51 protein-coding genes (1 of these 51 running past the window's edge) are annotated in these 56,618 nt (G+C 65.8%); 31 read left to right on the top strand and 20 right to left on the bottom strand.

Features of this window, described 5'->3' with window-relative positions:
* Positions 1 to 302: IS30 family transposase (locus tag BLT66_RS20645; protein WP_143029252.1), on the top strand; the 302-nt coding region annotated here is incomplete at its 5' end.
* 92 nt (positions 303 to 394) lie between these two features.
* On the opposite strand, the gene BLT66_RS20650 is transcribed toward BLT66_RS20645, so the two are convergent.
* The 5 genes from BLT66_RS20650 to BLT66_RS20670 form a co-directional block, all read right to left on the bottom strand.
* A complete protein-coding gene (locus BLT66_RS20650) occupies positions 395 to 3,544 on the bottom strand; it encodes a PAS domain S-box protein (RefSeq protein WP_092760722.1) in 3,150 nt (1,049 codons plus the stop codon).
* A gap of 85 nt (positions 3,545 to 3,629) precedes the next feature.
* Positions 3,630 to 4,670 (bottom strand): diguanylate cyclase domain-containing protein, encoded by a 1,041-nt coding sequence (locus tag BLT66_RS20655; protein WP_092760724.1) that lies wholly within the window; start codon positions 4,668 to 4,670, stop codon positions 3,630 to 3,632.
* A complete protein-coding gene (locus BLT66_RS20660; protein ID WP_092760726.1) occupies positions 4,667 to 6,598 on the bottom strand; it encodes a response regulator in 1,932 nt (643 codons plus the stop codon). The genes BLT66_RS20655 and BLT66_RS20660 overlap by 4 nt, the downstream gene beginning before the upstream one ends.
* 398 nt (positions 6,599 to 6,996) lie before the next feature.
* Positions 6,997 to 7,500: a DUF2127 domain-containing protein gene (locus tag BLT66_RS20665; RefSeq protein WP_092760728.1), complete on the bottom strand. Its 504-nt coding sequence runs from the start codon at positions 7,498 to 7,500 to the stop codon at positions 6,997 to 6,999.
* Positions 7,500 to 8,732, bottom strand: a complete 1,233-nt coding sequence (locus BLT66_RS20670; RefSeq protein WP_092760730.1) for a cystathionine gamma-synthase family protein — start codon at positions 8,730 to 8,732, stop codon at positions 7,500 to 7,502. The genes BLT66_RS20665 and BLT66_RS20670 overlap by 1 nt, the downstream gene beginning before the upstream one ends.
* A 218-nt stretch (positions 8,733 to 8,950) precedes the next feature.
* Here BLT66_RS20670 and BLT66_RS20675 point away from each other — a divergent pair, with 218 nt between their 5' ends.
* The 4 genes from BLT66_RS20675 to BLT66_RS20690 all read left to right on the top strand — a co-directional run bounded on the left by BLT66_RS20675 (position 8,951) and on the right by BLT66_RS20690 (position 13,193).
* Entirely contained in the window at positions 8,951 to 10,423 is a 1,473-nt protein-coding gene (locus BLT66_RS20675) for an aldehyde dehydrogenase (NADP(+)) (RefSeq protein WP_092760732.1), read from the top strand.
* A 228-nt stretch (positions 10,424 to 10,651) separates the two neighbouring features.
* Entirely contained in the window at positions 10,652 to 11,449 is a 798-nt protein-coding gene (locus BLT66_RS20680; RefSeq protein ID WP_092760734.1) for a toll/interleukin-1 receptor domain-containing protein, read from the top strand.
* The gene (locus BLT66_RS20685; protein WP_092760736.1) at positions 11,446 to 12,702 is read left to right on the top strand and encodes an OmpA family protein; all 1,257 of its coding nucleotides are present in this window, start codon (positions 11,446 to 11,448) and stop codon (positions 12,700 to 12,702) included. The genes BLT66_RS20680 and BLT66_RS20685 overlap by 4 nt, the downstream gene beginning before the upstream one ends.
* Positions 12,703 to 12,704: 2 nt before the next feature.
* On the top strand, positions 12,705 to 13,193 hold the full coding sequence (locus BLT66_RS20690) for a RipA family octameric membrane protein (protein ID WP_092760738.1): 489 nt from the start codon (positions 12,705 to 12,707) through the stop codon (positions 13,191 to 13,193).
* A gap of 7 nt (positions 13,194 to 13,200) precedes the next feature.
* On the opposite strand, the gene BLT66_RS20695 is transcribed toward BLT66_RS20690, so the two are convergent.
* The 5 genes from BLT66_RS20695 to BLT66_RS20715 are packed head-to-tail and all read right to left on the bottom strand — an operon-like array spanning position 13,201 to position 16,367.
* Positions 13,201 to 13,707: a DUF3299 domain-containing protein gene (locus BLT66_RS20695; RefSeq protein WP_092760740.1), complete on the bottom strand. Its 507-nt coding sequence runs from the start codon at positions 13,705 to 13,707 to the stop codon at positions 13,201 to 13,203.
* Positions 13,708 to 13,720: 13 nt separating this feature from the next.
* On the bottom strand, positions 13,721 to 13,963 hold the full coding sequence (locus BLT66_RS20700; RefSeq protein ID WP_092760742.1) for a hypothetical protein: 243 nt from the start codon (positions 13,961 to 13,963) through the stop codon (positions 13,721 to 13,723).
* An 18-nt stretch (positions 13,964 to 13,981) separates the two neighbouring features.
* Positions 13,982 to 15,184, bottom strand: coding sequence for an FtsX-like permease family protein (locus tag BLT66_RS20705; protein ID WP_092760744.1), 1,203 nt, complete (start codon positions 15,182 to 15,184; stop codon positions 13,982 to 13,984).
* Positions 15,181 to 15,849, bottom strand: coding sequence for an ABC transporter ATP-binding protein (locus BLT66_RS20710; protein ID WP_092760746.1), 669 nt, complete (start codon positions 15,847 to 15,849; stop codon positions 15,181 to 15,183). Before BLT66_RS20710 ends, BLT66_RS20705 begins: the two co-directional genes overlap by 4 nt.
* Positions 15,846 to 16,367, bottom strand: coding sequence for a Fur family transcriptional regulator (locus BLT66_RS20715; protein WP_092760748.1), 522 nt, complete (start codon positions 16,365 to 16,367; stop codon positions 15,846 to 15,848). The genes BLT66_RS20710 and BLT66_RS20715 overlap by 4 nt, the downstream gene beginning before the upstream one ends.
* A gap of 130 nt (positions 16,368 to 16,497) precedes the next feature.
* Between BLT66_RS20715 and BLT66_RS26855 the strand changes: the two genes are divergently transcribed.
* The 13 genes from BLT66_RS26855 (at position 16,498) to BLT66_RS20775 (ending at position 28,957) form a co-directional block, all read left to right on the top strand.
* Entirely contained in the window at positions 16,498 to 16,641 is a 144-nt protein-coding gene (locus tag BLT66_RS26855; RefSeq protein ID WP_176955124.1) for a hypothetical protein, read from the top strand.
* Positions 16,635 to 17,378: a zinc ABC transporter ATP-binding protein AztA gene (gene aztA / locus BLT66_RS20720; protein WP_092760750.1), complete on the top strand. Its 744-nt coding sequence runs from the start codon at positions 16,635 to 16,637 to the stop codon at positions 17,376 to 17,378. Before BLT66_RS26855 ends, aztA begins: the two co-directional genes overlap by 7 nt.
* Entirely contained in the window at positions 17,375 to 18,250 is an 876-nt protein-coding gene (locus BLT66_RS20725; protein ID WP_092760752.1) for a metal ABC transporter permease, read from the top strand. The genes aztA and BLT66_RS20725 overlap by 4 nt, the downstream gene beginning before the upstream one ends.
* 27 nt (positions 18,251 to 18,277) lie before the next feature.
* Positions 18,278 to 19,174, top strand: a complete 897-nt coding sequence (locus BLT66_RS20730) for a metal ABC transporter substrate-binding protein (protein WP_092760754.1) — start codon at positions 18,278 to 18,280, stop codon at positions 19,172 to 19,174.
* A gap of 77 nt (positions 19,175 to 19,251) precedes the next feature.
* The gene (locus tag BLT66_RS20735) at positions 19,252 to 20,484 is read left to right on the top strand and encodes a GTP-binding protein (protein WP_092760756.1); all 1,233 of its coding nucleotides are present in this window, start codon (positions 19,252 to 19,254) and stop codon (positions 20,482 to 20,484) included.
* Complete coding sequence (locus BLT66_RS20740; protein WP_092760758.1) at positions 20,481 to 21,320, top strand: ABC transporter ATP-binding protein; 840 nt, start codon at positions 20,481 to 20,483, stop codon at positions 21,318 to 21,320. The genes BLT66_RS20735 and BLT66_RS20740 overlap by 4 nt, the downstream gene beginning before the upstream one ends.
* A complete protein-coding gene (locus BLT66_RS20745; protein WP_092760760.1) occupies positions 21,317 to 22,264 on the top strand; it encodes an ABC transporter substrate-binding protein in 948 nt (315 codons plus the stop codon). The genes BLT66_RS20740 and BLT66_RS20745 overlap by 4 nt, the downstream gene beginning before the upstream one ends.
* A complete protein-coding gene (locus BLT66_RS20750; protein WP_092760762.1) occupies positions 22,264 to 23,286 on the top strand; it encodes a FecCD family ABC transporter permease in 1,023 nt (340 codons plus the stop codon). The genes BLT66_RS20745 and BLT66_RS20750 overlap by 1 nt, the downstream gene beginning before the upstream one ends.
* 16 nt (positions 23,287 to 23,302) lie before the next feature.
* Positions 23,303 to 24,295: a CobW family GTP-binding protein gene (locus BLT66_RS20755; RefSeq protein ID WP_092760764.1), complete on the top strand. Its 993-nt coding sequence runs from the start codon at positions 23,303 to 23,305 to the stop codon at positions 24,293 to 24,295.
* Between the two features lie 70 nt (positions 24,296 to 24,365).
* Entirely contained in the window at positions 24,366 to 25,904 is a 1,539-nt protein-coding gene (locus BLT66_RS20760) for an ABC transporter substrate-binding protein (RefSeq protein WP_092760766.1), read from the top strand.
* Positions 25,901 to 26,821, top strand: coding sequence for an ABC transporter permease (locus BLT66_RS20765; RefSeq protein ID WP_092760768.1), 921 nt, complete (start codon positions 25,901 to 25,903; stop codon positions 26,819 to 26,821). The genes BLT66_RS20760 and BLT66_RS20765 overlap by 4 nt, the downstream gene beginning before the upstream one ends.
* Entirely contained in the window at positions 26,818 to 27,594 is a 777-nt protein-coding gene (locus BLT66_RS20770) for an ABC transporter permease subunit (protein ID WP_092760770.1), read from the top strand. The genes BLT66_RS20765 and BLT66_RS20770 overlap by 4 nt, the downstream gene beginning before the upstream one ends.
* On the top strand, positions 27,578 to 28,957 hold the full coding sequence (locus BLT66_RS20775; protein WP_092760772.1) for an ABC transporter ATP-binding protein: 1,380 nt from the start codon (positions 27,578 to 27,580) through the stop codon (positions 28,955 to 28,957). Before BLT66_RS20770 ends, BLT66_RS20775 begins: the two co-directional genes overlap by 17 nt.
* On the opposite strand, the gene BLT66_RS20780 is transcribed toward BLT66_RS20775, so the two are convergent.
* From BLT66_RS20780 to msrA, 3 genes are all read right to left on the bottom strand, one after another.
* Positions 28,954 to 29,553, bottom strand: a complete 600-nt coding sequence (locus BLT66_RS20780) for a DUF938 domain-containing protein (protein ID WP_092760774.1) — start codon at positions 29,551 to 29,553, stop codon at positions 28,954 to 28,956. The two genes, BLT66_RS20775 and BLT66_RS20780, sit on opposite strands and share 4 nt — an antisense overlap.
* Positions 29,554 to 29,556: 3 nt before the next feature.
* Positions 29,557 to 29,859, bottom strand: coding sequence for a putative signal transducing protein (locus BLT66_RS20785; RefSeq protein WP_092760776.1), 303 nt, complete (start codon positions 29,857 to 29,859; stop codon positions 29,557 to 29,559).
* Between the two features lie 69 nt (positions 29,860 to 29,928).
* Positions 29,929 to 30,501 (bottom strand): peptide-methionine (S)-S-oxide reductase MsrA, encoded by a 573-nt coding sequence (gene msrA, locus BLT66_RS20790; protein WP_092760778.1) that lies wholly within the window; start codon positions 30,499 to 30,501, stop codon positions 29,929 to 29,931.
* Positions 30,502 to 30,651: 150 nt separating this feature from the next.
* Here msrA and BLT66_RS20795 point away from each other — a divergent pair, with 150 nt between their 5' ends.
* The 5 genes from BLT66_RS20795 (at position 30,652) to BLT66_RS20815 (ending at position 34,648) form a co-directional block, all read left to right on the top strand.
* Positions 30,652 to 31,425 (top strand): YdcF family protein, encoded by a 774-nt coding sequence (locus tag BLT66_RS20795; protein WP_092760780.1) that lies wholly within the window; start codon positions 30,652 to 30,654, stop codon positions 31,423 to 31,425.
* Between the two features lie 60 nt (positions 31,426 to 31,485).
* Positions 31,486 to 32,154 (top strand): TetR/AcrR family transcriptional regulator, encoded by a 669-nt coding sequence (locus BLT66_RS20800; protein ID WP_092760782.1) that lies wholly within the window; start codon positions 31,486 to 31,488, stop codon positions 32,152 to 32,154.
* A gap of 95 nt (positions 32,155 to 32,249) precedes the next feature.
* Positions 32,250 to 32,915, top strand: coding sequence for a protein-L-isoaspartate O-methyltransferase family protein (locus BLT66_RS20805; RefSeq protein ID WP_092760784.1), 666 nt, complete (start codon positions 32,250 to 32,252; stop codon positions 32,913 to 32,915).
* 3 nt (positions 32,916 to 32,918) lie between these two features.
* Positions 32,919 to 33,251 (top strand): rhodanese-like domain-containing protein, encoded by a 333-nt coding sequence (locus tag BLT66_RS20810; RefSeq protein WP_092760786.1) that lies wholly within the window; start codon positions 32,919 to 32,921, stop codon positions 33,249 to 33,251.
* Positions 33,252 to 33,325: 74 nt separating this feature from the next.
* A complete protein-coding gene (locus tag BLT66_RS20815; protein ID WP_369821625.1) occupies positions 33,326 to 34,648 on the top strand; it encodes a TolC family outer membrane protein in 1,323 nt (440 codons plus the stop codon).
* Positions 34,649 to 34,658: 10 nt separating this feature from the next.
* Here BLT66_RS20815 and BLT66_RS20820 read toward each other — a convergent pair whose 3' ends face one another.
* The 6 genes from BLT66_RS20820 to glgC all read right to left on the bottom strand — a co-directional run bounded on the left by BLT66_RS20820 (position 34,659) and on the right by glgC (position 42,297).
* Positions 34,659 to 35,954, bottom strand: coding sequence for a 3-deoxy-D-manno-octulosonic acid transferase (locus tag BLT66_RS20820; protein ID WP_092760790.1), 1,296 nt, complete (start codon positions 35,952 to 35,954; stop codon positions 34,659 to 34,661).
* Positions 35,951 to 36,991: a lipopolysaccharide heptosyltransferase I gene (gene waaC, locus BLT66_RS20825; protein ID WP_092760792.1), complete on the bottom strand. Its 1,041-nt coding sequence runs from the start codon at positions 36,989 to 36,991 to the stop codon at positions 35,951 to 35,953. The genes BLT66_RS20820 and waaC (BLT66_RS20825) overlap by 4 nt, the downstream gene beginning before the upstream one ends.
* Positions 36,988 to 37,992, bottom strand: coding sequence for a lipopolysaccharide heptosyltransferase I (gene waaC / locus BLT66_RS20830; RefSeq protein WP_092760794.1), 1,005 nt, complete (start codon positions 37,990 to 37,992; stop codon positions 36,988 to 36,990). The genes waaC (BLT66_RS20825) and waaC (BLT66_RS20830) overlap by 4 nt, the downstream gene beginning before the upstream one ends.
* 26 nt (positions 37,993 to 38,018) lie before the next feature.
* Positions 38,019 to 39,416 (bottom strand): phosphomannomutase/phosphoglucomutase, encoded by a 1,398-nt coding sequence (locus BLT66_RS20835; RefSeq protein WP_092760796.1) that lies wholly within the window; start codon positions 39,414 to 39,416, stop codon positions 38,019 to 38,021.
* Positions 39,417 to 39,565: 149 nt separating this feature from the next.
* Positions 39,566 to 41,029, bottom strand: coding sequence for a glycogen synthase GlgA (gene glgA / locus BLT66_RS20840; protein WP_092760798.1), 1,464 nt, complete (start codon positions 41,027 to 41,029; stop codon positions 39,566 to 39,568).
* Positions 41,026 to 42,297 (bottom strand): glucose-1-phosphate adenylyltransferase, encoded by a 1,272-nt coding sequence (gene glgC, locus BLT66_RS20845; protein WP_092760800.1) that lies wholly within the window; start codon positions 42,295 to 42,297, stop codon positions 41,026 to 41,028. The genes glgA and glgC overlap by 4 nt, the downstream gene beginning before the upstream one ends.
* Positions 42,298 to 42,514: 217 nt before the next feature.
* On the opposite strand from glgC, the gene BLT66_RS20850 reads away from it, so the two are divergent.
* The 3 genes from BLT66_RS20850 to glgX all read left to right on the top strand — a co-directional run bounded on the left by BLT66_RS20850 (position 42,515) and on the right by glgX (position 49,354).
* Positions 42,515 to 44,953 carry a glycogen/starch/alpha-glucan phosphorylase gene (locus tag BLT66_RS20850; RefSeq protein WP_092761313.1) on the top strand — a complete coding sequence of 813 codons (2,439 nt, stop codon included), beginning with the start codon at positions 42,515 to 42,517 and terminating at the stop codon, positions 44,951 to 44,953.
* 73 nt (positions 44,954 to 45,026) lie between these two features.
* The gene (gene glgB, locus BLT66_RS20855) at positions 45,027 to 47,201 is read left to right on the top strand and encodes a 1,4-alpha-glucan branching protein GlgB (RefSeq protein ID WP_092760802.1); all 2,175 of its coding nucleotides are present in this window, start codon (positions 45,027 to 45,029) and stop codon (positions 47,199 to 47,201) included.
* Entirely contained in the window at positions 47,189 to 49,354 is a 2,166-nt protein-coding gene (gene glgX / locus BLT66_RS20860) for a glycogen debranching protein GlgX (RefSeq protein WP_092760804.1), read from the top strand. The genes glgB and glgX overlap by 13 nt, the downstream gene beginning before the upstream one ends.
* Positions 49,355 to 49,356: 2 nt before the next feature.
* Here the strand turns inward: glgX and BLT66_RS20865 are convergent, their stop codons facing one another.
* Positions 49,357 to 50,235 (bottom strand): Kdo hydroxylase family protein, encoded by an 879-nt coding sequence (locus tag BLT66_RS20865; protein WP_092760806.1) that lies wholly within the window; start codon positions 50,233 to 50,235, stop codon positions 49,357 to 49,359.
* 134 nt (positions 50,236 to 50,369) lie between these two features.
* Here BLT66_RS20865 and BLT66_RS20870 point away from each other — a divergent pair, with 134 nt between their 5' ends.
* The 5 genes from BLT66_RS20870 to malQ form a co-directional block, all read left to right on the top strand.
* Positions 50,370 to 51,893, top strand: coding sequence for a DNA-3-methyladenine glycosylase 2 family protein (locus BLT66_RS20870; RefSeq protein WP_092760808.1), 1,524 nt, complete (start codon positions 50,370 to 50,372; stop codon positions 51,891 to 51,893).
* Positions 51,894 to 51,920: 27 nt separating this feature from the next.
* The gene (locus tag BLT66_RS20875) at positions 51,921 to 52,430 is read left to right on the top strand and encodes a methylated-DNA--[protein]-cysteine S-methyltransferase (protein ID WP_092760810.1); all 510 of its coding nucleotides are present in this window, start codon (positions 51,921 to 51,923) and stop codon (positions 52,428 to 52,430) included.
* Positions 52,427 to 53,347 (top strand): DMT family transporter, encoded by a 921-nt coding sequence (locus BLT66_RS20880; protein ID WP_092760812.1) that lies wholly within the window; start codon positions 52,427 to 52,429, stop codon positions 53,345 to 53,347. Before BLT66_RS20875 ends, BLT66_RS20880 begins: the two co-directional genes overlap by 4 nt.
* A gap of 80 nt (positions 53,348 to 53,427) precedes the next feature.
* The gene (locus BLT66_RS20885; protein ID WP_092760814.1) at positions 53,428 to 55,125 is read left to right on the top strand and encodes an alpha-amylase family glycosyl hydrolase; all 1,698 of its coding nucleotides are present in this window, start codon (positions 53,428 to 53,430) and stop codon (positions 55,123 to 55,125) included.
* A 28-nt stretch (positions 55,126 to 55,153) separates the two neighbouring features.
* On the top strand, positions 55,154 to 56,618 hold the 5' portion of the coding sequence (gene malQ / locus BLT66_RS20890; RefSeq protein WP_092760815.1) for a 4-alpha-glucanotransferase. It continues 80 nt past the right edge of the window; the window shows 1,465 of its 1,545 coding nt (coding positions 1–1,465); its start codon is at positions 55,154 to 55,156; its stop codon lies beyond the right edge, outside the window.

Genomic DNA, 56,618 nt, shown 5'->3' on the forward strand with positions numbered 1-56,618 from the left:
CCTATGACCAAGGCAGCGAAATGGCTCGTCACAAGGAACTCAGCGCCAATACCGGCATTGCGGTGTACTTCTGTGATCCCCACAGCCCTTGGCAACGGGGTACCAACGAGAACACGAATGGGCTGGTGCGCCAGTATCTGCCCAAGGGTATGGATCTGTCTGAAGTGACCCAGGAGCAACTCGATGCGATTGCCGATGAGATCAACAACCGCCCCCGTAAAACCTTGAATGCGCACTCGCCCATCGAGGCCTATCGCGATTTCTTGCTCAAACACCATCCACCGCACGCTACTATCCAATGACCCTTGTGTTGCACTTGGACTTGAATCCGCCCTGGTGGATATTGCGCGGGCAGCTATCTTTTTTGAGTTAAAGGTATTCAGGCCGATCGGCCCTAGCGCTGGCTCGTCTCCAACACCTTGGCCGCATCGCTGAACTGCAGGTTGTCGATATGGTCGCGCAGCAGTTCATACGACTCCTTACCGAGGGATCGCCGAAGCTGGGGCGATAGCACCTGGAAACGGCCCATTGCCGACAAGCTCTGCTGTTGCAGCAACGCCACCAGATCGTCCACGGACTGCGCCTCCAGCGCACCGTCGCCCGGCAACGCGAGCTCTTCGGCGCCTACCTGGTCGGCCATCAGTGCATCTGCAGCGCCGGCATGCAGGTGCCGCAACAGGGCGCCAATGCTTTGCGCCAGCTGCGCGGCACGAGCGCCCTCACCGGCAACGCAGGCGGCTTCGGCCTCGCCCGCAAGCCGATGGATCTCTTGAGCGCCCAGCATGCCGGCGGCGCCCCGCAGCTTGTGCATGCGGCCGGCATGCAGCGCCAGCCCTCCTGGCACTAGTGCTTCCATGGCGTCCGCGGGAATCGTGACATCGGAAAACTCCCGCAGCAGGCGTTTGAGCATGGACCGAAACAGGTCGAAGTCTCCGCTCAAGCGCTCTCGCGCGTCGCTGGCATTGATTCCCTCGATCTCCATCCAGGAAGGCACGGCGACCAACGGGATTTCACGGGTCATATCGGCCTGCCGGGGCAACAGCTCCCCTTCGGGCTTCACATGGCGCAAGATGCTGTTCACCAGGGCCTTTGCATCGAACGGCTTGGTGATGTAGTCATCCATTCCGGCTGCAGCCGCCCGCTGGCGCTCGCTGCTCAGCGCGCCGGCGGTCAAGGCGATGATGGGCAGGTCGGCCAGGCTGAGCTCAAGACGGATGCGCCGTGTTGCATCATGGCCATCGAGCACCGGCATCTGCACGTCCATCAGCACCACGTCGACGGCGAGCGGCCTGGCCTCCAGCAGCTCAAAAGCCTCCTGCCCGTTACTCGCCAGCCGAACCTGCGCGCCTTCCAATTCGAGAATGCGCTTGGTCACATCCAGGTTGATGTCACTGTCGTCGACAACCAGAATACGCACCCCAAGCAAAGCGGGTTCGCCAGGCACTACCGGAGAAGCCTCGAGGCGCACCAGCGCCTCCCTGGAAAGCAGCGCAAAGTCCAGCGAGACCCTGAACTCGCTGCCGACACCCGGAGTGCTGTCCAGCCCCACCTCGCCGCCCATCAGCTTGACCAGGCGCTTGACGATAGACAGGCCCAGCCCCGTGCCGCCAAAACGCCGGGTGATGGAGGCATCGGCCTGGGCAAACGGCGCGAAAAGCCGCTCCCGCACATCAGGCGCTATGCCGATGCCCGTGTCCTGCACCGAGAAGCCCAGCGTCACGCGCTGCGGAGTGGCAGAGAGCTGGTATACGCGCAGCTTGACGCCCCCATGCGCGGTGAACTTGATCGCATTCGACAGCAGGTTGGTCAGGATTTGGTTGAGGCGCGTGGCATCACCCTCCAGCGCCCCGGGCAAGTCGTCTGGCGCATTGATCTCGAAGGTGATGCCCTTGGCATCGGCTTGCACCGCCATCACGTCGCGCAGTTCCTGCAGCAGGCTGCCCAGGCTGAAGGCGGTGTTTTCCACAATCAACTCACCCGCTTCAATCTTGGACAGGTCGAGCACGTTGTTCAGCACCAACAGCAGCGACTTGCTGGCCAGCTTGACTTTGGCGACAAAGGCCACCTGCTCTTCATCCAACGTGGTCTGCCCCAGCAAATAGGCCAGGCCGATCACCGCGTTCATCGGCGTACGAATCTCGTGGCTCATATTGGCCAGGAACTCGCTCTTGGCGCGATTCGCCTGCTCGGCCTTATGCGTGGCTTCGCGCAGCGACTCTTCGTACTGCTTGCGCTCCGTGATGTCCCGCGCGGCGGCGAACACGCCTTGCAGGCTTCGGTCGCGGTCGTGGAAAGTGCTGGCGTTGTAAGACACCACGGTGAGCTTGCCGTCCCTGGCGCGGGCGGTGAGCTCGTAATTGGTGAGCTTGCCTTCGTTGAGCACGCGCTTGATGCCGGCTTCGGCCAGGTGCGGGTCGGTGAAGTAGTTCTTGAACGGCGCGCCGATCAGCTCATCGCGCGTGCAGCCGGTCAGTGCCTCGGTCTGCTTGTTGACATCGGTAATGATGCCGCGCGGATCGGTGGCCATCAGGGCGTCAATGTTGGATTCGATCAGCGAGCGCGTGTAGAAATGCTGGTCGCGCAGCCGTTGGTCCAGCTTCTGCCGCTCTTCTTCGACCTGCTGGCGCGCGGTGTTGTCGGTGCCGATCAGCAGGTAGCCGATGATCGCATCCTGCGCATCGCGCAGCGCCGTCACCGAGACCACCGCCCCGAAGCGGCTGCCGTCCTTGCGGATGTAGGTCAGCTCGTAAATGTCCTCAATGCCGCGCGAGGCCTTGAACACCAGGGCCTCGAAGCCGGGCGCGATGGTGGTCTCAAGCCCCACGCTCAACTCCCGTGCACGTGCAATCACTTCCTGCGGATCGGAAATATCGGCCGGAGTGATCTTGTTCACCACGTCAGCGGCCGCGTAGCCCAGCATGCGTTCGGCGCCAACGTTGAAAATCTGGATCACGCCATTCGCATCGGTGGCGATGCTGGAAAAGTTGGCACTGTTGAAGATGGCGCTCTGCAGGGCCCCGGCCTTGAGCAATGCTTCCTCCGCCTGCTTGCGCGCCGTGTTGTCGGTGCCGATCAGCAGGTAGCCGATGATGGCGTTCTGCGCATCGCGCAGCGCCGTGACCGACACAACGGCCGGGAAACGGCTGCCGTCCTTGCGGATATAGGTCAGCTCGTAAATATCCTCGATGCCGCGCAAAGCCTTGAACACCAGGGCGTCAAAGCCGGGGGTAATCGGCGTTTCAAGCTCGACGCTCAGCGCCTTGGCGCGCACGATCAGCTCCTGCGGATCGGAAATATCGGCCGGCGTGATCTTGTTGACCACGTCCGCCGCCGCATAGCCCAGCATGCGCTCGGCACCGACGTTGAAAATCTGGATCACGCCCTTTGCATCGGTGGCAATGCTGGAGAAGTTGGCGCTGTTGAAGATGGCGCTTTGCAAGGCTCCGGTCTTCAGCAAGGCCTCCTGGCGGCGTTCCTCGGTGACATGCTCCTTGGTGCTGGCATCGGGTTCCAGAGGCACGGGGGGACGGATTTTCTTGGGCATGGCCAACCTTTGCTAAACAACGCATCCAGCTGCTGCAAGCAACTGAAAAGGGGAAACAGAAGAACCGGGCTGCCGCCCCACCCACTTAGGTGTTCGTCCCGTGCTGGCTGGTAGAGCGCGCCTGGCGCGGTGGCGGTGCAATGCTGCGGGCCAGCAATACCGAGTCCACGTCCGCAATGTCCAGCAACTTGGCCTGGGCCCGGCCCGCATGCTTGGCGCAGTACAAGGCCTTGTCGGCGGCTTGCACCAGGTCCGCGGGCGAACCATGTGCGGCCAGGCTGTCCGAGAAACGCGAATCGCTGGACGCCGGCTCCCAGCACGCGCTGTCCGGGTCATAGCAGGAGATGCCGATGCTCACGCTGACATGCCATGCCGTCGGCGATGCTTGGTGCGTAATGCCAAGCGCCTTGACTGCGTCCAGAATATCCTGGACCACGTGCTCCGCACCGCCACGCGGTGTCTGCGGCAGCAGAACGACGAACTCTTCGCCGCCATAACGCGCGACCAGATCTGCGGGGCGCGGACTGGCCGCTTGCAGGGCTTTGGCCACGGATCGCAAACAGGCATCACCGGCCGGATGGCCATAGCGGTCATTGAACAGCTTGAAGTGGTCGACATCGATCATCAGCAAGGCCAGCGGGTCGCCAGAGCGCCGGGTGCGGCGCCATTCCAACTCCAGCGACTCGTCAAAGCGCCGCCGGTTGGCAACGCCGGTCAAAACATCGATGGAGGCGACCTGGCGCAGCTCGTCGGCCAGGTGCTTGGCGCGCAACTGGGTCCTGATGCGGGCCAGGACCAGCGGCTCGCTAACAGGCTTGGCGATAAAGTCCGCCGCACCGAGCTCTAAGCCCGAAACTTCGAACTCGGGCCCGCTGTGGCTGGTAACGAAAATCACCGGCACGTCGGCGAGCAAAGGATCGGCCTTGAAGGCCTCGCACACCTCGAACCCGCTCATGCCGGGCATTTCTGCGTCCAGCAGCATCAGATCGGGCACCAGCTCGCGCGCCAGCCGCAGCGCATCTTCGCCGCTGGTGGCAAACCGCAAGTTGCCCACGTCCGAGAGCATGCGCGCCAGCAGCTGGATCGTGGCGGGGTCGTCGTCCACCAGCAGGAGGTTGTCACTCATGCACCGGCCGCCGCAGGGAGCGCGCCCGGCAGTGCGATGGTGAAGCAGCTGCCCTCACCGGGTCGGCTGTCGACGCGCAGACTGCCCTGCATCGCCTCCACCAGCTGGCGCGTGATCACCAGCCCCAGGCCCGCGCCCAGCGCCACGTCGTCCTCTCGGCCCAGGCGGTTGAACGGCTCGAACAGATGTTGGCACTGCAAGGCATCCATACCCATGCCGTTGTCGCTGACCGCAATGACCAGCTGCTGCGCATCCGCCTTCAGTTCGATGCGGGCCCAGCCACCGGAATGGTTGTACTTGATGGCGTTGGTCAGCAGGTTCACCAGGCACTGGTGCAGCCGGCCGGTATCGGCACATACCCAGCTACACGGCGGCACAGGCAGCAACGACAGCGCCACGCCCGCCTGCTCCGCCTGCACCGACACGGCCGCCAAGGCATCGGCCGCACAGCGGGCCGCATCCACCGGCCGCAAATGAACCAGCAGCTTGCCGGCTTCAAAGCGGCCGATATCCATCACATCGCGCATCAGACCTTGCAGCCGCCGGCCACAGGCGAGTACGTGCTCCAAACGCTTGGCCTGGGCGGGCGCCAACGGGTATTCGGTGTCCGCGCCGATGATGTGGGCGAAGCCCAGCAAGCCGTTCAAAGGATTCCCCATCTCGTGGGCGATGTAGGACATCATCAAGCTCTTGGTGCGGCTCGCCGTTTCCGCCTCGATGCGCGAGCGCGATTCCGCTTCGAGCCGCTCGCGATCGCTGTTGTCGCGCAGCATCACGGTAGTCAGGCGGCTCGCTCCCTTGCCTACACTTGATACGGATAGCTCGACCGGCAAGTGGAATCCGTCGGCCCGCGCAATCGTGGTGCAGGTCGGATCGCTGCGTCCCAGGTCTTCCATCGGCAACCCGTCACCCAGCAAGGCCTGCACCGGCGAACCGATGACCTGCTCGTGCCCGACGCCGAACATGCGGCAGGCCGCGGCATTGATCAGCACCAGTTTGCCTGCGGCGTTGTAGGTCACGATGGCGTCCGACGCCGCACCGACGATGTCGGCGACACGCGCGTCACCCACCTGCCGCCAGTGGTCGCGCACCGCCTGCAGCTCAGCGTCGGTGCGCCGCTTCAGGTCGAGCAGGTTGCGCACGCGGGCTTGCAGCACGGCCGGGGTATAAGGCTTGGCAATGAAATCGGCCGCGCCGAGATCGAGGGCTCGCATCTCGTAGCGCAGATCGGAGAAGCGCGTGACGAACACGATAGGTACATGCTTGAAAGCCGCCTCCGCCTTCAGGGACCGGCACACGTCAAATCCGTCGACGCCAGGCATATGCGCATCCAACAGAATGAGGTCGGGCAGCAGCTGCCGGGCGAACTGCAAGGCTTCCTCGCCGGTCTTGGCGAAATGAAGATTGCCCACGGCGGCAAGTGTGTGGCGCAAGATGTGGATCGACGCAATATCGTCGTCGACGATCAGCAGACACGGTGTCTGCCCGCCCAGCGGCTGGGACGACGTGTCCGAGAAAAGGGAGTCACGCTTCAAGTCTTCAATGAGCCGCGCCGCCCGCAACTGGGCACTCACGCGGGCGGTCAGCTGCGACGCGACCAGCGGCTTGGTGACGAAGTCGGCTGCACCCTTCTGCCAGGCAGCCACTTGCAAGGGTGTCGACCCGTCGTGGCTGGTCACGAAAATGACAGGGATATGGGCCAGTGCCGGGTTGGCCTTCAGACCTTCACACACGTCGAACCCCGTCATGCCAGGCATGTCGACATCCAGCAGGATCAGATCGGGTGCGGCCTCTGCTGCAAGCTTAAGGGCCGCTTCGCCCGAGGTGGCGAACCTTTGGTCCGGGTATTGCGCCAGCATCCGGCTCATGACCTGGATCGCAGACGGGTCGTCATCGACCAGGAGCAGTTGAATCTCACGCGGTGACATCGGGAATCCTTTCAGGATCGTGTTATCCGCAAACCCAGGATTCAACGGCGCGATTGTACGGACTTAGACTCTGTCTACGATCTATTTGGGGCCGCGTTGGGAAGCAATCGGACTGAGTTGGCTCAGCGCCTATAGCGTGGGGTTCCCATCCATACAAGGGGGATGACAGGTAAACAGCCCGATTTACCCTCAACCTGTATGACAGATGTCTTTCGCGGCGGTCTGGGGTATTGCGGCGTTTGCCATACCCGGGTTGTTGGCGGTGTACCGCGCCTGCCAGCCCATCGCAAGAAGGCAGCTGCGCGGCCTAAATAGACCGTAGACAGGTGCTTAGAATCCGTTCGCAATGCAAGAGCCGATTCGGCCTCTAGCGCATATAAAACCTGCGCAAACAGCTACTATTTTGATAGTAATTCGCCTGCATGGCTGGCCCGGCGCTGGCGCCACAGCCTCAACACCAGATAGGCCACCAGCAGCAGATTGCCGACGAACACCAGCACCCCCATCGCGGTCGTGCGATGCAGCAGATGGGCAAGCTCGAACGGGATGTACAAAGCGCCCGACAGCGCCGCCAGCTTCTCGCCCCAGGTCTTGTCGTTCCACAGACCGTAGGCCTCCACTAGGCGCAAGCTGACATAGGCGGTGCCCAGCAACACCAGTTGGCGCAGGTTGGCACCCGGCAGCAGGTCGGCGTAGTGCAGCAACAGGCTGGGGTAGTGCGCGTCCGGGTTCAGGCCGAAGCGGCCGATCAGCTCGATGGCCAGCTGGCGCACATCGTGGTGCAGCAAATCCAGCAGACCCACCAGCGCAGCCAGCGCGGCAAAGCCTTTCAGCGCTTCAAACAGTGCAATCGCGTGGAGGGCCTTGCGCGAAGCAGGCTGGGGCGCCTCCACCCCGGCCATCAGGCCAGCGCCTGGGCGAAGTCGGCCAGCAGATCGGCGCGCTCCTCCAGCCCCACCGACAAGCGGATCAGCCCATCGGCAATGCCCATCTTGGCGCGCACCTCGGCACCGGCTTCCCAGAAGATGGTCGGAGCCACCGGGATGATCAGCGTGCGGGTATCGGCCAGGCCGGTGGCCTTGACCGGAATCTGCAGGCGGTTGATGAAGGCCAGGCAGGCATCCACGTCGGCCAGCTCAAACGACAGCAGCCACGAGCCGGCGCTGAAGAATTGCTTCGCCAGCGCATGCTGCGGGTGCGATTCGAGCATCGGGTAATGCACCTTCACCACCTTGGGATGGGCTTCCAAGAAGCGCGCCAGTTCCAGCGCCGTGGCGCTGCTGTAGGCGACGCGCAAGGTGGCAGTCTCAGCGCCCATGGCGATGCTGTGCGCGTGTTCGCTGGACAGCGAAGCGCCCATGTCGCGCAGGCCCTTCTTGCGGATCTGCTGCAGGCCCCACTGGCGCGCATCGCCCTTGCGGTAGGGCTCAAAAATGTTCGGATAGGCCGCCCAGTCGAACAAACCGGTATCGGTGACCGAGCCGCCCAGCGCGCTGCCGTGGCCGGCGATAGTCTTGGTCAGCGCGTTGACCACCAGACTGGCGTCCACTACTTTGGGCTTGAACAGCACCGGCGAAGTGATGGTGTTGTCCACCACATAGACCAGGCCCCGCGTCTTGCACAGCGCGCCGATGGCGGCCATGTCCGGGATCTGGGTGCCGGGGTTGGCGATGGTTTCCACAAACACCATGCGGGTGTTGGGCTGCACGGCCGCGGCCACGTTGGCCACATCGGTGGCATCTACCGTGGTCACTTCGATGCCCAGGCCGCGCAGTGTGCCGAAGATGCTATTGGTATTGCCAAACACGAACTGGCTGGCCACCAGGTGGTCGCCGGCGCGCAGCAGGGTCAAAAAGATGGCGGTGATCGCGCCCATGCCGGTGGCAAAGCAAATGCTGCCTAGGCCGTCTTCCATCTTCGTCACCTTGGCTTCCAGCGCCGCCGTGGTGGGCGTGCCCTGGCGCGCGTAGTTGAAACCGCCTTTCAGCGTGCCCTGGAACACGCCGATCAGGTCTTCGACCTTGTCGAAGCCGTACTGCACCGAGGTGTGGATGGGTTTGTGCACCGCGCCATGCTCGGTGCCAAAGGCCTTGTCGCCGTGCACGATGGTGGTGGTGAAGCCTTGCGTAGCCATGCTGAAATTCCTCTGATTACTTTGGCCTCAATTAAAACATCTGGCGCTGTGGGTTTTGGCCGCTCCATCGTTTTAAACATATCCATTACGGTATGTATGCCATGCGCTAATCAATCAATCGGTTATCCCTCCGGTGATAGCATCATGGGTCTTTCCGCCGGCCGCCCCTGCTGCGCGCCTTTCTTCGCTTTCTACCGTCTTCACCGAGGTTTCCCCCCATGCTGCAATCCACCGAAGCCCGTACCGGCACCGCCATTGGCGCGCCCTGGCCCGAATCCACCCTGGCCGAAATCAACCAGACGGTGGCCGCTGCCGCTGCGGTGGCCGACAGCTTTGGCGCCACCTCGGCCGCCCAGCGCGCCAGCCTGCTGCGCGCCCTGTCCGCCGCCCTGGAAGCCGACCGCGCCAACCTGGTAGCCGTGGCCGACCGCGAAACCGGCCTGGGCCTGCCCCGCCTGAATGGCGAGCTCGACCGCACCACCTTCCAGCTGCGCGGCTTTGCCGATGTGCTGGAAGCCGGCACCATCCACGCCAGCATCGACGATGCCGCCGTTGCCGGCGCACCGCCCGTGGGCCGGCCGCGCCTGACCCGGGTCCGCGTGCCCGTCGGTCCCGTGGCCATGTTCTCGGCCAGCAACTTCCCGTTTGCGTTCTCGGTGCTGGGCGGCGATACCGCAGCGGCGCTGGCCGCCGGCTGCCCGGTGGTGGTCAAGGGCCACCCCGCCCATCCCGAGCTGTCGCGCCAGACCGCCGCCATAGGCCAACGCGTGGTGGCCGAGCAAGGTTTGCCGGCCGGCGTGTTCGGCTTTGTGCAAGGCGGCTCGATCGAAGTCGGCGTGCAGCTGGTGCAGGCCCCGGCGATTGCGGCTGTGGCGTTCACCGGCTCGTTCAAGGGCGGCACTGCGCTGGCCAAGATCGCCGGCGAGCGTCCGCGCCCGATTCCGTTCTACGGCGAACTCGGCTCGGTGAACCCGCTGGTGGTGCTGCCCTCGGCCGCCGCCAACAACGGCGCCGAACTGGCCGCCACCCTGGCCGGCTCGATCTGCCTGGGCGCAGGCCAGTTCTGCACCAGCCCCGGCATCATCCTGGTGCAAAAGGACGCTGCCTCTGACGCGTTTGTCAGCAGCTTCGCCGCCGCGCTGCAAGGCCTGCAGCCGCACGCGATGTTGTCCGCCCCCATCCGTTCCACCTTCGACAAGGGCGTGGCCCGCTGGCGCGCTGCCGAGGCCCTGACCAAGCTGGTGGCCGACGATTCCACCGGCGCTGCCGCACCGCGCCCCTTCCTGGCCGAAGTGCAGGCCGCCAACTTCATCCAAGACCACGGTTTGCACGAAGAAGTGTTCGGCTCGGCCGCACTGGTGGTGCGCGTGGGCTCGGTGGACGAGACCATCGCCGTGCTGCGCGCCATCGGCGGCTCGCTGACCGTCACCCTGTGGGGCGCCGAAACCGAAGACGAAGCCACCCGCAGCCTGGTGCGTGCCGCCACCCAGGTAGCCGGCCGCGTGCTGTTTGCCGGCGTGCCCACCGGCGTGGCCGTGACCGCAGCCCAGCACCACGGCGGCCCGTACCCTGCGTCGACCCAGCCGTTCACCACCTCGGTGGGCTATGCGGCGGTAGACCGCTTCCTGCGCCCCGTGGCCTTGCAGGACGCACCGGCCTGGCTGATTGCGCGCAACGGCATCCCCGGCTAATTTGCTATGTAAAGCATAGCTGCCTGCGCAGATAGTACCTGCGCCAGGCAGCTAAAAAGCTTGTAATTCTGAGCACCCTGCGGTGCCATCGGATGTGTAACCGCAGCCGGTGGCGCCGGATACACATCGTGCTGCGCCAGCAACTCTGCGTGTAATATCTTCGGGCTGAGCCGACCCAGCCCCTGTGCGCACCGCGCAGCCGGACGGGCCTTGCCGCAGGGGAACGTCATGGCAGACATCTTCCTGAGCTACAACGAAAAAGACCGCGAGCGGGTCCGCAGCCTGGCACAGACCCTGGAGACAGCGGGCTGGTCGGTCTGGTGGGACCGCCGCGTGCCGGCCGGCGTCACCTGGCGCAACCTGCTGGAACAAGAGCTGCAAGACATGCGCTGCATGCTGGTGCTCTGGTCGAACAACTCCATCCACAGCGAATGGGTCTGCGAAGAGGCCACCGAAGGCCGCTTGCTGGGCCGGCTGATCCCCGTGTTCATCGACCGCGTGCGCCCGCCCGCCGGCTTCCGCGAGGTGCAGGCGGCCGATCTGGTCGGCTGGGACGGCAGCCCGGGCTTTCCCGGCCTGCAGCAGCTGCTGCAGGACATTGCGCACAAGCTGGGCACCCCGGCCCCGCAACCCATTCCAAAACCGAATCCGGTGCACCCCATTAAGCCCTGGCTTTGGGGCGGCGCGGCGTCGCTGCTGGTGCTGGCCGTGGTGGCCTATTTCGGCGCAGCCGCACTGGCACGCAGGGAGACGGTGGCCGAACGCCCGGCCGTCACCGCGCCCATCACCATCCCGCCCGCGCCCACCGCCACTGTAGCGACGCCCAGCGCATCGGCGACGCCGACCCTGCTGCCACCGGTCACCCCGGTAGCCGTCGTGACCCCACCAATCCGCACCAACCCACCGGTAGTGAAAAAGCGCGACCCCGCCAATCCACGCTGCACTGCGCTGCGGGAGCGGCAGGCGCTGGGCGAGGCCTTGTCCAGCCAGTCGCAGTTGTTCGTGCAACAGGAGTGCCAGAAATGAAACTCTCATCCCCCACCACCAGCGTGCTGCTGGCCGCGCTGCTGCTCAGCGCCTGCCAGGCGGGCCGCATCGCCCTGCCCTCGCTACCACCGGCTCCGACAGCGCCAGCACCGGCCGCTGCTGCGGCCCCCGCAGCTCCCGCACCAGCGGCGCCACCGCCGCCCATCCTGCCCTACGACGAAGCCGTGCAGACCGCGGCCACCACGCTGCTGAAGAACGCCCAGTTGCCCGCCGCCGGTGCACGCCACCCCGTGGTCATCGACCCGCTGGTGGACGGCATGACCGGCGCCCAGTCGAACACCACGCGCTCCATGGGGCAAAAGCTGGCGACGCTGATCCGCGAGCAGTATCCGCAGCTGGAACTGCTGCCTTTTTCCGCCGCCAATGTGGCGCGCAGCCCGCTGGTGCTGATCGGCACGTTCACCGGTGTGAACGCCGCGCGGCAGAGCGCCGGCGTGCGCGAGGCCTACCGCATCTGCTTTGCGCTGGCCGACCTGAAGACCGGCAAGCTGGTCAGCAAGGGGCTGGCGTTTTCCAAACCTGAAGGCGTGGACCCGACGCCGCTGGCCAGCTTCCGCGACGCTCCCGCCTGGACCGAAGACCCGGCCACACTCGGCTATATCCGCACCTGCCAGGGCACGCGCGCCGGTGACCCGATCAATGCCTTGTACACCGAGCGCATCCTGGCCGCCGCCCAGGTGGCCGAGGCCATGGACGCCTACGACGCCGGCCGCTACCAGGAGGCGCTGGATCTGTACAGCAGCGCCCAGCGCAGCCCGGCCGGCGACCAGTTCCGGGTCTACAACGGCATCTACCTGGCCAACTGGAAACTGGGCCGGCGGGATCGGGCCGAGGCCGCGTTCGCCAAGATCGTCGACTTCGGGCTGGAGCAGAAGCGCCTGGCGGTGAAGTTTTTGTTCCGCCCCGGCTCTACCGCCTTTGGCAGCGAAACCCGGCTGACCGAGGCCTATCCGCTGTGGCTCAAATCCATCGCCACCCGCACCGCCACTGGCGCCGCCTGCCTGGAAATCACCGGCCACACCAGCGCCACAGGGCCCGAGCCGCTGAACGAAAGGCTGTCGCTGCTGCGCGCCGAATATGTGAAGACCCGGCTGGAAGCCAGCAGCCCGGCCCTGGGCAAACGCAGCATCGCCAACGGCATGGGCTCGCGCCAAACCATGGTCGGCAATGGGCGTGACGACGCGTCCGATGCACTGGACCGGCGGGTGGAATTCAAGGTCATAGGCTGCTGACCATGGACGAGCTCCCACTGCTGCGGCAAACCAAGGCGGCCTACGGCGCCGAGTACGAGAAGCACTTCTTCGAGCAGTACAAGCTGTACGTAGAAATGGCCGACCGGGTCAGTGCCCGGCGCATACTGGCAAACTCGTTTTTCGTGGGTGTGCACACCGCGCTGATCACCGCCTTCACCGTGCTGCTGAAGGAAAAGGTGCTACAGCCCAGCCTGGCCGGGCTGGCGCCGTTTCTGGCGGTGATGCTGCTGTGCTTCATCTGGTGGCGCGTGGTGTATTCCTACCGCCAGCTGAACTCGGCCAAGTTCAAGGTCGTGCATGCGCTGGAGCAGATGCTGCCCGTCGCCCCCTACGACGCCGAATGGACGGCCATGGGCCGAGGCACCAACGCCAAGCTCTACCTGCCGCTGACCCATGTGGAGAACTGGGTGCCGGTGTGCTTTGGCCTGCTGTACCTGCTGCTGGCGATTACGCTATACAGCAGGGGCTGACAGCTGATTACTTGACGCTGGTGGCGTCCACCATGCGGTAGTACAGGCCATACGGGTCGTCGTTCAGCACCGCGAAGGTGCCCTCCACCACCACCGGCTCCATGCTGTATTTGACCGGCGTCTTGGTCTTGACCTCGACCATGCTCTCGGGTCCGCCGGGCAGGCAGAACGAGCAGGTGAGGGGCACCGAGCTGATCAGAAAATGCTTTTGCCGCTCGCCCGGCTCTAGCGGCATCATGAAGCCCTGGACCCGCTGGGTTTTCTGGTGCAAGGCCAGCTGGGCCAGGCCGAAGTGCGGCAGGATGCGGTTCTTTTCGGCCCGGGTCTTTACTGCCGTCAGCACCGACCAGGGCACCACGTCGGCGCGTTCGGCCAGCGGCGCGAACGGGCTGCTCGGGCTGTGGTAGCCCGCGCCAGTGCCGGCTGGCAGGTCAATGGAACCCAGGGGTTGCGTCTGCGCCAGCGCCGACCCCAGGGTCAACGCGCCCAATATGGTGATTACAAAACGGTGCATGCGGCCATCCTCTTCAGTGTTCGTGTTTCATTCCGCAGTATTTTCCAATAGCCAGACCCTTGCAAGCGGCTTGCAGTTCCTTGACGCATACATCTTCACCTTTACCTGCCTCGCGGCACTTGGCGGCGTTCTCGTGGGCGGCGGCAATCGCGCGGTGGCGGGCCACGTCTTCCTTGGTGTCCTTGTCGCTCTCGGCGGCGAAGGCGCTGGCGGCCAGCAGGCTGGACAGGATCAGGGTGGCGAGGTTCTTGGTCATAAAAAACTCCAATCAGGGTTAACGGTTATTGAGCAAAGTGGTCACGTCCAGCCGGTAGGCGCCGATAGCCGGCAGCGCAGCGGCCAGTGCGGCCACCACGGCACCCAGCAACGGCACCCACCATTCGGACGGCAGCCATATCCAGCCGGTCAGCGGCAGCGAGCGCTCGGCCTGCAGCCAGCTGCCGACCAACTCGGCCAGCCCATGGCCGGCGAGCAGGCCCAGGGCCGTGGCCATGGCGGCCAGCAGCAGAGCTTCGCAGAGCACCAGGCCGGCGATCTTGGCCGGCGGCGCGCCCAGCATGCGCAGCATGGCCAGGTCGGCACGGCGCTCGCGCACCGCATTCCACAGGGCGATAAAGACGCTCAGGCCGGCGGTCAGCAACAGCACCGCGCCAAAGCCGCGCAGCACCTCGGTGCCCACCCCCACCATGCGCAGTAGGCGGGTGATTTCCACCGCCGGCGCCGCGGCCTGCATCTCGGTGGTGGTGTTGATGAAGCGCGGAAAGCTCACCGCCGCCAGCGGGCTCTTGTAGGTGATCAGCGCCAGGGTGATCTCGCGCTCTTCTTCCATGATCTTCTGGTCTTCGTCGTCCAGGGCCGTGGCCTTTTCGTGCACCTTCCAGACCGATTCGGTGGCGGTTAGCACCAGCCGGTCCAGCACGCAGCCGCAGGGGGCCAGCACGCCGGTCACGGTATAGGGAAAGTCGCCGTGGATATGCCCGCCGCCGCCCAGGCCGTGCGAACCGTAGAACTTGGCGCCGACACTGAGGCCGGTGTTCTGTGCCACCTGGGCGCCCACCACGGTTTGCATCGCCTGGGTCCAGAGCGCGCCCTGGGCCAGCTTGGCGTCGTAATGCTCGGCGTAGGCGGTGGTGGTGCCGACGATGCGGAAGCCGCGGAAGGTATCCCCCAGGCTGATCGGGATCAGCTTGGCGATGCGCGGGTCTTTCTCCATCTCCTTGACTGCCGCCAGCGGGATGTTGCCCGGCGGCACGTCGATGTGGAACACGCCGGCCAGGATCAGCTGCATGGGGCTGCCCTTGGCGCCGACCACGGCGTCTATGCCGGCCAGATCGCGCTCAAATGCCCGGTCCATCTGCGTGCTGACCAGCCAGACGAAGGTGATGCTGGCCAGGCCCAGCGCCAGCAGCAGCAGGTTCAAAGCCGCAGTCAGCGGCCGCGACCACAGGTAGCGGAAGGCGATAGCTACGATATTCATAGCTGCTCCTGCAGGTTAGATATGCGCTGGCTGCCGATTTGGCATGTAATTGCTTTGGGCAAGGCCGCCGCCACCCGGGCGTCGTGGGTGGCGATTACCAGAGTGGCCTGGCAACGTTCGGCGCTGGCTTGCAGCAACTGCAAAGCGGCTTGTGCGGCCGCGTCGTCCAGGCTGGCGGTGGGTTCATCGGCCAGGATGACCTTGGGCTGTAGCAGCACGGCGCGGGCCAGGGCTACGCGCTGGGCCTGGCCACCGGACAGCTGACTGGGTTTGCGGCCGGCCAGGGCCACCAGGTCCAGCGCCTCCAGCGTGCGCTGCACCGCGTTCGGGTCGTCGGGCACGCCGGCCGCCCATTGGGCCATGGCCAGGTTGCCGGCCACGGTCAGCGCTTCGCTCAAATGCAGTTTTTGGGGTAAGAAGCCGATAGCGCCCGCCCGCCATGCGTCGGCAGCTACTTTTTTGAGAGCAGTGAGGTCTTGGCCGGCGACCACGATCTGCCCGCGGCTGGGCCGCAGCAGGCCGGCGGCCAGGGCCAGCCAGGTGGATTTGCCCGCACCCGACGGGCCTTTGAGCAGCAGCACGCCGCCCTGGGCTACGTCGATGTCGGGGAAGCTGATTTCAGGCGCTTGCGCGTAGCCGTAGGCCAGGCCGGTGCTGCGGATCACGCGGGCACACCTTGCGGGGGCGTGGTACCGGTGGCGCAGTCGGCACATACGCCGCGCACCGCGAAGTCCATGCTCATGCCCTGGTAGCCCAGGGCCTTCAGCGTCTGCATGGCCGACTCGGCGGCGCGCTCCAGATCGACCCCATTGGCCCGCAGCGCGCCGGCCAGCGGGCTGTCGCGGTGGCAGCTTTGGCATTCGAAATGCGGGATGGCGTGCACGCTCGTCGGCATGGCCTGGTAGCGGCGCACGCGGCTGGCGTCGACCCGGCACAGCAGCAGGCCGACCTGGGTCAGGCGGTCAATCAGGCGGTACAGGGTGACGCGGTCCAGCGCCACGCCGGGGGCTTCAGCGTCGTCGCCGACCAAGGCCAGTTGCAACTGGGCGTGGGTGTAGCTGGTGTCCGGGTGGGCTAGCAGCCAGCCCAGGACCAGGCGCGCAGCCGTGGTGCGGCGCAGGCCGTGGGCCGACAGCAGGGCGTCGATCGGGTCGGTCTCGGTGAGGGGCAGGATGGAAGCCATGGCGTGGTGGTTTTGTGTAAATTTCAACGGCAAAGCAAATAACGCAACTAAGTTGCATTACATTAACCGCAATCAGGTTGCATTATTACCGCAACCCTGTGGCATTTATTCGTCCATTTTGTAAAGTCCCATGTCTGCGCCCTCCTCCCGAAACCTCTTGCAACGCAGCGTGCTGGCCTGGCCGGCCTGGCTGCGGGTGCTGGCCGTTGTGCCCGCCGTGGCCCTGCTCTGGCTGGGCGTGGCCTGGGCCAACCAGAGCATTGCCCCATGGTGAAGCTGGACAACCTGACCGTCAGCTACCGCCAGCACCCGGCGCTGCACCATGTCAGCGGCCAGTTCGAGCCGGGCTCGCTGACCGCCGTGGTGGGCCCGAATGGCTCGGGCAAGAGCACGCTGCTGAAAGCCGCCATGGGCTTGCTGCCCCCCAGCGGCGGCCAGGTGCGGGTAGACGTGCCACGGGACCGCATCGCCTATCTGCCGCAACTGGCCGAGATCGACCGCGGCTTCCCGATCCAGGTGCGCGACTGCGTGCTGCTGGGTTGCTGGCCGCGCCGCGGCGCCTGGGGTGGTGTGGACGCAGCCCAGCTGGCGCAGGCCGATGCGGCCTTGCTGGCCGTGGGGCTGGATGGCTTTGCGGATAGGCCGCTGGGTTCGCTGTCCAGCGGCCAGCTGCAGCGCGTGCTATTTGCCCGCATGCTGGTGCAGGACGCACAGCTGATCCTGCTGGACGAACCGTTCACTGCCATGGACAGCAAGACCACCGCCGCCCTGCTGGCCCTGGTGCGCCAGTGGCATGCCGAGGGCCGCACCGTGGTCGCCGTGCTGCACGACGACACCCAGGTGCGCCAGCACTTCCCGCAAACCCTGTTGCTGGCCCGCGAAAAAGTCGCCTGGGGGCCGACGGCGCAGGTAATGACCGAGCCCTTTTTGCGCCAGGCGCGCGCCATGGCCGAGGCCTGGGACGAGACGGCCGAAGTCTGCGACGTTGATGCAGTGAGAGCCGCCGCATGATGCACACGCTATGGGATGTGGGCGTGGCCCCGTTCGCCGAATTCGCCTTCATGCGCCGGGCCCTGGTGGCGACGCTGGCCTTGTCGCTCAGCGCCGCGCCGCTGGGCGTGTTCCTGACCTTGCGGCGCATGAGCCTGCTGGGCGACGCGCTGAGCCACGCCATCCTGCCCGGCGTGGCCATAGGCTTCATGCTGTGCGGCCTGTCGCTGACCGCCATGGCCCTGGGCGGCGTGCTGGCCGGCATGCTGGTGGCGGCGCTGGCCGGCTGGGTCAGCCGCACCACGGCCTTGAAGGAAGACGCCAGCCTGGCCGCCATCTACCTGGTGGCCCTGGCCCTGGGCGTGACCCTGGTGTCGGGCCACGGTACCCAGCTGGACCTGCTGCACATCCTGTTCGGCAGCGCGCTGGGCGTGGACAACGCCGGCCTGCAGCTGGTCGCCTGGGTCGCCAGCATCAGCGTGCTGGCCCTGGCCGCCGGTTACCGCGGTCTGGTGCTGGAGAGCTTTGACCCGGTGTTCCTGAGCGCCACCGGCCACCGTGGTTGGCTGTGGCAACAAGGCTTTTTGATGCTGGTGGTCGTGAACCTGGTGGCCGGCTTCCAGACCCTGGGCACGCTGATGGCCGTGGGCCTGATGATGCTGCCCGCGGTATCCGCCCGGCTCTGGCACGACACCTTGCCGGCCCAGCTGCTGAACGCCAGCGCCCAGGCCATGCTGGCCGGCACGGCCGGGCTGCTGCTGTCCTACCACCTGGATACGCCGTCCGGCCCGACCATCATCGGCTGCGCCGGTGCCTTGTACGGCCTGTCCCTGCTGTTCGCCCCCGGCGGCTGGCTACCCCGCGCCCTCGCGCGCAGCCACCGCACCGCCTGATTTCTTTACTACCAACCTGAGCGCTTTATGAAAACCCTCGTCCAAAAACTCCTCGCCCCGCTGGCCGCCGCCGTGCTGTGCACCGCCAGCTTTGCCGCCGACAAGATCCCTGTGACCGCCAGCTTCAGCATCCTGGGCGACCTGGTGCGCGTGGTCGGCGGCGAGCGCGTGGCCGTGACCAGCCTGGTCGGGCCGGACGAAGACGCCCATGTGTTCGAACCCAAGCCCTCGGATGCCAAGACCATTCTGGCGTCCAAGCTGCTGGTCACCAACGGCCTGGGCTTCGAACCCTGGGCGCAAAAGCTGGCCAAATCCGCCGGCTACAAGGGCGCCAGCGTGGTCGCCAGCAAGGGCGTCAAGGGCCGCACCCTGACCGATGAAAAAGGCCGGCCCGAAGCCGACCCGCATGCCTGGCAAGACCCGACCAATGTGGTGCTGTATGTGCGCAACATCGCCGCCGCCCTGGGCCAGGTCGATCCGGCCGGCGCCAGCGCCTACCAGGCCAACAGCGAAGCCTATGTGCAGGAGCTGCAGACTCTGGACAGCTGGGCCAAAGAGCAATTCGCCGCCATCCCCGCGCCCAAGCGCAAGGTAATCACCTCGCACGACGCGTTTGGCTACTTTGCCGCCCACTACCAGCTGCAGTTCCTCGCGCCCCAGGGCGTGTCCACCGAGGCCGAGCCCAGCGCCAAGGAAGTGGCCAAGCTGATCAAGCAGATCCAGCGCGAAAAGATCAAGGCGGTGTTCATGGAGAACATGAGCAACCCCAAGCTGCTGGCCCAGCTGAGCAAGGACGCAGGCGTGACCCTGGGCGCCAGCCTGTATGCCGATGCCTTGTCCGGCCCCGGCCAGCCCGGCACCACCTATTTGCTGATGGCGCGCCACAACGTGAGCCAACTGGCGCTGGGCATGCAAAACAACTAACGCTATTGAATCCATAGCTGCTGGCGCAGGTATTACCTGCGCTGGCGGCCTAAAAAGCTTGTAAACCCGAACACACCATGCTGCACACCCGCCTTCCCGTCACCGTCTTGTCCGGCTTTCTGGGCGCCGGCAAAACCACCTTGCTGAACCACATCCTGGCGAACCGCGAAGGCCTGCGGGTGGCGGTGATCGTCAACGACATGAGCGAGGTCAACATCGACGCCTCGCTGGTCGACAAAAGCGCCGCCAACGCCGGCGCCGCCCTGTCGCGCACCGACGAAAAAATGGTCGAAATGAGCAATGGCTGCATCTGCTGCACGCTGCGCGAAGACCTGCTGCTCGAAGTCCGCAAGCTGGCTGCCGAGAACCGCTTCGACTACCTGCTGATCGAGTCCACCGGTATTGGCGAGCCGCTGCCCGTGGCCTCGACCTTTGACTTCGAGGACGAGCACGGCGCCTCGCTGAACCAGGTGGCGCGCATCGACACCATGGTCACCGTGGTGGATGCGCTGAATCTGCTGCAAGACTTTACGAGCCGCGACCTGCTGGCCCAGCGTGGCGCAGTGGCTGGCGACGAAGACGACCGCAGCCTGGCCGCCTTGTTGACCGAGCAGATCGAGTTCGCCGACGTGGTGGTGGTCAACAAGATCGACCTGGTGGACCTGAAGCGCCGCGCCGAGGTGGCTGCCGTCATCCACGCGCTGAACCCGGGCGCCGAAATCGTCTATGCCGACCACGGCCGCATCCCGCTCAACACCATCCTGGGTACCGGCAAGTTCAACCTGGAGCGCGCCAGCGCCATGCCCGGCTGGGCCCGCGCGCTCGAAGGCCAGCACACACCGGAAACCGAAGCCTACGGCATCGACAGCTTTGTGCTGCGCAGCACCGAGCCGCTGCACCCGCAGCGCTTTGCCGACTTCATGCAGCAGCCGCTGCCCGGCCTGCTGCGCGCCAAGGGCTATGTCTGGCTGGCCAGCCGGCCCAGTTGGGCGGTCAGCTACTCGCGCGCCGGCAATGTGGCCACGCACGAACCCGTAGGCCAGTGGTGGGCCGCCGTGCCGCGGGCCCGCTGGCCGGCACCCGGCACGGCCGAGCGCCAGGCACTCGAGAGCCACTGGACCGAGCCCTTTGGCGACCGCATCAACGAAGTCGTCTTCATCGGCCAGAACATGGACCGCGCCGCCATCGAACAGGCGTGGAAGCGCGCCCACCTGACCTTCACCGAAACCCGCAAGGGCCAGGCGGCCTGGGCCCAGCTGGCCGATCCGTTCCCGTCCTGGGAGCGGACCGAAGAAGCCGTGCTTGCATGAGTCTGGCGATGCAACTGCAAGTGCAGGCCCTGGCCTACCGCACGGCCCAGGGCCGTAAGCTGCTGCAGCCCGTGAGCCTGGGGCTGGATGCCGGCCAGCACCTGGCCATCGTCGGCCCCAACGGCGCGGGCAAGTCCACCCTGCTGCGCATGCTGGCGGGCATCCTGCCGCCGAGCGGGGGGCAGATTCTGTACGACGGAGTGCCGCTGTCGCAATGGACGCCGCTGGAGCGGGCCCGGCATGTGGCCTTGCTCGGGCAGTCGGACCAGGCCGATGCGCGGCTGCAGGTGCGCGACTATGTGCGCCTGGGCTGCCTGCCGCACCGCAGCCTGGCCCGGCCCGCGCAGCTGGAAGCCGTGGTGGCCGAGGCCCTGGAGCGCTGCAATCTGCAGGCCTTGCAAGGCCGCAGCCTGGGCAGCCTGTCGGGCGGAGAACGCCAGCGCGCCCACCTGGCCCGCGCCCTGGCCCAGCAACCACGCCTGCTACTGCTGGACGAGCCCACCAACCACCTGGACCCGCGCGCCACGCTGGACCTGCTGCAAGGCATTGCCAGCCTGGGCATCACCGTGGTGGCCGTGCTGCACGACCTGGCCCTGGTGCCGCAATGGGCGCACCGGGTGGCCGTGCTGCAGGGCGGCGCCCTGGTGGCCTACGGCACGCCGGCCCAGGCACTGACCCCGCGCACCGTGCACCAGGTGTTTGCCATGCATGCGTTTTACCTGCCCCACCCCACCACCGCCGCACCCATGCTGGTGATGGATACCTGCGCGCCCGCACAGCCCCAGAGCCGCACGCGCAAAAGCTTTTTTACGACTTACGAAACCGTTTCCGCATGAAGAACTTACTCCTTGGCCTCTCGCTTGCACTGCTCAGTGCGGCATGTGCAGCACAAACCTTTCCGGTCACCGTGGACAGCTGCGGCGAGGCATTGACCTTTACCGCGCCGCCCCAGCGCGCCGTGGTGCACGACCTGAACATGACTGAGATGGCCCTGGCCTTGCAGCTGCAGGACCGCATGGTGGGCGTGACAGGCATCACCGGCTGGTACAAGACCGGGCCGGAATTCAAGGCCGCGCTGGGCAACATCCCCGAGCTGGCGCCCAAATACCCGACGCTGGAGAACCTGCTGGCCGCCAACCCCGACTTCTTTTTTGCCGGCTGGTACTACGGCATGAAGCCGGGTGGCGAGGTCACCCCCGCCACGCTGGCGCTGCACAAGATCAAGACCCTGGTGCTGTCCGAGAGTTGCATCCACCTGCACAAGCCACGCCCCGCCGCGTCTATGGATTTGCTGTACGGCGACTTCAGCAAGCTGGGCAGCATCTTCGGCAAGGCCGCCGAGGCGCAGGCGCTGGTGGCGCAATGGAAGGCCCGACTGGCCAAGCTGGACACGGCGGCAGCCAAGGACACCCGGGTGTTCCTGTACGACTCGGGTGAAGACAAGCCGTTTACCGCCGGTAAATACGCCATCCCCACAGCCATGATCGCCGCCACCGGGGCCCGCAACATCATGGCCGACATGGAGACCAGCTGGGGCACGACCGATTGGGAAACCGTGGCCGCCCGCAATCCGCAGTTTTTGATTCTGCTGGACTACCAGGACGGCAATGGCCCCAGCAAGCTGATGCGCTTCCTGCAAGCCCACCCGGCGATGAAGGAAACCGATGCCGTCAAGAACAAGCGCTTTGTGGCGCTGCGCTATGCCGAGCTGACGCCCGGCCCGGCCAATATCGATGCGATTGAGAAGATCGCCGCTGCGCTACGGTCCCCGTCCAAGTGATGTCGCAGCGGTCTTACTACGCCTGGCTGCTGGGCGGCATGCTGTTGATTCTGGGTTTGGCATTGGCGTCTGTCGCCAAGGGCAGCACGCCCCTGCCGGTGCGCAGCGTGCTGTCCGCCGTGGCCGGGCCGCTGGCCCCCGCGCTGGACCTGCCCGCCGTGGCACCCACGCTGCAACGCATCGTGCTGGACCTGCGGCTGCCGCGCGTACTGTTGGCGGTGCTGGTGGGCGCGGGCCTGGCCATGGTGGGAGGCATGCTGCAAACCGCCACCCGCAACGACCTGGCCGACCCGTTTCTGTTCGGCCTGTCGTCGGGCGCCAGTGCCGGTGCGGTGGCCGTCATCACCACCACCGGTGACGTGCTGGGCATCTGGACCCTGCCGCTGGCCGCCCTGGCCGGTGGCTTGCTGGCCGCGGGCGTGGTGTTGGCGCTGGTGCACAAAAGCCAGGGCAGCGGCCCCGAGAAGCTGGTGTTGGCCGGACTGGCGGCGTCGTTCCTGTTCGGTGCGCTGACCCACTACCTGGTGTTTGCGGGCGACCAGCGGGCCGCGCACTCGGTGCTGTTCTGGACCCTGGGCGGCCTGGGCCTGGCGCGCTGGGACAACCTGGGCCTGGCCCTGCTGGGCTTCGGGCTGCTGGTGGCCTTTGCCCTGCACCGCCGCCACGCGCTCGATGGGCTGCTGGCGGGGGACGAAACCGCTACCAGCTTGGGCCTGTCGCCCGGCCGGCTGCGCGCCGAGATATTCACGGTATCGGCCCTGGCCACCGCCTGCTTTGTGGCGCTGACCGGGGTGATCGGCTTTGTCGGGCTGATGGTGCCGCACCTGGCCCGCGCGCTGTGCGGTGCCTTGCATGGCCGCTTGCTGGGGCTGTCTGCCGTGCTGGGCGCGGCCCTGCTGCTGGCCAGTGACATGGTGTGCCGCACCCTGCTGGCGCCACAAGAGCTGCCCATCGGCATCGTCACCGCCGCCGTGGGTGCGGTGTTTGTCATCGTCCTGGTGCTGCGCAGCCCAGGCCATTGAATCTTCTGGAGTTTTTATGCTGATCCCCGTCACCATCCTCACCGGCTTTTTGGGCAGCGGCAAGACCAGCTTGCTGAACCACATCCTGCGCCAGCCGCACGGCCACCGCATCGCTGTCATCGAAAACGAATTTGGCGAAGCCGGCATCGACAACGAATTGCTGGTGCAAGACTTTGAGGAGCAGATCGTCGAAATGAACAACGGCTGTATCTGCTGCACCGTGCGGGGTGACCTGGTACGCATCCTCGGTGAGCTGATTGCCAAAAAAGACGCCGGCACGCTCAGGTTTGACCGCGTGGTGATCGAAACCACCGGCCTGGCCGACCCGGCACCGGTGGCACAAACCTTTTTTGTGGACGAAGACATAGGCAAGCGCTATCTGCTGGATGCGGTGGTGACCCTGGTGGATGCCAAGCATGCCCAGGCCCAGCTCACCGAACACCACGAAGCCCAGGAACAAGTGGGCTTTGCCGACCGCATCGTGTTGACCAAAACCGACCTGGTGGATGCCGACGCGGTGCACGCCCTGCGCCAGCGCCTGGCCCAGATGAACCCACGCGCCAAGATCAGAACGGCCCACAAAGGTGTGGCCGATATCGGCGATCTGCTGGACATCCGCGGCTTCAATCTGAATGCCATTCTGGAGATCGAACCCGACTTCTTGCACGACGTGTCGCACGAACACGACGACGAGGTGGGCTCGTTCGTGTTCCACACCGACCAGCCGCTGGACATCGCCAAAGTGGAGGACTTTCTGGGGGCCATCGTGCGGGTCTACGGCACCCAGATGATGCGCTACAAGGGCGTTCTGCAGGTCGAGGGCGAAGACCGCCGCATCGTGTTCCAGGGCGTGCACATGCTGATGGGCGCCGAGCTGGGCACGGCCTGGAAGAAGCATGAAGTACGCGGCTCCAAGATGGTCTTCATCGGCAAGAACCTGCCCCGCGAGATTCTGGAAAAGGGCTTGACCCACTGCATCTTCCAGCCCGAGGACAGCCCGCAGGCATGAGCGTATCCAGAACGCGTTCTGAACACCGCCACGCCGATGCCCCGCACATTCTCAAGCCATTGATTTAGCCATGCCACACACCGCCTTGCACCTCTCCCGCCGCCAAACGCTGGCCCTGGCCCTCGCGGCCCCAATAGCCCCCAGCTGGGCCGCTGCCGACAAGGACGCGCTGAACATAGCTGCTCCCTGGGAGATCAACAGCCTCGAGCCCTCGCGCGCCGGCTATGTGTTCAGCCGCCTGCAGGTCAGTGAAACCCTGGTCGAGGTGGATACCGAAGGCGCGCTGGCGCCCGGCCTGGCTGCCGCCTGGGAGGTGTCGGCCAACCAGCGGCTCTGGCGTTTTACGCTGCGCGCCGGCGCACGCTTCCACGACGGCAGCCCGGTCACGGCCGCCCATGTGGCCCAGGTGTTGCAGCGGGCGCACAAAGCCCCGGGTGTGCTGGGCTCTACGCCGCTGCAGAAGATCAGCGCCGACGGCAACGTGGTGCTGCTGGAACTGGGCCGGCCGTTCACCGCCCTGCCCGCTTTCCTGGCCCATACCAGCACGCAAATCCTGGCGCCAGGCGCCTATGCGGCCGATGGTTCGGTGCAGGCGGTGATTGGCTCGGGCCCGTACCAGATCAGCCGGCTGGAAGCGCCGCAAAAAGTCACACTGGAGCGCTTCGACGGCTGGCAGGGCCCGCGGCCGGCGATTGCCAAGGTCAGCTACCTGGCAGTAGGCCGCGGCGAGACCCGGAATCTGCTGGCCACCAGCGGCCAGGCCGACCTGGTGTTCACCCACGACCCGGCCAACTTCGCCCGGCTGCAGTCCAACAAGGCGCTGCAGTTCCATACCCTGCCGATCCCACGCACCCTGTACCTCAAGGTAAACGCCGGCCACCCGTTCCTGAAAGACGTACACGTGCGCCGTGCGCTCAGCCTGGCGATCAACCGGGCCGGCATCGCCAGCGCCGTGCTGCGCGAACCGCGCGCCGCCGCCACCCAACTGTTCCCGCCCGGCCTGGGCGAATGGCATGTGGCCGGCCTGCAGCCGCTGGTGCGCGATTTGCCGCAGGCCCGCGCCCTGCTGCAAGCGGCAGGCTGGACGCCGGGAGCGGACGGCATGCTGCAGCGCAATGGCCAGGCCTTCAAACTGACCCTGCGTACCTTTCCCGACCGGCCCGAGCTGCCGGTGGTGGCAACGGCGCTGCAGGCGCAGCTGAAGACCATAGGCATCGACGTAGCCGTAACCGTGGGTAATTCCAGCGAAATCCCGGCCGGCCACCAGGACGGCTCGCTGGAACTGGCCCTGCTGGCACGCAACTACGGCCTGGTGCCCGACCCCATGGGCACGCTGCTGCAGGACTTTGGCCAGAACGGTGGTGACTGGGGCGCCATGGGCTGGAGCAGCGCCCTGGTGCGCGAGTCGCTGCAGACCCTGAGCAGCACCTCCGACGCCAACCGCCGCTCGGCCCAGCGCGGCGCCATCACCACCGTGCTACAGGCCGAGCTGCCGGTGATCCCCATCGCCTGGTACCAGCACACCGCGACCAGCAGCAAGCGCCTGGGCCGTGTGGTGATCGACCCGCTGGAGCGCAGCTATCGTATCGATCGGATGGCGTGGGCATGAAGAGTCTATTTATCCGTATGCTTGGCGTGGCCTTGCTGGTCGGCCTGCTGTCGTTTGCGCTGCTGCAGTCGCTGCCCGGCGACGCGGCCTACCGGATTGCCGCCGGCCGCTACGGCTACGACATGGTGAACAGCGCCGCCGCCGAAGCCGTGCGCCACGAGCTGGGGTTGGACCGCCCGGTCTGGCAGCAGCTGCTGGCCTGGCTGGCCGACGTGGCGCAGGGCAATTTCGGCGTCTCGCTGGTGTCGGGCGAACCTGTGCTGGCCGCGCTGTCGCACCAGTGGGGCCATACCGTGGCGCTGTCGCTGCTGGCCTGGGGGCTGGCGCTGCTGCTGGGCGTGGGCCTGGGCGGCGCGGTGGCCTTGCTACAGCGGCCGGCGCTGGACCGGCTGGTCGGCAATCTGGCGCTGGGTCTGCGCGCCGTGCCGGCCTTTGTGCTGGCCCTGCTGCTGGCCACGCTGTTCGCCGTGCAATGGGACTGGCTGCCAGTGGCCGGCCATGGCGACGCCAGCTACTACGTGCTGCCGGCGCTGACCCTGGCCCTGGCGCTGGCGCCCGGCCTGGCCCAGACCACCCGGCACAGCCTGGCCCAGGTGCTGGCCAGCCCCTATGTGCAGTTCGCCCGCACCAAGGGCCTGGCCGCGCGCTGGGTCACGCTGCGCCATGTGCTGCGCAACGCGGCCGTGCCGGTAGCCGCCTATGCGGGCACTCAGCTGGTGCTGCTGGTCGAGGGCATGGTGGTGGTAGAAACCTTTTTTGCCTGGCCCGGCATCGGCCATGCGCTGGTACATGCCATCGTGGCGCGCGACGTGCCCATGGTGCAGGGCACGGCCCTGGCCATGGGCTTGCTGTTCGTGCTGCTGAACACGGCGGTCGACGCGCTTTGCCACTGGCTGGACCCGAGGAGCGCGCGATGAGCCGCAAACTGTCCTGGCTGCTGCTGGTACTGGTCGCGGCCCTGGCGTGGATCGCCCCGGCGCTGCTACCCGACCCGGCCGCGCAAGACCTGTCGGCCAGCCTGCAGGCGCCTAGCGCCAGCTACTGGCTGGGCACCGACGCGCTGGGCCGCAATGTGGCGGCACGGCTGGCGGCGGCTACGCAGATCTCGCTGTCGCTGGCCCTGCTGTCGGCGCTGCTGGCCGCCAGCCTGGGCGCGGGCCTGGGCCTGCTGGCCGCCTGGCGCCACGGCTGGACGGAGCGCCTGCTGCTGGCCCTGGCCGATGCGGTGCTGGCCCTGCCCGGACTGCTCTGGGTGCTGCTGCTGTCGGCGTTGGCGCCAGGGCGCACCTGGCCGCTGTACCTGGGCCTGGTGCTGACCGCCTGGGTCGAATTCTTCCGCACCACCCGAGCTTCGGCGGCAACCCTGCTGGCCGGGCCGCAGGTGCAGTCCAGCCAATTGCTGGGTTTTGGCCGCATCTACATCGTGCAGCAGCATGTATGGCCGGCATTGCGCGGCACGCTGCTGGCGCTGACCGCGCTGGCGGTATGCAACGCGGTACTGGCGGTATCGGCGCTGGGCTTTGTCGGCATCGGCCTGCGCCCGCCGGCGGCTGAGCTGGGCCTGCTGATGACCGAAGCCCTGCCGTATTACGCCGACGCGCCGTGGATGCTGGCGCCGCCGGTGCTCCTGCTGCTGGCCACCGTGCTGGCGCTGCAAACGCTGGGGGAAAAGCATGGCCTGGGCGCTTGAAATCCACAACCTGGCGGTTAACGCCGGCGCCGAACCGGTGGTACGCGGCGTCAGCCTGCAGCTGCGCGAAGCCGAATGCCTGACGGTACTGGGTGAGTCCGGCTCGGGCAAATCCATCATGGCGCAGGCGGTGATGGGCACGCTGCCGCCCGGCCTGCGCATGACAGGCGAAATTTCGGTATGGGGACGGCGCAGCCCGCAGCCGCGCTGGGGCCACCAAGTGGCCATGCTGCCGCAAGAGCCCTGGCTGGCGCTGAGCCCGGCGATGCGGCTGCAGCCCCAGGTGGCCGAGGTAGCGCACTTTGTGCGCGGCCAGACCTGGCCAGCCGCGCAGGCCGAAGCAAGCCAGGCAATGCAGCAGCTGCAGCTGAACCCTGCGCGGCGCAAATACCCGCACCAGATCTCTGGCGGCATGGCGCAGCGGGTAGCGTTTGCCGCGACCTGCGCGGCCGGCGCCCAGCTGCTGATCGCGGACGAGCCGACCAAGGGCCTGGACGCCACGCTGCGCGGGCAGATCGGCCAGCTGCTGCTCAGCCATCTGCAGCCCGGCCAGGCGCTGCTGACCATCACCCACGACGTGGCCCTGGCCCGCCAGTTAGGCGGCAACGTGGCGGTGATGCTGGACGGCCAGGTGGTCGAGCAAGGCCCGGCCAGCCAGGTGCTGCAGCGGCCGCGCCACGCCTACACCCAGGCCCTGGTACAGGCCGACGCCGCCCACTGGCCGCGCCTGGCCCGGCCGCTGCGCAGCGGCGCCGCGCCGGTGGTGCAGGCCCAAGGCCTGGCCAAGTCTTTTGGCCAGGAGCCGGTGTTTGCGGATGTGGACCTGGCGCTGGCCGAGGGCGAGATCGTCGCCATCACCGGCCCTAGCGGCTGCGGCAAGACCACCCTCGGCCATATGCTGCTGGGCCTGGTGCCCCCCGACCGGGGCACGGTGCGCCGCACGCGGCAGCGCCCGCATTCGTTCCAGAAGCTCTACCAGGACCCGCCCGCGGCCTTTGCGCCGCAGCGCAGCGTGGGCGACAGTCTGGGCGACCTGATCAAGCTGCACCAACTCAGCAGCGCCGAATCCCAGAGCCTGATGCAGGAGCTGAAGCTGGACGCCAACTTGCTGGCGCGGCTGCCCAGCGAGGTGTCGGGCGGCGAACTGCAGCGGTTTGCGCTGCTGCGCATCTTGCTGCTGAAACCCGACTTTCTGTTTGCCGACGAACCGACATCCCGGCTCGACCCCATCACCCAGCAGCGCACCATGCAGCTGCTGTGCGCCAGCACCGCCGCCCACCAGTGGGCGATGCTGCTGGTCACGCACGATGCGGCGCTGGCCGAAAAGGCCGCGCATCGCCGGGCGGAAGTCGCGTTTGGCTAGCGGCCGAACACCAGCAACAGGTTGTTAGCCGGCATAGGCTTGCGCTCGCGCAATTGCAGCCCGGCCCGCTGCGCCTGCTGCACTACTTCGTCGAGCTGGCGTATGCCCCAGGCCGGGTTGTGCGCGCGCAGGCTGGCGTCGAAATCCCGGTTGCCCTGCGACGTGGGCACGTCGCGTTCCAGGTACGGGCCGTAGGTGATCAGCAGGCCCTGCGGCGCCAGGTGCCGGGCCGCGCCGTCCATCAGCGCGGCACAGGTAGCCCAGGGCGAGATGTGCAGCATGTTGGCGCAGAAGATCGCGTCGAATGTGCTGCTCAACGGCCAAGGGTTGCTCAGTGCATCCAGGACCTGCGGCGGCAGCACATTCGCCACCCCGGCCTGCGCGCACCAGTGGGAGATGGAGGCAAAACCCGCGTCCTGCGCATCGCTGGGTTGCCAGGTCCAGCCCGGCAAGCCCAGGGAGAAACCAGCCGCGTGCTGGCCTGTGCCGCTGGCGATCTCCAAGGCCGTGCCCGCGGGCGGCAGCACACGCTGCAAGACTTCAAGAATCGGCGGCAGATTGCGCTCGGCGGCGGGGCTTTGTTGTGGAATGAACATGGTTTATCTTGGCATCCAGGCGGAGCAGCTCCAGCATTGCTCAAAGCCACCCTCAATCAATTCGCCACAGCCGCATTGCCAGCGGTGCTGCGGCACGTTCTGCAGGTCGTGCAGCAGCTTGCGGGCCGCGGCTTCCTGGGTGGCGTGGTGTATCCAGACCTCGGGCAGGCACTGGTCGGGCGGCAAATCACCCGCGATACCTGCCAGGTACTGGCGCTGCACGCTGGCGGCAATGCCTTCGACCGCCAGGGCGTCGGCCCACAGCGTGGCCATCGCAAGGTTCGGGGCTTGGGTCAGGCGCAACATGGTGGGCTTGACTATAGTTCTGATAGCTGCCCGTGCAGGCTCTACCTGCGCTGGCGGCCTAAAAAGCGCTTAATGTTTGACCAGATTGGCAAAGGTCTTGCGGAATTTCTCCACCTTGGGCGCAGCCACCATCAGGCAGTAGCCCTGGTTCGGGTGGTTCTCGAAGTAGTCTTGGTGGTAGGCCTCGGCGGGCCAGTAGTTGGCCAGCGGCAGCACTTCGGTGACGACCGGTTTGCGGTAGGTCTTGCTCTCGGCGATTTCGGCCAGCACCGCCTGTACCACCGGCAACTGCTCGGGCGCGCTGGTATAGATGCCGCTGCGGTACTGGGTGCCGACATCGTGGCCTTGCTGGTTCAGCGTGGTCGGGTCGTGGATGACGAAGAAGATCTCCAGAATCTCGCGCAGGCTGATCTCGCTGGGGTCGAACTCCAGCCGCACGACTTCGTTATGGCCGGTGTCGCCGCTGCAGACCTGTTCGTAGCTGGGGTTGAGGGTCGTGCCGTTGCAGTAGCCGCTCTCTACGTCGGTGATGCCCATCACCTGCACGAACACTGCCTCGGTGCACCAGAAACACCCCCCTCCCAGGGTAATGACTTCACGGGGGGCGGGGCTGGACGAAGGCGTGGGGGGCGTGTTTTGCATAGCCCGCTTTGTACACCTTTTTATGCAATAGGGACTTGTACACTTGCGCGGCACGCAAACTTGCATCGAATACGCGCTTGCCGCAATTCTAGCAAATAATGCCACCAGCGCATATACAGCCTGCACCAGCAGCTACAAATAGAGGAGCATATGTCCCCCGGTGAACTCAAACCTGTACTCACCGCCCTGGTGATGCCGCCGGCCGCGCCCCTGCTGCTGCTCGGCCTGGGTCTGCTGTGGCGCAAACGGGCACTGGGCGGCCTGCTGTGCCTGCTCGGCCTGGCCAGCCTGTGGCTGCTGAGCTGCAATGCGGTCGCGGTATGGCTGGCCCAAACCCTGTTGCCCCAGACCAGCGCCCTGCCCCCGGCCACGGCCGCTGCAGCGCTGCATGCGCGCCAGGTGCAGGCCGTGGTGGTGCTAGGCGGCGGGGTCAGGCCGTCGTCACCCGAATATGCAACGCCCCAACCCACGGCCGACACCGCAGGCCGCCTGCGCTACGGGGTGTGGCTAGCCCGGCAGGCCAAATTGCCGCTGGCCTTTGCCGGCGGCGTGGGTTGGGCGAACAGTGGCACCGCCGCCCCGTCCGAAGGCGCGATGGCGCGGGCTCTGGTCAGCCAGGACTACGGCCTGGTGCTGCGCTGGGTCGACGACCGCTCGCGCGACACCGCCGAGAACGCCGCGAATATGCAGGCCCTGCTGGCGCAAGATGGCGTGCAGCGCATCGCTCTGGTGACCCACGCCTGGCATATGCCCCGCGCGCAGCAAGCGTTCGAGCGGGCCGGTTTTACCGTTACGCCCGCGCCCACCGGCTTCACCTTGCCGCAGCAGCGCAAGCTGCTGGAATGGCTGCCCACGGGCTATGGCCTGCTGGCATCGCGTGAAGTGCTGCGCGAATGGCTGGGCCTGCGGATGGTTGGGTACTGACTTTGATTGACGCCTGCCACACCCGCGGGCTATATTAATAACCCGTCAGTCAGTAACACCATGTCCAGCGCCCCACCCACCCCATCTGCAGACACTCCGGCCAAGCGCATGCGCCGCAAAGAGGCTCGCCCCAGCGAACTGCTGGCGGCGGCGCTCGACCTGTTTGTGGAAAAAGGCTTTGCCGCCACCCGGGTGGAAGAGGTGGCGCAGCGGGCCGGCGTGTCCAAGGGCACTTTGTTTCTGTACTTTCCCAGCAAAGACGAGCTGTTCAAGGCCGTGGTGCGGCAAACCCTGGCGGGTCGCTTCCATGAATGGAGCGACGAGGTAGACAGCTTTACCGGCAGCAGCGCCGAACTGCTGCACTACGGCATGCATAGCTGGTGGGAGCGCGTAGGCAATACCCAGGCCTCGGGCATGACCAAGCTGATGCTGGGCGAGGCGCAGAACTTCCCCGAAATGGCGGCCTTCTACCAGGCCGAAGTGGTGCAGCCCTACCACAGCCTGGTGCGGCGCATCCTGCAGCGTGGGGTGGACCGCGGTGAATTCGCCGCCATGGACCTGGAACTGGCCACCTACGCCGTGACCGCGCCGCTGATCTTTCTGGCCATGTGGAAGCACTCGGTCGGCACCCACCCGTGTACCGCGTCGGTGCTGGACCCCCTGCACTACCTGGATGCGCAGGTACACATTCTTCTCAATGGCTTGCGCGTACGGCCCGCCCCTGCATGATGTTGCGCAGGTAAATGCTGGGCAAATCCGCCAGACATGCAAAATTCCCCCCCTAAAATCGAACGTTACCCTGCCTCCGACCTCAAAGACCCACCATGACCACTTCCGCCCAGCTTGAACAAACTCGTTTCAACATGATCGAACAGCAAATTCGCCCCTGGGACGTGCTGGAGCCCGCAGTGCTGGCGCTGCTGTCGGTCGTCAAGCGCGAGCAATTTGTGCCCGCCGAGTACCAGGCCTTCACCTTCGTCGACATGGAAACCCCGCTGCCCGGCGGCCAGTCCATGCTGTCGCCCAAGGTCGAAGCCCGTGCGCTGCAAGACCTGAAGATCCAGAAGCACGAAAAGGTACTGGAGATCGGCACCGGCTCGGGCTACATGGCCGCGCTGTTGGGCTACTGCGCGCACAGCGTGCTGTCGCTGGAAATCCTGCCCGAACTGGCCAGCCTGGCGCGCAACAACCTGCGCGCGGCCGACGTGCACAACGTCGAAGTCCGGCATGCCGATGGCGCCCTGGGCGCAGCTGCCGACGGTCCGTTTGACGTCATCGTGCTCAGCGGCTCGGTGGCGTCCGTGCCCGAGAAGATCAAGGCCCAGCTCAAGGTCGGTGGCCGCCTGTTCGCCGTGGTCGGCCAGCAGCCGATGATGTGCGCCAACTTCGTCACCCGCGCCAGCGAGTCCGCCTACACCACCACCCAGCCCTGGGATACGGTTGCGCCGCGCCTGGTCAACTTCCCCGAACCGTCCAAGTTCTCGTTCTAAGCCATGATTGCCCAAATCACCCCGACCGACCTGCCCCAGTGGCTGCAAGGCCAGACCGCCCCGGTGGTGCTGGACGTGCGCGAACCCGCCGAGTGGCAGGCCGCCAGCGTGCAGGCCGATGGCTTCACCCTGGTTCAGCTGTCCATGAACGAGATCCCGGCCCGCCTGGCCGAGCTGGACCCACAGCGTCCGATCGCCTGCCTGTGCCACCACGGCGCGCGCAGCCAGCGGGTCGCCCAGTTCCTGCTGCAAAACGGCTTCGAGAACGTGGTGAACATCGCCGGCGGCATCGACGCCTGGTCGCTGCAACGCGACCCCGCTGTGCCGCGCTACTGATCTCCGCCCTCCCCCGTGACCGCGGCGTGTGCCCGCCGGACCGACAGACACCCGACAGAAATTCAAGGATGACCATGCAACGTTTCCCGCTCGCATCTCTCGCTCTGGCCGTGGCTGCCGCCTGTGCGGGCACGGCCCATGCGCAAAGCCTGCTGGAGCTGTACGACGCGGCCCGCGCCACGGATGCGACCTACCAATCGGCCAAGGCCCAGTACGACGCGAATCTGGCCAAGGCCGCCCAGGCCAAGGCCGGCATCCTGCCCAGCGTAGGCCTGTCCGCCGGGCTGAACCGCAATATGCTGGACGGCAGCAACCCGACCATCGACAAGGACTACACCAGCCAGACCGCCACCCTCAGCGGCTCGCAGCCGCTGTACCGGCCGGCCAACCGCATCACCTACGAGCAGGGAAAGAAGAGCATCGATGTGGCCACAGCCCAGCTGCAAGTCGCCGAGCAAGACCTGGTGGTGCGCGTAGCCCAAGCCTATTTCGATGTGCTGGCCGCCACCGACACCCTGACCTTTGTGCGGGCCCAGAAAACCGCCGTCAACGAGCAGCTGTCGTCGGCCAAGCGCAACTTTGAAGTCGGCACCTCGACCATCACCGATACGCGCGAAGCCCAGGCCCGCTTCGACCTGGTGCGGGCCCAGGAAATCGCCGCCGAGAACGATGTGCTGATCAAGCGCCTGGCGCTCGACACCCTGGTCAGCAAGGTGAACGCCCAGCCCGCACCGCTGGCCCAGCCGGTACTACTGCCCAGCCTGCAGCCAGCCGACATCTCCAGCTGGGAACGCCAGGCCGATGCCAGCCCGAACGTGCAGCAGGCCCAGATCGCGCTCGAAGTGGCGCGCCTGGAAACCCAGAAAGCCAAGACCGGCAACCTGCCGACCCTGGACCTGACGGCCGGCTACAACGTGAACCGCTACCCCAACGGCACCTCCAGCCTGCCGAATGGCTCGCGCAACAACAGCACGGTGGTCGGGCTGAGCCTGAACATCCCCTTGTTTGCCGGCTTCTCGGTGCAAAACCGCATCCGCGAAACCCTGTCGCTGGAAGACAAGGCCCAGGCCGACCTGGATGCCGCGCGCCGCAGCGTGGCCCAGGCCACCCGCACCGCCTTCTACGGCGTGTTGTCGGGGCTCGGCCAGGTGCAGGCGCTAGAAGCCGCCGAGACCTCCAGCCAGATCGCGCTGGACGCCAACAAGCTCGGCTACCAGGTGGGTGTGCGCATCAATATCGACGTGCTGAATTCACAAAGCCAGCTGTTCCAGACCAAGCGCGACCTGGCCAAGGCCCGCTACGACGTGTTGGTCGGCGGCCTCAAGCTGCGCCAAGCCAGCGGCAGCCTGAAGCCCGAAGATCTGCAGTCGGTCAACACCTTGCTACAGCCGCAGTAAGAACCCGTCCCTAAGCCGCCAGCAGGGCCTGCACGGCGGCCGCGGTCTTCTGGGCCGCGCCGCGGTGGGCGCCGGCAAACTCCGGCCCGGCAGCGGCGGCTTGGGCCAGCTGCTGCGGTGCATTCAGCCAGGCCAGAGCCTGGGCCACGGCCTCGGGCATGCCGACCACCCGGCAGGCGGCACCCGCGGCTTCGGCCAGCTCGGCTGCCTCGGCGAAATTGAAGGTCGACGGCCCCATCACCATCGCGCAGCCGCAGGCCGCGGCCTCGATCAGGTTCTGCCCGCCCAGCGGCTCAAAGCTGCCGCCCAGCAAGGCCAGGTCCGCCAGCCCGTAGTACAGCGCCATCTCGCCCAGCGAATCGCCCAGCCAGACATCGGCCGGCTCCGGTGCGTCCACCCAGCTGCTGCGCCGCGACAGGCTGAAGCCCTGGGCCTGCACCAGCTCGGCCACCGCATCAAAGCGCTGCGGATGGCGTGGCACGATCAGCCACTGCACATCCATCACTCCTATTTTCATAGCTGCTGGCGCTGGTGTTTGCTGCGCTACAGCCCTAAAAGACTTTAAATAGCTGAGCAGCATCAGCTCTTCGCCCTCGCGGGCGCTGGCCAGCAGCACCACTGGGCGGCCCGCGCCATGCCGCCAGGCCCGGCCGGTGACCAGTTGCGCCGGGTTGGGCGAGGCGTCGAACTTCAGATTACCCAGCACCTGCGGCGGCCGGGTGCCGGCCTGCAGCAGGCGCTGTGCATCGGCCTCGGTTTGCGCCCAGACCGCGCTGAGCGCTCCATAGGCCGGTCGGGACAGGGCCGACAGGCGCTGCGCCTGGCGCAGAGATTTGGGACTGAGGCGCGCATTCGCCAGCGCTACAGGAATACCGGCCGCCTGGCAGGTGGCCAGCAGGTTCGGCCAGATTTCGGTCTCCATCAGGATGCCGATACGGGGCTGGAAATGCCGCACAAAGCGCTGCACCGCGCCCGGCGTGTCCCAGGGCTGCCAAACCTGTACGTCGCCGGCACGCAGCAGCGACTGGCCTTCGGCCCGGCCGGTGGCGGTGCCGTGGGTCAATAGCAGGCGCATATCGGGCATGGCGCGCCGCAAGGCCGCCAACAGGATCGCCGCGGCCCGGGTTTCGCCCAGCGATACCGCATGCACCCAGACCCAACCCTGGCTGGGCGGCTGGGTGTAATGGCCGAAGCGCTCGGGCACCGCCAGGCCGTAGCCGGGCTCGGCCAGCGCACGCTTGCGCAGCTTGCGGCGCAGCAAGGGGCTGGCCAGCCACAGGCCAATGGAATACAGACCGCGGATCAACGCATGGAATCCCGCAGTGAAGCCAGGGCCGAGGCCTGCATCCAGGCATTCCAGACCGCATCCACGCTGGGCGTGGGTTCGCCGAACACGCTGAACTGGTGGTCGTTGTCGCGCGGGCCGGTACGCCAGACGGTGTCAAAGTTGTACAGCCGCACCAGCGGCAGGTCCAGGGCGGTGGCGATATTGCACAGGCCGCTGTCGACACCTACCGCGCCCAGGCATTCGCCGAGCGCATCGGTCAGCGCATTCATGCCCATGCGCGGCCAGACCACGGCCTGCTCGAGCCGGCTGGCAATGCTTTCGCTGCGCCACTGTTCCTCGTCGCTGCCGTGTGGAAACGCCACCGTATAGCCCAGGGCGTTCAGACGATGGCCCAGCTCCAGCCAGTATTCGTCGGGCCAATGTTTGTCGGCCCGCGAGCTGCCGTGCAGCAAGGCGACGATGGATGCCGGTGCCACGCTACCCGAATCAAAAAACGTGTTTGCTATATTTTTAATAGCCCTAAGCTCTTTACCTACATGCGGTGCAAGGCCAAAAGATAATTTTTCTGGCAGCGCATACACCAGAGCCCGGGCGCACATCACGCGCGAGCGTTCGATGGCGTGGATGCGCGGCTCGACCGGAATCGCCACGTCGGCCTCCCAGCGGGTCGGGGCTTCGAAGCTGCGGCCTTCGGTCTGGTTGGCCAGGGCGTAACGCAGGCCCTGGGGGCTGAGCCGCGCCATCTTGGCCACCAATGCCGATTTGCTCAGGCCTTGCAGATCCAGCACCGCGTCATAGCATTCGTATTGCAGGTCCGAGGAGAAAGCCCGCCAGGCGGTGCGCGTATCGGCGGTAAACACGGTTTCGCGCCAGCGCCGCAGATCACATTCGATCACGCGGTGCACGCCCGCGCAGCGCCGCACCAGCGGGGCGAAGTCGGGCTCGACCACCCAATCCACCAGGGTCCCCGGCAGCTCGGACAGCATGTCCTGCACCGCGGGCATGGCGTAGACCACGTCGCCGAGCGAAGAGAGTTTGACGATCAGGACATTCATGCAGAAGCCGGCAACAAGGCTTTTTGGTGGAAATCAGCCCACACAGCTTGCCACGCCTGCAGCACAGTGTCTACATCCGGCGCCCGCTCGCCGCCAACAGCCACCTGGTAGCTGCAACCCACCGGCCCGGCGCGCCATATGCGTGGCTGGCTGAAAATCTGCACATGCGGCAGGTTCAAGGCCACAGCCATGTGGCTGAGGCCGGAATCCACACCTATCACCCCCACGCAGCCCGCCATGCGCGCCGCCAGCGCCGCCAGGCCCATGCGCGGCAGCACCAGAGCCCGCGGGCCGATGGCCTCACACAGCTGCTGGGCGAAGGCGGCCTCGGTCGGGTTCGCCTGCGGCACGCTGACCGGCAGGCCCTGGGCCACCAGCGCCTGGCCGACCTGTATCCAGTGCTGCAACGGCCATTCGTTCTCTACCCGGGTGGTGCCGTGCACCAGCATCACGCTGCCGTCGGGCTCCACCGGTGTGACCTGCAGTTCGTCGTAATCAATGGCGTCTTCGCGCGGCGGATAACCCAGCGCCAGCGCAGCCAGTCGGCGGTAGCGCTGCATGGAATGGATGCGCGGCGGCATGGGCTGGGGACGCTGCACCAGCCAGCGCACCGGCCATTCGTAAGCGGCGTCCTCGCTGCGGTTGCCGTAGGAGCTACGCCAGCCACCGGGGGCGAGACGCGCCTGGCGGGCGATCAGCACGGATTTGATCAGGCCCTGGAAGTCCAGCACCACGTCATAGGCTTCGGCCCGCAAGGTCTGCAGGAACACGGCTTTTTCAGCCCGCACGGCGGCCGTCAGCGGGGTCTTACGCCAGCGCCGCTGGGCTACCGGCATCACCCGCGCCAAGCCCGGCACATGGGCTTTGAGCAGAGGCGCAAAGGCTTCTTCCACCACCCAGTCGAAGGTGGCCTGTGGCAAAGCCTGGCGCATGTCGTGCAAAGCCGGCAGGGTCTGGATCACATCGCCCAACGACGAAACTTTGACAATCAAGACCCGCATGCCCTGCCCGTTCACGTGGTGGTGTGTCAATGTGCGCTGGCCGCCAGGGTCGCGTCCGGCTTGGCACGGCGCAGCAGGGCCAGCATGTCGTGCTGGATACGCTCCAGGGCCTCGGGCGTATGGCCCTCAAAGCGCAGCACCAACACCGGGGTGGTGTTGCTGGCGCGCAGCAGGCCAAAGCCATCCGGCCAGTCGACGCGCAGCCCGTCGATGGTGTTGACCACGGCGGGCGCGGCAAAGTCGACCAGGGCCAGGGCTTTGGCCACCACGGTCGGTGGCTCGCCTTCGGCACAGGCGACGTTCAGTTCGGGGGTCGAGAAACTGGTGGGCAAGGCGTGCAGCACAGCGTTCGCATCGGGCGACTGGCTGACAATCTCCAGCAAGCGGCAGCCCGCATAGGTGCCGTCGTCAAAACCGAACCAGCGCTCCTTAAAGAAGATATGGCCGCTCATCTCACCGCCCAGCGGGGCTTGGCCGCCAGCGGCTTCGATTTCCTTCATCTTGGCCTTGATCAGCGAGTGGCCGGTCTTGAACATCAAGGGCTGGCCACCGGCTGCGGCAATGGCGGGTGCCAGGCGCTGCGAACATTTCACGTCAAACAGAATCGTGCCGCCGGGCACGCGGCGCAACACGTCTTCGGCGAACAGCTGCATCTGACGGTCGGGGTAGATATTGCTGCCGTCTTTTGTGACGATGCCCAGGCGATCACCGTCGCCGTCGAAGGCCAGGCCCAGCTCGGCGCCACTGGTCTTTAACGCGGCCATCAGGTCTTGCAGGTTCTCAGGCTTGCTCGGGTCGGGATGGTGGTTGGGGAAATTGCCGTCCACCTCGCTGAACAGCTCGATCACCTCGCAGCCAATCGCCCGCAGGATGTCCGGGGCCGACGCGCCTGCAATGCCGTTGCCGGAATCGACCACGATCTTCATGGGGCGGGCCAACTGGATGTCGGAGACGATGCGGGCGGTGTAAGCGGGCAGCACGTCAACTTGGCGCACCAGGCCACCGGCTTTGGCTGTCCAGCACTCGGCCTCCATCATGCGGCGTATCGCCTGGATTTCGTCGCCATGGATGGCGCGACCACCCATGACCATTTTGAAACCGTTGTAGTCCTTGGGGTTGTGGCTGCCCGTGACCTGGATGCCGCTACGGCACAAGGTGTGTGCAGCGAAGTACAACATGGGTGTGGTGGCGGCGCCTACATCGATGACTTCGACACCTACCGCCACCAGGCCGCGGATCAAGGCCGCCACCAGACTGGGGCCGCTCAGGCGCCCATCGCGGCCTACAGCTACTGTGCTTTCCCCCTCGGCCAGGGCAATGCTGCCAAAAGCCTTTCCTATGCCTTCCGCCACCGCTTCGGTGACGGTGGTCGGCACGATGCCGCGGATGTCATAGGCCTTGAAGATCGAACTCGCAACGTGCATGGGGAATGTGCCGGTTGTGTGAAGGGGTGCCAGCCGCAAGGAGGCGGGGCTGGCGGCTGGCATTGTAGTTTTGCCACAGCCCGCTTACCGGACCATCAACCGGCATATTTTGGGGTCTTTTTGAAGGACCATGAAGGACCAACGGCCCCCTATGAAGCGACGGCAGCCCCGCACAAGCTTTCGTACAAGTCCAAATACTGCGTGGCCGCAGCCGCCCAGGAGAAGTTTTGCGCCATGCCGCGCTGCTGCAGCTGCGCCCATACTGCTGGCTGGGCATAGGCGTGGACGGTGCGGTGCACCGCCAACGCCAGGGCTTCACGGGTGGCAGGGCCGAACATAAAGCCGGTTGCACTATCGGCTTGCACGGCCGCGTCGTCGGCATCCACCACGGTATCGATCAGGCCACCAACCCGGCGCACCACGGGCACGGTGCCGTAGCGCAAGGCATACAGTTGGGTCAAACCGCAGGGTTCAAAGCGGGACGGCACCAGCATGGCGTCGGCCCCGGCAATCATCTGGTGGGCAAAAGCCTCGTCATAGCCCAGCCGCACCGCCACCGCGCCGGGGTGCGCAGCCATGGCCTGGGTAAAGGCTTTTTCCAATTCGGCATCGCCACTGCCCTGCACTGCCAGCTGGGCTTCAGCAGCCAGCAGTTCGGGGATCGCGGCCAGCACCAGGTCCAGGCCTTTTTGCTGGGTCAATCGGCTCACCACGGTGAACAAGGGTAGCGAAGCATCCACGCGCAAGCCCAAGGCTTTCTGCAAAGCGGCTTTCGACGCGGCCTTGCCAGCCATGGCCTTGGCCGAGTACGGGCTGGCGATGTCTTTGTCGGTGCCGGGGTTCCACACCGCATCGTCCACACCATTCAGGATGCCGGACACATCGGCGCCACGCGAACGCACCACGCCGTCAAGCCCGCAGCCGAACTCCGCGGTGGCAATCTCTGCCGCATAGCTGGGGCTGACCGTGGTGACGCGCTGGGCGTTGGTCAAGCCGGCCTTCATGAACGAAAACCGGCCGTGGTATTCCAGCCGGGTCGGATCCATGAAGCGCACCGGCAGGCCCAGCAGATGGAAGTCCTTGGCATCGAACAAGCCCTGGTATGCCAGGTTGTGTACGGTGTACACCGTGGCCACCTTGGCGCCCGGATTGGCCGCCACATAGGCGCAGGCCATGCCCGCATGCCAGTCATGGGTGTGCAGCACGTCGGGTGTCCAGGCTGGGTCCAGCCCGCCTGCAGCCACCTGGGCCGCAACCCAGCCCAGCAATGCAAAACGCTGGGCGTTGTCAGGCCACTCCGTTCCATCCGGCCCCAGGTAGGGGTTGCCGGCGCGCTGGTAGTAGTAAGGCGCATCGACCACATAGGCCGTGACACCACTGGCCGCAATGGTGCCGCAAAGCAGGCGCACCCGCGCCGCGCCAAACGCCGCGCCGATTTCATACACCACGCTAGGTTTCTTTAGGCCGGCCAGAATCGCCGGGAAACCTGGCAACAGCAGGCGCACATCGGCACCGGCCGCTACCAAGGCCTGGGGCAGAGCCCCCAGCACATCCGCCAAGCCACCTGTTTTGACCAGAGGAAAAACCTCGGCACCTACCTGCAGTACTTTCATCCGGCGGCCAACTTCTTCAACATAGGGGTCGTGACCAGAGTGATGCCGTTCTCGCTGCGGTGGAAACGCTCGGCATCGGCCACTGCATCTTCGCCAATCACCATCCCGTCGGGGATCACGCAGCCGCGGTCGATCACCGCGCGGTTGATGCGCGCGCCGCGTCCGATCTGTACGTCGGGCAACAGCACCGACCAGTTCACCTGCGAATGCGAATGCACCCGCACGCTGGAAAACAACACCGAACGGTGCACGCTGCCCGACACGATGCAGCCGCCCGACACCATGGATTCGATCGCCATGCCGCGCCTGTCGTCCTGGTTGTGCACAAACTTGGCGGGCGGCAACTGGGCCTGGTAGGTCCAGATCGGCCATTGCGTGTCGTACAGGTTCAGCTTGGGTTCGGTCGCGGTGAGGTCAATGTTCGCGTCCCAATACGCGTCAATCGTTCCCACATCGCGCCAATAAGGCTCTTCGCCTTCCACATTGGGAACGCAGCTCAGGGCAAAAGGATGGGCGACCGCATTGCCGTTGCGCACCGCGCGCGGAATGATGTCCTTGCCAAAGTCGTGGCTGGACTCGGGGTCTGCCATGTCGCGTTCCAGCTCGGCATACAGGAATGCCGCGTTGAAGATGTAGATGCCCATGCTGGCCAGCGACATATCGGCGTTGCCCGGCATCGCTGGTGGATCTGCGGGCTTTTCCAGGAAGTCGGTGATCAGGCTGTCGCCGTCTACCGCCATGACTCCGAAGGCGGACGCCTCCTTGCGCGGCACGGCGATGCAGCCTACCGTGCATTCACGCCCCTTGGCCACGTGGTCGGCCAGCATCAGCGCGTAGTTCATTTTGTAGATGTGGTCGCCAGCAAGTACCACGATGTAGTCAGCGCCGTAGCTCTCCAGAATGTCCTGGTTTTGGTAGACCGCATCGGCTGTGCCGCGGTACCAGTTTTCATTGTCATTGCGCTGCTGGGCCGGCAGCAGGTCGACAAACTCGTTCATCTCGTTCTTCAAAAATGCCCAGCCGCGTTGTAAATGGCGCAACAAACTGTGTGATTTGTACTGGGTGATCACGCCGATGCGCCGAATGCCGGAATTCAGGCAGTTAGACAGCGCGAAATCAACAATCCGGAACTTGCCACCGAAATACACCGCTGGCTTGGCACGTCGGTCGGTGAGATTCATCAAGCGGCTGCCGCGGCCGCCGGCCAGTACCAAGGCAATTGCCCGTTTTGGCAGGTCCAGTCCATGGGCCAAGTTAATCTGCTGCATTTTTGTCTCCAGAGAATAGGTAATTGTTGACCAACTTTCGACTAACGCCAGCATCTTAATCCGAGGATCCAAAAAACGGCCACCAACCCGGTTCAGCGTGCGAAAATTCTCTAAACATGCTTATTTTCCGACCTCAAAGCGCTTAGACTCCGCAAAAAGCCCGCCGTTCGCGGCTTCTGGCTTGTGCCTACATTTACCAAAGGAAGCTCCTGTGCCCCTGCGTCTTACCCCTTCTTCTGCCGACACGTCCACCAACATCCAGGTTGCAATCACGCAGCATTTACTCAACACCGTCGGCGTCAACCCCGCCGATGCCACCCCCAATGATTTGATGCTGGCCGTGTCCCATGTGGGGCGCCAGCAACTGTCGCAGCGCTGGGTAGAGACCCAGACCCGTGAAGCCGCAGCCAAGGCCCGCCGGGTGGTCTACCTGTCCATGGAATTCTTGATGGGCCGCACCCTGTCGAATGCGCTGGGCGCACTGGAACTGCGGGGCACGGCCGCCGAGGGCCTCACGCAATTCGCCCAAACGCTGGAAAACGTGGCCGACCGCGAGCCCGATGCCGCACTGGGCAATGGCGGCCTGGGTCGTCTGGCCGCCTGCTTTCTGGATTCGATGGCCACCGTGGGCCTGCCCTCCTTTGGCTACGGCATCCGCTACGAATATGGCATGTTTGCGCAGGACATCCAGAACGGTGCGCAGATGGAATACCCCGACCCCTGGCTGGAAAACGGCACGCCCTGGGAGTTCCCGCGCGCCGACATCAGCTACCCGGTGCATTTTGGCGGCTGGGTCGAACATGTGAATGGCAGCCCAATCTGGCGCCACGCCGGCGAAGTAGCCGCCAAGGCCTATGACATGGTGGTACCGGGCCACGGCACCGAAAAGGTCAGCACCTTGCGCCTGTGGAAAGCGGTCGCCCCGGCCCACATCGACTTGAATGCTTTCAACACCGGTGACTATGCGCGTGCCGCGAGCATGAAGAACGAGTACGAGAACATCTCCTGGGTGCTCTACCCCAACGACAGCACCCCTGCCGGGCGCGAACTGCGCCTGAAGCAGGAATACTTCTTTGTGTCCGCATCGGTGCAAGACCTGGTGGCCCGCCACCTGCGCGAACACCCTTCGCTGGACAACCTGGCCGAGCACGTGGCCATCCACCTTAACGACACCCACCCAGCCATTGGCGTGGCCGAGCTGATGCGCGTGCTGTGCGACGAACACGCCATGCCCTGGGACAAAGCCTGGAACATCTGCTGCAACACCTTCTCGTACACCAACCACACCTTGATGCCCGAGGCGCTGGAAACCTGGCCCGTAGGCCTGATGCAGCATGTGCTGCCGCGCCACCTGGAAATCATTTTCCGCATCAACAAGGAGTTTCTGGACCTGGCGGCCGCCCACCGCCCTGGCGACAACGCCTTTCTGGCCCGCCTGTCCTTGATCGACGAGCAGGGCGAGCGCCGCGTGCGCATGGCCCACCTGTCCATCGTGGGCAGCCACAAGGTGAACGGCGTGTCGGCACTGCATTCCGAGTTGCTGGTGCAAACCATTTTTGCGGACTTCGCCAGCATCTGGCCGGACCGATTCACCAATATGACCAATGGCGTAACCCCGCGCCGCTGGCTGGCGCAGGCCAACCCTGGTCTTTCAAGCCTGCTGGACAGCACGTTGGGCAGCAGCTGGCGCCTGGACCTGGACCAGCTGCAAAAGCTCAAGGCCAAGAAAGACGATCCCGCCTTCCAGAAGTCGTTCATGGCGGTCAAACGCGCCAACAAGGTCCGCCTGGCCGAGGCCATCGAAAAAAGTACAGGCATCCGCGTCATCCCCGACAGCCTGTTCGACGTGCAGGTCAAGCGCATCCATGAATACAAGCGCCAGCTGCTGAATGTTCTGCATGTAGTGACCCGCTACCAGGCGATCCTGGCGAACCCCAACGCCGACTGGGTGCCGCGCACCGTGATCTTTGCCGGCAAGGCCGCGTCGTCCTACGTCACCGCCAAGTCCATCATCCGGCTGGTCCACGATGTGGGCACGGTGATCAACAACGACCCACGTATCGGCGACAAGCTCAAGCTGGTGTTCATGCCCAACTATGGCGTGTCGGTGGCCGAAACCATCATGCCCGGTGCCGATCTGTCCGAGCAGATTTCTACCGCCGGCACCGAAGCCTCGGGCACCGGCAATATGAAGCTGGCCCTGAACGGCGCGCTGACCATAGGCACCGACGATGGCGCGAACATCGAAATCCGCCAGAACGTGGGCGACGACAACATCTTCATCTTCGGCCTGAAAACCCCCGAGGTGCAGGCCTTGAAGCAAAGCGGCTACCAGTCCATGCGCTACTACGAGAACACGCCCGCCCTGAAAGCGGTGCTGGACGCCATCGCCGGCGGCCAGTTCTCGCCGGATGAGCCCGGCCGCTACCGCGCCCTGGTCGACACCCTGCTATGGGGCGGCGACCACTACCTGCTGCTGGCCGACTACGCATCCTATGTGGCCACCCAGGCGCAGGTGGACGACCTGTACCGCCAGCCGGCGGCCTGGTGCGCCAAGGCCATCACCAATGTGGCGGGCATGGGCGTGTTTTCGTCGGACCGCACCATCCGTGAATACGCGCAACAGATCTGGCACATTGCCCCGGACGCGCTATAAAGCAAACGCGGTGACAGACAACACCGCATAGCGCCGTCCATTTCTGATTAAACCCACTCCAAGATCGGTTCCTATGCTGCACGCCCACGATGTTGAAATGATTTGTGGCGCACGCCACGGAGACCCGTTTGCGGTGCTGGGCCCCCATGCCGCAGCCGCGGGCCACACCTCGGTGCGCTGCTTTCTGCCAGGCGCACGCAGCGTGGCGGTGGCATCGGCCAAGGGGGTGCTGCTGGGCCCACTGGCGTTGCGAGACGAAGCCGGCTTTTTTGAGGGCGAGGTCGCGCTGTTGCCCGGCACTGCCTACCGCCTGCAGGTCGAATGGGCCGATGGCCATAGCGCCAGCATCGAAGACCCGTACCGGTTCCCGCTGGTACTGGCGGAAATGGATGTCTGGCTGCTGGGCGAAGGCACGCATCTGCGCCCGTACGAGGTGCTGGGTGCACGGCCCAGCGTGATGGACGGCGTGGCCGGCACCAGCTTTGCCGTGTGGGCGCCGAATGCCAGCCGGGTCAGCGTGGTCGGCGACTTCAACTTCTGGGACGGCCGCTGCCACCCCATGCGCTGCCGACGCGAGTGCGGCGTGTGGGAGCTGTTCCTGCCCGGCGTGCAAGCCGGCGCCAAATACAAATACGAGATCCGCAGCCAAAGCGGCGAGGTGCTGCCGGCCCGCGCCGACCCCTATGCCTTACAGGCCGAGCTGCGCCCGGCCACCGCCAGCGTGGTGGCCCAGCTGCCGCCCTTTGTACCGCCATCGCCCGATCGCAAGCACGCCAACGCCCTGGACGCGCCGATCAGCATTTACGAAGTCCATCTGGGCTCATGGCGGCGCAAAGAGGGCAACCAGTGGCTGGACTGGGACGAACTCGGCGACAGCCTGGTGGCCTACGCCGTCGAGATGGGCTTCACCCACCTGGAACTGCTGCCCATCAGCGAACACCCGTTCGATGGCTCCTGGGGCTACCAGCCAGTAGGCATGTACGCACCTACGGCCCGTTTCGGTGACCCGGCAGGTTTTGCGCGTTTCGTGGCCCGCTGCCATGCCAAAGGCGTGGGTTTGATACTGGACTGGGTGCCCGCCCACTTCCCCACCGATGCGCACGGCCTGGGCAACTTCGACGGCACGCATCTGTACGAATACGCCGACCCGCGCGAAGGCTTCCACAACGACTGGAACACGCTGATCTACAACCTGGGCCGCACCGAGGTCAGCAACTTCCTGGTCGGCAACAGCCTGTACTGGCTGGAGCGCTTTGGGGTGGACGGCCTGCGTGTAGACGCCGTAGCCTCTATGCTGTACCGCGACTACAGCCGCAAGGCCGGCGAATGGATTCCCAATGTGCACGGCGGGCGCGAAAACCTGGAAACCATCGCCTTCCTCAAGCGCATGAACGAGGTGGTCGGCACCGAGCGCTCGCAGGCCATCACCCTGGCCGAAGAATCCACCGCCTTCCCCTCGGTTTCGAGGCCCACCTACGCGGGTGGCCTGGGCTTTCACTACAAATGGAATATGGGCTGGATGCACGACACCCTGGCCTATATGGAGCGCGACCCCATCTACCGCAAGCACCACCAGGGCGAGATCAGCTTCAGCCTGGTCTATGCGTTTACCGAAAACTTTGTGCTGCCGATTTCGCACGACGAAGTGGTGCACGGCAAGGGCTCGCTGCTGAACAAGATGCCGGGCGACCGCTGGCAGCAGTTCGCCAACCTGCGCGCCTTCCTGGGCTACATGTATGCGCACCCGGGCAAGAAGCTGCTGTTCATGGGCTGCGAATTTGCCCAGGACCGCGAGTGGAACCACGACCAAAGCCTGGACTGGCATCTGCTGGACCACGCGCCCCATGCCGGCATACAGCGCCTGGTACGCGACCTGAACACCTTGTACCGCGCCACACCGGCGCTGTACCAGCTGGACTTTGTACCCACCGGATTCGAGTGGCTGGAGCACAACGATACCGAGCACTCCGTGCTCAGCTTTGTGCGCCGCGGCCTGGATAAACGCTCCTTTATAGTGGCGGTATGCAACTTCACCCCGAACGTCTGGAACGGCTACCGGCTCGGCGTACCCCAGCCTGGCACCTACCACGAACGCCTGAACACCGACTCGGCCCACTACGGCGGCAGCAATGTGGGCACGCCACTTGCAACGGCTACCGCAGACGACACAGCCTGGCACGGCCAGGCCCATTCGGTCGTCCTTAACCTACCGCCACTGGCCACTGTCTTCCTCGAATGGAAAGCCTGAAAACGCCGTCCCACCCCAAGCTCCCCACAGAGCGCTCCGCCCTGCCGGCCGTACCCAGCGTACAGCCTGGCCAACCCTGGCCATTGGGCAGCAGCTTTGACGGCAAAGGCGTGAACTTCGCCGTGTTTTCCGCCCATGCCCAGGCCATGGAGGTCTGCGTGTTCGATCCCAGCGGCCAGCATGAAATCACCCGTTTCCGCCTGCCGGCCCACACCAGCGACGTATGGCACGGCTACCTGCCCGGCGCCCAGCCCGGCCTGGTCTACGGCCTGCGTGCGCACGGCGCTTGGCGGCCCGACCGGGGGCACCGTTTTGATGCATCCAAGCTGCTGCTCGACCCGTATGCGCGCGACATCGTGGGCCAATTCAGCTGGCGCGACGAGCACTTTGCCGGCGACCGGCTGCACCCGCGCCATATGGACACCCGCGACAACGCCGCGCTGGCATTGAAAGCCCGCGTCGTTTTTGATAATTTCGACTGGCGTGGCGACCAGCCACCGCAGGTGCCGCTGGCCGACTCGGTGATCTACGAGTGCCATGTCAAAGGCTTCTCCAAGCTGAATGAAAACGTGCCACCCGCGCTGCGCGGCAGCTATGCGGGGCTGGCGCACCCAGCGTCGGTGGCCCATCTGCGGCGCCTGGGCATTACCGCGGTCAGCCTGCTGCCGGTGCACTACGCGCTCAGCGAAGAGCGGCTGGTCGGCATGGGCCTGGGCAACTACTGGGGCTACAACACCCTGGGCTTCTTCAGCGTCGACCCGCGCATGGCCAGCGGCGCAGATAGCCTGTCGCCGCGCGATGAATTCCGCACCATGGTCAAAACCCTGCACGCCGCCGGGCTGGAGGTGTTGCTGGACGTGGTCTACAACCACACGGCCGAATCCGGCGAAGACGGCCCGACCATCAGCTTCCGCGGGCTGGACAACGCCAGCTACTACCGCCTGCCGCCCGACGCGCCCGCCTACTACGACAACTACTCCGGCTGCGGCAACACGCTGGACATCCGCCAGCCGCGCGTGCTGCAAATGGTGATGGACAGCCTGCGCTACTGGGTCGGCGAGATGCATGTCGACGGCTTCCGCTTCGACCTGGCGCCGGTGCTGGGCCGCACCGACCACGGCTTTGACCGCAACAGCGCGTTCTTCACCGCCGTGGCGCAAGACCCGGTGCTGTCGCGTGTGAAGATGATTGCCGAGCCCTGGGATCTGGGCCCGGGCGGCTACCAGACCGGCGGCTTCCCGCGCGGCTGGCTCGAATGGAACGACCATTTCCGCGACAGCATGCGCGGCTTCTGGGTACAGACCGCCGCCGCCCCCGACGCGGTGCAGCTGGAAAACACCCGCGCCGACCTGGCCCTGCGCTTGTGCGGTTCGTCCGACATCTACCAGCCGCGCCAGCGCTCCCCGGCCGAATCGGTCAACTACGTGGTGTCGCACGACGGCTTCACCCTGCGCGACCTGGTCAGCTACAACCAGCGCCACAACGAAGCCAACGGTGAAGAGAATCGCGACGGCCACGGCCACAGCCTGAACTTCAACTGCGGCGTCGAAGGCCCTAGCGACGACCCGGCGGTCAACGCGCTGCGCGGGCGTTTGCAACGCGCCCTGCTTGCTACCACTTTGCTAGCACAAGGCACACCACTGGTCTGCGCTGGAGACGAATTAGGCCATACCCAAGGTGGCAACAACAACCCCTATTGCCAGGACAACCCGACCACCTGGATCGACTGGGCGGCCGCCGATGAAGACCTGATCGCCTTCACCACCCGCGTGATCGCGCTGCGCCGCCAGGCCCTGCCCTTCGCCAACCACTGGTACAGCGGCGTGGCCGACGCCCTAGGCCTGCACGACCTGGCCTGGCTGCGCGGCAGCGGCGTGCCGCTGGAAGGCAACTCCTGGCACGACCCGCATTACCGCGCCCTCGGCTGCCTGATCGGCAAACCCGGCCGGGCCAAGGCACCGCTGCTGCTGCTGGTCAACGCCGGCAGCACCGTAGACGACTTTCTGCTGCCCGCCGGTGTCTGGCAATGCGTGCTGGACACCAGCCACCCACGGGGGCTGAGCAGTTGGCAGGGCCAGGGCGAAGTGGTGTTTCCGCTGCCCGCCAATAGCCTGGTGCTACTGGCGGCGGCCGGGGCCGGGCTGCAACTGTAAAGCTACAGCCGGGCGCCTTGCAGTGGCCGTCCAGCCATGCGCGTCAAGATGCCCAACGGGCTTTGATCCGGCCGGTATTGGTGCTGCGCCGGCAGGAAGAAGGTCTGCTCCAGCATGAACTGGCCGCTGTCCACGGCATGCAAGGTCTGGTCCGAGAAACACACCCAGGTACTGCTCGGCGCAAACGCGGCCACGGTGCGCGGCGCCTCGCGCTGGTAGTGGAGGTCGCGCTTCATGTGGTCGTGCAGCTGCAGCATCATGTGGTCGTACTCGCTGCGCAGTGATTTAGTGATGCGCAGGCTGCGCAGCAAGCGCGCTTCCCAGGGACGGAAAGCCGGAATCAAGGGCAGGAACTGCTCGGCCATCGCCTCGAACGACTCGCCGACACGCCACATCCGCGGCTGCTGCGGATTCAGGTTGCTGAACACCCGCAGAATCCGCTCGCCCCGGTTCGGCCGCGACGGAAACGCATCCACATGCAAGCGCCGGTCGTCGGCGCGCCAGGACTGCACGCGCGATGCGACTTCGGTCGGCCGGTAACTGGTGGGCTCGATCCGCAGGTGCGCGCTGTAGCGGGGAAACATGTCGTTCACCAGCTGCAGGGCCTGGTGACGGTAGCGCCGCATCATGCCGTTGAGCAGCTCCAGCTCTTCCGGCGTGCCGGTAGCGCCTTTGACCACACCGCGGGCCGGTTGGCTGATGTTGCGGGCCTTGGGGTCGCGCAGATCGGCGCGCAGCAACCGCTGCTCGGGTGCCGACAATTCGAAGCCCATGCTCGGAAAGTACAACACACCGCCGCGCTCCAGCGCCTGGATCGATGAATCTTCAGATTGGCGCCCGGCCCATTCGGCGCCGGGCAATTCCACGATAGCTTGGTACATGGCTGGATTGTCCCAGAGTCTTGCGGCGCATTACTCCCGCCCTGTGAAGCCCAGGCAAAGCTGCGAACCAGGCCCTCCATCCACAGGTCCGAAAACGGCTAGTTACCCGCCCCGGCGCGCGTACCATCGAATGCATGAACACCGAAAACCTGCAAAACGACGACGCCTGCTACCGGGCCATGCAGGCCCGCGATGCGCGCTTTGACGGCTGCTTTTTCACCGGCGTGACCTCCACCGGCATCTACTGCCGGCCAGTCTGTGGCGTCAAAACCCCGAAGCGCGAAAACTGCCGCTTCTTCGGCCACGCGGCCCAGGCCGAACATGCGGGCTTCCGCCCCTGTTTGCGCTGCCGGCCCGAGCTGGCGCCGCATTCGCTGGTCTGGTCGTTCCAGGACGCGACCAGCATCCTGGCCCACCAGGCGGCACGGCTGCTGGACGAGCCCGCCGCCTGGAGCACCGAATCGGCTACCGCCCAGGCCCTGGCCACGCGGCTGGGCATCAGCGACCGGCATCTGCGCCGGATTTTCGAGGCCCAGTTCGGCGTGTCGCCGCTGCAATACCTGCAGACCCGGCGCCTGCTGACGGCCAAGCAGCTGCTGGCCGACACCCAGCTGCCGATCGCCCAGATCGCGCTGGTCAGCGGCTTTGCCAGTGTGCGGCGCTTCAACGCAGTGTTTGCCGAACACTACGGGCTGAACCCTTCGCAGCTGCGGCGCAGCAAGCCGGCAGCCGCCAGCCGCGGCGGCATGGCCATCCGCCTCGGCTACCGCCCGCCGTACGACGTGCCGGCCATGCTGGCGTTCCTGCAGAAGCGCCAGATCAATGCTATCGAATCCGTAGCTGGTAGCGCTGGTAATACCTGCGTCGCACGCACTTTTTGCTTGGAATCTGCGGGCACACTGCACCGCGGCTGGCTGACGGCCGAATTCGTGCCCGAACGCCACCATGTGCTGCTGCACGTCAGCGACTCGCTGCATGGCGTGCTGCCCCTGGTGATCCACCGGGTGCGCGCCCTGCTCGACCTGGACGCCGACCCGAAAGCCATCAACCGCGTGCTGCACAGCCGCTTCCCCGACGGCGACGGCCTGCGGGTGCCGGGGGCACTGGACGGCTTCGAGCTGGCGGTGCGCGCCGTGCTGGGCCAGCAGATCACCGTCGCCGCGGCCCGGACTCTGGCGCAGCGCCTGGTGGATGGCTTTGGTGAGGCCATAGACACACCGATCCCGGAACTCAGCCGGCTCTTCCCCACACCGGCGGTGCTGGCCCAGCTGCCGGGCGACGCGCTCGGCCAGTTGGGCATCGTGCGGCAGCGCCAGGCCGCGATCCTGGCCCTGGCCCGGGCGGTCGCCGACGGCCAGCTGCAGCTGCACGGTGGCGCCCAGGTGCATGCCACGGTGGAGGCGCTGAAAGCCCTGCCCGGCATAGGCGACTGGACCGCGCAGTACATTGCCATGCGGGCACTGCGCTGGCCGGATGCGTTTCCGGCTGGCGATGTGGCCCTGCACAAGGCGTTGGGCGTGCAGGACGAAAAATACCCAAGTCGGGCCGCCGAAGCCGCCTCGCAGGCCTGGAAGCCCTGGCGCAGCTACGCTGTGCTACGCGCCTGGGCTGAGCTGCCCGCCCCGGTTACTATTAAAAAGATAGCTACCACCGCTTAACCTACCTGCGCTAATGCCATAATTTTTATGAAGTTCTCTGACACCGCGGTACAGACCCGCTTTGACACTCCGCTGGGCAGCATGCTGGCTGCCGCCACCGACGTAGGCCTGTGCGGCCTGTGGTTCGACGCCCAGAAGCATCTGCCCGACATCGCGCATTGGCCAACGGAACCCACACACCCGGTGCTGCGCCAAACCGAGGCAGCGATGCTGGCCTATTTCGGCGGCGACATGGCGGACTTCCAGGTGCCGCTGGACCTGCGCGGCGGCACCGCCTTCCAGCAAGCCGTTTGGCAGGCGCTGCTGCGGATTCCCAGCGGCGCCACCACCACCTACGGCGCGCTGAGCCACGGCCTGGGCCGACCCAGCGCGGTGCGGGCGGTAGCTGGCGCGGTTGGGCGCAACCCGGTCAGCGTCATCGTGCCCTGCCACCGGGTGCTGGGCTCGGACGGCTCACTCACCGGCTACGCGGGTGGGCTGGAGCGCAAGACCGCGCTGCTGCAGCGCGAAGCCACGCGCCAGGCGTTGCTGCTGTGAGCGCCGTGCCCGCCACAGCCAAAGCCAAACCCTGGCTGCTGGACTTCGCCGCGCTGGCGGCGATCTGGGGCGCATCCTTTCTGTTCATGCGGATTACGGTGCTGGAATTTGGCGCCGTGCCCACCGCCGCCGTGCGCGTGCTGGTGGCCGCGCTGTCGCTGCTGCCGCTGATCTGGTTGCGCGGCCTGCTGCCCGACCTGCGCCGGCACTGGAAGCCGGTGCTACTGATCGGCATGCTGAATTCAGGCATTCCGTTCGCGCTGTTTTCGTTTGCGCTGCTGTCCATCACCACCGGCTTGTCGGCCATCTTGAACGCCACCGTGCCGCTGTTTGGCGCGCTGATCGCCTGGGCCTGGCTGAACGACCGGCCCAACGCCTCGCGCAGCCTGGGCCTGGTGATCGGCTTTGTCGGTGTGGCCTTGCTGGCCTGGGACAAAGCCAGCTTCAAGCCCGACGCCAACGGCATCGCCCCCGGCTGGGCGGTGCTGGCCTGCCTGCTGGCATCGATCTGCTACGGCATCAGCGGCAGCTACACCAAGCGCTTTCTGATGCAGGTGCCGCCCATGGTCACAGCCACCGGCAGCCAGATCGGCGCGACGTTGGGTCTGGCGCTTCCGGCCCTGTGGCTCTGGCCGGCGCAGTGGCCTAGCGGACACGCCTGGCTGGCGGTGGTGGTGCTGGGCGTGGTCTGCACCGGGCTGGCCTACATCCTGTTCTTCCGGCTGATCAGCAATGTGGGCCCAGCCAAGACGCTGACCGTGACCTTTGTGGTGCCGGTGTTCGCCTTGTTCTACGGCGCGGTGTTCCTGGGCGAAACACTGACCCCCTGGATGCTGGGCTGCGGCCTGGTGGTGGTCTTCGGTACGGCGCTGGCCACCGGCTTGTTGCGCTTGCCAACACGCAAATCCGCTTCCTAGGAGGAACCCGTATTCCCCGGCGCTGTACCCACCGTACAATCCGCTCCGCCGCGCCTTCAAAGCGCTTTGGAGAAACCACGATGCCCGCCGTATCCCCCGAAAAAATGCACCTCAAGCTGCAGCAACTCTGGCAGCAGCTCTACCCCGACCAGCCCGTAAATAAGCTGGAGCCGTTCTTCGCCGAGCTGCAAGCCGCCGCCCAGGCCGCCAGCCCGCCGCCGCCAGCCACCTGGTTCAAGGAAGTGGTGGTGTATTCGCTGTACGTCGACCTGTTCAACCAGGATTTCAAGGGCCTGAGCGCGCGTCTGGGCTATCTGCAAGACCTGGGCGTGACCTGCCTGTGGTTGCTGCCGATACTCGATTCGCCGATGCGCGACGCGGGCTTCGACATCAGCGACTATCGCCTTATCCGCAGCGAACTGGTGGGTGGCAGCGATGCCGCATCCCAAGCCACTTTCGCCAGCTTTCTGGCCGAAGCGCACCGCCGCGGCATCCGGGTGATATTCGACGTGGCCATGAACCACTGTTCGGACCAGCACCAGTGGTTCCAGGAAGCCCGCAAAGGCCCGGACAACCCCTACCGCGACTACTTCATCTGGAGCGACACGACCGAGAAGTACAAAGAGGCACGCATCATCTTCAAAGGCATGATGCCGAGCAATTGGCATCCGCTACCGGAAGAGCCCGGCACCTACTTTTTTCATCGCTTCTTCGACTCGCAGCCGGACCTGAACTACCGCAACCCGGAGGTGCTGCTGGCCATGTGCCGGGTTCTGCTGTTCTGGGTGGCGCAGGGTGTGGATGGCTTCCGCGCCGATGCAATTCCCTATCTGTGGAAGGAAGAAGGCACGATCTGCGAGAACCTACCGGGCACGCACACCATCGTCAAGTTCTTCCGCGCGGTGCTGGATGCCGTGCGCCCCGGCACCATCCTGCTGGCCGAGGCGTGCCAGCCGCCGGCCGAGGTGGTCACCTATTTTGGCGACAGTGATGAATGCCAGGCGGCCTACCATTTCCCGGTGATGCCGCGCATCTACCTGGCGCTGGCCCGGGGCTCGGCGAAACCGATTTTCGAGACCTTGTCGACCGCCTTCACACCGGAGATTCCGGCCGACTGCGGCTGGTTCTCCTTCCTGCGCTGCCACGACGAGCTGACCCTGGAGATGGTGACGCCGGCCGAGCGCAAAGCCATCCACGCCGCCTACTGCCTGCAGCCCGAGTGGGACTTCCGCCAGGGCGAAGGCATTGCCTCGCGCCTGGTCGACCTGTTCCGCCACGACCCGGCGGCGTTGCAGCTGGCCTTCAGCATCAGCTTCACCCTGCTGGGCACGCCCGTGGTGTTCTATGGCGACGAGTTCGCCAAACCCAACGACGACAAGTTCCAGCGCGAACAGGAAGCCCTGACCGGCTACCAAGACGCCCGCTACCGGGTGCGCGGCGCCGTCGATTGGTCGGCCGTCGATGCCGCCCTGGCCGACCCGGCCAGCCTGCCGGCCCGCACCCATGCCGGCGTGCGCGCCATGCTGGCGGTACGCCGGGCACACCCGGCCCTGGCCGGCGGCAACTTCCAACCGCTCGCCGGCCTGGACGACCGCATCCTCGCCTATGTGCGCGGCACGGCCGAACAGCGGGTGCTGGTGGTGCAGAACCTGTCGACCGACACGGTGAATGTGCCTGTGCCGGGTGGCAGCAGCTGGCGCTTGGTCTACGGCACGCACGACCTGGCCCAAGGAGTGCTTACCCTGCCACCCAAAGGCTTCAGCTGGTTCGCCGCCTGATATTCCATCCACATTTTTGGGACCGACCATGGCTTCCGACCTTCTGAACCAACGCAGCGCGGGCGTCTTGCTCCACCCCACTTCCCTGCCCGGCCCGCACGGCTGCGGCGACTTCGGGCCGAACGCGTATTACTTTGTCGACTGGCTGCACACCGCCGGCCAGTCGCTATGGCAGACCCTGCCGCTCGGGCCGATCGGTCCGGGCGACTCGCCGTATATGGGTAGCTCGGCATTTGCCGGCAATCCGCTGCTGGTGGCGTTCGAGCCGCTGGTCGAGCGCGGCTGGATCGCTAAAGGCGCGCTGGCAGCCCAGTTCAACGACGAAAAGATCGACTTCAGCCAGGTCGTGCCCTGGCGCTTGCAGAAACTGCGTGAGGCTTTTGCCGGGTTCCAGCAGCATGCCACTGCGGCCGACCAGCAGGCCTTTGAGGCCTGGCTGCTGGCAGAAAGCAGCTGGGTCGCCGACTACACCCTGTTCATGGCACTGGACCAGGCGCACAGCCCGGCGCTCTGGCCCGAATGGCCTACGGCCCTGGCGCAACGCGAACCGGCGGCTTTGACCGCGGCGCGTGCCGAGCATGCGGCAGAAATCGGCTTCTGGGGCTTTGTGCAGTGGCAGTTTGATGTGCAGTGGAAGCAGCTCAAGGCCTACGCCAACCAGAAAAATGTACACATGGTCGGCGACCTGCCGATCTTCATCGCCCACCACTCCAGCGACTGCTGGTCGCGGCCCGACCTGTACGAGCTGGACGCCAGCGGTAACCCGAACGTGATCGCCGGCGTGCCGCCCGACTTCTTCTCGGAAACCGGCCAGCGCTGGGGCAACCCGCTGTACAACTGGGCCGCCATGAAGGCCGACGGTTACAGCTGGTGGATAGAGCGCGTGAAGCGCCAGCTGAGCCTGGCCGACGTGGTGCGCATCGACCATTTCCGCGGCTTTGTCGGCTACTGGGAAATCCCGGCCAGCGAACCGACCGCCGTCAAAGGCCGCTGGATGCCCGGGCCGGACTACGACCTGTTCGCTGCCATCGAAGCCGCCTTGGGCAAGCTGCCCATCATTGCCGAAGACCTGGGTGTGATCACCGACGAAGTGGTGGCGCTGCGCACCCGGGCCGGCTTCCCGGGCATGCGGATTCTGCAGTTCGCGTTCTCTGACGACGCGGGCAACAACTTCCTGCCGCACAACTATGAGCGCGACACCGTGGTCTACAGCGGTACGCACGACAACGACACCATCCAGGGCTGGTGGGCCGATTGCACCGAGCGCGAACGCGCCTATGCCGGCGAGTACCTGCACACCGATGGCAGCGATGTGCATTGGGCGATGATCCGCGCCTGCGCCCAGTCGGTGGCCAACCATGCGATCTGCCAGTTCCAGGACGTGCTGGGTCTGGACGGCAGCCACCGCATGAACACCCCGGGCACGGTGGGTTGCTGGACCTGGCGTTTCAAGTGGGATTGGGTCAATGCTGCGGCTGCAGAAACCCTGGTCC

It is taken from the genome of Rhodoferax sp. OV413, from assembly GCF_900104385.1.
In the GTDB taxonomy this organism is placed as follows: domain Bacteria; phylum Pseudomonadota; class Gammaproteobacteria; order Burkholderiales; family Burkholderiaceae_C; genus Rhodoferax_B.

Bases quoted from the DNA above. Each gene is read 5' to 3' on its own strand.
- BLT66_RS20680 (WP_092760734.1), top strand. From the start codon at position 10,652: ATGGCAGACATCTTCCTGAGCTACAACGAAAAAGACCGCGAGCGGGTC.
- glgA (WP_092760798.1), bottom strand. From the start codon at position 41,029: ATGAAAGTACTGCAGGTAGGTGCCGAGGTTTTTCCTCTGGTCAAAACA.
- glgX (WP_092760804.1), top strand. From the start codon at position 47,189: ATGGAAAGCCTGAAAACGCCGTCCCACCCCAAGCTCCCCACAGAGCGC.
- BLT66_RS20865 (WP_092760806.1), bottom strand. From the start codon at position 50,235: ATGTACCAAGCTATCGTGGAATTGCCCGGCGCCGAATGGGCCGGGCGC.
- BLT66_RS20785 (WP_092760776.1), bottom strand. From the start codon at position 29,859: ATGTTGCGCCTGACCCAAGCCCCGAACCTTGCGATGGCCACGCTGTGG.
- BLT66_RS20695 (WP_092760740.1), bottom strand. From the start codon at position 13,707: ATGCACCGTTTTGTAATCACCATATTGGGCGCGTTGACCCTGGGGTCG.
- BLT66_RS20705 (WP_092760744.1), bottom strand. From the start codon at position 15,184: ATGAATATCGTAGCTATCGCCTTCCGCTACCTGTGGTCGCGGCCGCTG.
- BLT66_RS20665 (WP_092760728.1), bottom strand. From the start codon at position 7,500: ATGGCCGGGGTGGAGGCGCCCCAGCCTGCTTCGCGCAAGGCCCTCCAC.
- BLT66_RS20700 (WP_092760742.1), bottom strand. From the start codon at position 13,963: ATGACCAAGAACCTCGCCACCCTGATCCTGTCCAGCCTGCTGGCCGCC.
- BLT66_RS20675 (WP_092760732.1), top strand. From the start codon at position 8,951: ATGCTGCAATCCACCGAAGCCCGTACCGGCACCGCCATTGGCGCGCCC.
- waaC (WP_092760794.1), bottom strand. From the start codon at position 37,992: ATGCGGGTCTTGATTGTCAAAGTTTCGTCGTTGGGCGATGTGATCCAG.
- BLT66_RS20750 (WP_092760762.1), top strand. From the start codon at position 22,264: ATGTCGCAGCGGTCTTACTACGCCTGGCTGCTGGGCGGCATGCTGTTG.
- waaC (WP_092760792.1), bottom strand. From the start codon at position 36,991: ATGAATGTCCTGATCGTCAAACTCTCTTCGCTCGGCGACGTGGTCTAC.
- BLT66_RS20800 (WP_092760782.1), top strand. From the start codon at position 31,486: ATGTCCAGCGCCCCACCCACCCCATCTGCAGACACTCCGGCCAAGCGC.
- BLT66_RS20650 (WP_092760722.1), bottom strand. From the start codon at position 3,544: ATGCCCAAGAAAATCCGTCCCCCCGTGCCTCTGGAACCCGATGCCAGC.
- msrA (WP_092760778.1), bottom strand. From the start codon at position 30,501: ATGCAAAACACGCCCCCCACGCCTTCGTCCAGCCCCGCCCCCCGTGAA.
- BLT66_RS20685 (WP_092760736.1), top strand. From the start codon at position 11,446: ATGAAACTCTCATCCCCCACCACCAGCGTGCTGCTGGCCGCGCTGCTG.
- BLT66_RS20745 (WP_092760760.1), top strand. From the start codon at position 21,317: ATGAAGAACTTACTCCTTGGCCTCTCGCTTGCACTGCTCAGTGCGGCA.
- BLT66_RS20770 (WP_092760770.1), top strand. From the start codon at position 26,818: ATGAGCCGCAAACTGTCCTGGCTGCTGCTGGTACTGGTCGCGGCCCTG.
- aztA (WP_092760750.1), top strand. From the start codon at position 16,635: ATGGTGAAGCTGGACAACCTGACCGTCAGCTACCGCCAGCACCCGGCG.
- BLT66_RS20795 (WP_092760780.1), top strand. From the start codon at position 30,652: ATGTCCCCCGGTGAACTCAAACCTGTACTCACCGCCCTGGTGATGCCG.
- glgC (WP_092760800.1), bottom strand. From the start codon at position 42,297: ATGCAGCAGATTAACTTGGCCCATGGACTGGACCTGCCAAAACGGGCA.
- BLT66_RS26855 (WP_176955124.1), top strand. From the start codon at position 16,498: ATGTCTGCGCCCTCCTCCCGAAACCTCTTGCAACGCAGCGTGCTGGCC.
- BLT66_RS20670 (WP_092760730.1), bottom strand. From the start codon at position 8,732: ATGGCTACGCAAGGCTTCACCACCACCATCGTGCACGGCGACAAGGCC.
- BLT66_RS20760 (WP_092760766.1), top strand. From the start codon at position 24,366: ATGCCACACACCGCCTTGCACCTCTCCCGCCGCCAAACGCTGGCCCTG.
- BLT66_RS20690 (WP_092760738.1), top strand. From the start codon at position 12,705: ATGGACGAGCTCCCACTGCTGCGGCAAACCAAGGCGGCCTACGGCGCC.
- BLT66_RS20735 (WP_092760756.1), top strand. From the start codon at position 19,252: ATGCTGCACACCCGCCTTCCCGTCACCGTCTTGTCCGGCTTTCTGGGC.
- BLT66_RS20875 (WP_092760810.1), top strand. From the start codon at position 51,921: ATGAAGTTCTCTGACACCGCGGTACAGACCCGCTTTGACACTCCGCTG.
- BLT66_RS20755 (WP_092760764.1), top strand. From the start codon at position 23,303: ATGCTGATCCCCGTCACCATCCTCACCGGCTTTTTGGGCAGCGGCAAG.
- BLT66_RS20765 (WP_092760768.1), top strand. From the start codon at position 25,901: ATGAAGAGTCTATTTATCCGTATGCTTGGCGTGGCCTTGCTGGTCGGC.
- BLT66_RS20660 (WP_092760726.1), bottom strand. From the start codon at position 6,598: ATGTCACCGCGTGAGATTCAACTGCTCCTGGTCGATGACGACCCGTCT.
- BLT66_RS20835 (WP_092760796.1), bottom strand. From the start codon at position 39,416: ATGCACGTTGCGAGTTCGATCTTCAAGGCCTATGACATCCGCGGCATC.
- BLT66_RS20730 (WP_092760754.1), top strand. From the start codon at position 18,278: ATGAAAACCCTCGTCCAAAAACTCCTCGCCCCGCTGGCCGCCGCCGTG.
- BLT66_RS20815 (WP_369821625.1), top strand. From the start codon at position 33,326: ATGCAACGTTTCCCGCTCGCATCTCTCGCTCTGGCCGTGGCTGCCGCC.
- glgB (WP_092760802.1), top strand. From the start codon at position 45,027: ATGCTGCACGCCCACGATGTTGAAATGATTTGTGGCGCACGCCACGGA.
- BLT66_RS20810 (WP_092760786.1), top strand. From the start codon at position 32,919: ATGATTGCCCAAATCACCCCGACCGACCTGCCCCAGTGGCTGCAAGGC.
- BLT66_RS20885 (WP_092760814.1), top strand. From the start codon at position 53,428: ATGCCCGCCGTATCCCCCGAAAAAATGCACCTCAAGCTGCAGCAACTC.
- BLT66_RS20805 (WP_092760784.1), top strand. From the start codon at position 32,250: ATGACCACTTCCGCCCAGCTTGAACAAACTCGTTTCAACATGATCGAA.
- BLT66_RS20655 (WP_092760724.1), bottom strand. From the start codon at position 4,670: ATGAGTGACAACCTCCTGCTGGTGGACGACGACCCCGCCACGATCCAG.
- BLT66_RS20725 (WP_092760752.1), top strand. From the start codon at position 17,375: ATGATGCACACGCTATGGGATGTGGGCGTGGCCCCGTTCGCCGAATTC.
- BLT66_RS20775 (WP_092760772.1), top strand. From the start codon at position 27,578: ATGGCCTGGGCGCTTGAAATCCACAACCTGGCGGTTAACGCCGGCGCC.
- BLT66_RS20780 (WP_092760774.1), bottom strand. From the start codon at position 29,553: ATGTTCATTCCACAACAAAGCCCCGCCGCCGAGCGCAATCTGCCGCCG.
- BLT66_RS20870 (WP_092760808.1), top strand. From the start codon at position 50,370: ATGAACACCGAAAACCTGCAAAACGACGACGCCTGCTACCGGGCCATG.
- BLT66_RS20740 (WP_092760758.1), top strand. From the start codon at position 20,481: ATGAGTCTGGCGATGCAACTGCAAGTGCAGGCCCTGGCCTACCGCACG.
- BLT66_RS20715 (WP_092760748.1), bottom strand. From the start codon at position 16,367: ATGGCTTCCATCCTGCCCCTCACCGAGACCGACCCGATCGACGCCCTG.